This is a genomic window from candidate division KSB1 bacterium, assembly GCA_034506335.1.
Lineage (GTDB): Bacteria > Zhuqueibacterota > Zhuqueibacteria > JANLFK01 > Oleimicrobiaceae > Oleimicrobium.
In genome coordinates this window covers 1-57,671 of sequence record JAPDPR010000015.1, presented here as the reverse complement: position 1 = coordinate 57,671, position 57,671 = coordinate 1, and the positions used below count along the sequence as shown (strand labels likewise).

Genomic DNA, 57,671 nt, shown 5'->3' with positions numbered 1-57,671 from the left:
AATCTCCCGCGGATAGTTACCCCAGGCGTTGCCTATCCACAGCCCCCGCAAGAGGGTCACGACATGGGTGAGGGGCAAAAACTCCGCAAGCTGCCGCACCCTCCCGCAAAGGATACACCATCGACGGCCACCGTGGCACCGTACGCCTTTCGGAGCTGCCGCACCTCTACTGCACAACCAGACCTCATAGGTGCTCCCGAAAGGACGACCTTTCACTGTCCTCAACTACACCGGCAAGGAACATGGCCCACCGCCGTCCAGGCACAAACCACATGCGGCCAAATGCCACAGTCTCGCCCTCACATGCCCACGATACGTACTTCACTGCCGTGCACCTCCCCTTTGCCACACCGCCAAGCGCCCCCTGGTTCCTCAGCTGAAATGTCTATGGCACAGTCAGACGGGTGACAAGGGTACACGCTACCTCGGCGCAGCCTGCTACGACCAGCGCCTTAGCCCTCCTGCTCGCCGTGGCGTGGCGCGTCCCACTCGTTTGGCAGAACACCCGGAGTCGACTTTTTTTTGGATTTTACGGATATTTGGCCAATTTGTCAAGAAGAATCTCAGCGGGGTGTGCGCAGAGGGATCGCTTCCCAGAGAACGCCCACCAAGGGAGGCTGAAAGTGGAATCACGCTCTAGGCGGGCACGGCAGACATCAACGCGACCCCCAAGCGTTAACAAAACCCTCACAATGACCTCAAGCCCGGCTCTGTCCACTACGAGCCAGGCACTGCAACCAGACTGACCCACTCTTCGATCTGCAGTCGTTTGACTGTGCGCAAGCTCTCGTCGGCCAGTGCACGGGCAAATACCTCCTCCTCCTGCGCAAGGATGCCGGAAAGGAGGAGCACGCCCTGGCGACAAAGGAGTCGCCGGAGATCAGCTATAAGGGGCAATAGCGCTTGCGCAGTGATATTGGCAGTGATGAGGTCATAGCTCCTGCCCCTGCAGGCATCGACGCTGCCCACCCACAGGTGTATCTGACCTTCCACCTGGTTGCGCCTGGCATTGTCTCTGGCAATCGGAACCGCCCCGAGGTCCGTATCGCAGGCAAACACCTCGCCTGCACCCAGCTTGCACGCTGCGATTGCCAGGATCCCGCTCCCTGTGCCCACATCGAGGGCGATCTGCCCTGGCGCGACGTACTCTTCCAAGAGCAGCAGCATCCCCCGGGTGGTGGCATGGTGACCGCTCCCGAAGGCCATGCCAGGGTCGAGCCAGATGAGCACGCCCCCTTCAGGCCGTGGTGCAGGGGCCCAGGTTGGACAAATGACAATGCGCGGCGAAACCTGCACCGGCCCCACGAACGACTTCCATGTCTCCGCCCAGTTCTGGTTCACGACTCTGTGTATGCGGAGTTCTTGCGGGGCAAGCGTGCATCCCAAACCCCGCATCAGCTGCCACAGGGATCTAGCTATTCGGCGCGGTGCCTTTCCTTCGAAATAAGCGACAATAGTGTCGTCCAGCTCCTGGCAGCCAGTGGTGCCCGCCTCCGCCAGAAAGGCAACGATGATGTCGCGCACCGCAGGAGGTGCCGGCACGTGCAGTTCATACCAGGCCGGCTCTGGCACTCTACGGTCCATGGGCTCAACGATAGAGCACGTCCACCACTACCCGGCCCACCTTGCCCAGGCTTTCGGCGCTGCACTTGTCTGGAGTATCCTGGAGGGTGTGCCAATAGGGGTAGTCGTAGTCAATGATGTCGATGCAGCGAATGCCCACGTCGAGGAGGGGCAGGTGGTCATCCACCAGGCGATACTTGGGACGACGGATGAATTCGGTCACGCCCAATTGTTGAGCGCGGGTCCATACGAGCTCAACGACCTCTCGGGCGTTGTCATAGGAGGTTTGTTCGATGTAAATCTCCAGGTCACGGTCCCCCACCATGTCCAGGAGAATGCCAAAGACCGGACGGTATCCCGGAGCGATGGTGCGCGAGAAGTACCTGGCGCCCACCGCCCAGCTTTGCTCGTCGCCCTCCTGGCCGCAGTCTTCGGCGTCGAAAAGCACGATGTCCACACCGTAGCGAGGTTCGTGCTCCTTGAGCAGCCGTGCAATTTCCAGGAGCACCGCCACACCCGAGGCTCCGTCATTCGCTCCCAACACAGGCGTGCGACGGTTGCGCGGATCTGGGTCATAGTCCGCCCATGGCCGCGTGTCCCAATGGGCGCACAGTAGGACGCGTTTTGTCTTTTGGCTCCAAAAGTTGGCGATCAGGTTGGTCATGAGGGCAGCCCGACGCTCAGCGCCGAACGTGTGCTGAAACTGCTGCTCGATAACCCTGTCCGCGTACTTGCTTAGCTCCTGTTTGAGGAAGGCCAAGCAGGCGCGGTGGCCCTCGGAACCAGGGACACGAGGCCCAAATTCGCACTGGCGAAGGAGGTACTGGTATGCGTTCTTCTCGTCAAATCGCGGCGGACCCGCACTGCAGCTCACGGAGAACAGAATCGCCACCCAAGCGAGCACCAATCCACCAATACAAGCCCACACTCGCCTTGCGCTGTCCACAGGCCTCCCTCAGAGATTGCGCCTCAATTGCCGCGGATGGAGATATTTACGTCCAGTGCCAGCTCCTGGATGGAACTGTCGCCGATGAGCTTGTTCTTTGTCTTGCCCACCTCGAACGACACGCCGCCGCGCACGCGATTGCTAAACGCATAAGTCATCTTTGGCATCAGGCTCCACTTCTCGGTACGGCCGGTCTCCTCGAAGATTCCCGCCCCCTTGCTCTTCTCAGTGACGTTCCGGTTCATGCTGAAGGTGAGTGAAAGGTCCACGTTGTTCTTCAGCACCGCATTCTTGAATGGCCACACCGGAATGGGGATGCGGAAGTTGCCGCGCTTGGAGTAGTTGGTGGTAAAGCTGATGTCCATGGTCTGCGTGCGCGTCTGCCCTCTGCTCACACCCATGCTCTCGCTCAACGTTTCGCCCTTGTTGAAGCGTAGCGTGCTGGTCATCCCATTCTTCCAGGTGATGTTCATGCCCACGAGGGGGCGAAAGTTGGTGTCATAGTCCTTGCGCGTCTCCTCCCTGATGCCCCGTTCAAGGTTCCACGTGCTCCGCTTCTGCCCGCTAAAGCCGTGATCAACGCTCACTGTTTGCGCCAGCTTCTTGAAGAACAGATAACGCTCGAACCCACTCCAGCGTACCGTCCACTCGGGGAGGGCCATGTCCGCATTACCAAGGCGGAACCAGTTCTGTGACTCGTTGCCGGTGACGGTGGTGGTGCGGTTGACGCTTGAGGACTCGCTGTACTTGAGCGTGATCACCAGCCGTTGGCTCAATTTCACTCCGCTGCCAAAATTCAGGCTCTCTGTCTCGGAACGGGAACCGCGGTTGGAACCGACATTTTGTGCAGCAACAGGGAGTCCGCTGCTATCAGAGAATCCGAACTGGAACTGCCAGCGCGGGGTGCCAGGGGCCAGGCCGTAGAGATTGACTCCGGTCCGCTTGCTATAGGAGACGCTTATTGGGTCAATCATGCCGAACACTCTGTGCATGGTGTCGAAAAGGCTGAAGCTACCACCGCCTTTTTTCTGCGGCTCAGGAGGCTGCTGTTGCTGGCCCGGGGGCCTCCGCACCGGGGGCGTACGTCCAGGCACCGCACGGCCCGCAGGAGTGGACGGCCTCCTGATGGAAGACAGCAGCTGGCCTAGATTGATGGAGCCGGATGCGGTCAGCGAAGCATTGGTGGAAGCGCTCCTCCCCAGGTCCTTCTGCTGCTGATTGTAGTTGTAGCGATAGTCCGAATTGTAGTTCAAGCTATTGCTCAACCAACTGAAGATCTTGGGGTTGTACTGTGCCTTGAAATTCTGATTCACCGCCGTGAGCACCCCCAACTTGCCATGCGTCAACTCCTCGCGCGGCACGTTGCGCAGGTCACTGGTATGCGACCGCCCGTAATCCAAGCTAAAACTGTCGAAAATGCGCATGGTGGCGCTCACGTCCCGGGTGATGTTGAACACGTTGTTGTACGACTCGATGCCACTGCGGGTGCGTGAATACATGAAAGAACGGGTGCCGTTCACCTTCAAGCCGATCGTGCTGGGCGTGTAGTACATCTTGGTCACGCTCAGCTTCTTCAACACCGGCACCCCGGCAAGCCAGGAGAAGGGTTGGAAGAAGTTGTTCCGGCCGAAGACCAAGTTGTAGGACGCCCCCCCAGTTTGGTTGCGATTTCGCGAAATGGCCGTCTGCGAGTTGCTCCCCTCATCGGAACTCTCGCTGTAGTTCGCGGTGATGTTGTCGATGGTGTTCTTGATGAAAAAGTTCCTCGACTTTTCAACCCGCCGGAAAGACACACCGAAGCCCCTGCGCATCGAGACGGTCTTGATGGCGGAGAGAGTCGAGTCGGGAGTATCGGCCGTGACTTCAATATCAGTGCCCGGGACGTACTTGGGCACGGCTTGCGTCTCACCGTAGTTTATGTTCACCGGCATGCTTATGCCGAGCCACTGCGGCAAGAATTTCTCCAGGGCAATGCTGCTGGTGAGGTTAAGACCTGTGCGATTGTCTCCGGAACCAAACCGCGTATTTACATTGTGAAAGTCCGCGTCCTGCCTATTCACCTGGCCAGTGACACGCACCAGATCAGCAAGAGCAAAGTCGACGCTGGCCCGATAGGCCATGCCGCGGTCCTTTTTTACATTGGAGAGGCGCAGCTCGTTAATCCAGATCTCCCCGGTGAATGGTGTCACATTGGGCACCTTGGTGCCGCCCTGTTCCGCGTAGGCAAGGTTCTCCACGCCCGCCACGAGGATGCGCACATTGGTCAGCGAAGGACGTCCCACAATTCGCAGGCGCTTCCCGCCAGGCAAATACTTCTCAAATACGGGTGAGGACTGTGTGCTCAGAGAATCGACCCGCAAGGAGGGATCCAGCTTGATGGCACTGAGCTCAAGCAGATCCACTTCGATCTCGTTCCTCCGGTCCCACCCCGGATAGACCGGCTCGCGGATTTCGTAGTAGTTCTTGGCGTCCGAACCAAAACGCAGGAAAAAGTGAATGAGGCTCTGGTCTGACCGAATATGAATCCCGTACGGGTCCTTGCCAAAGACGAACATCTTCATCGTCTTGTAGTGGATATAGTCTTCCGGCTGATAGAGGCTTTTCTGAATGATGCCGTTGTAGCCGGGTTGCAGTTCGGTCACCTTGAGCACCAGAGACTGTTCACGGGCGATGACCTGGGTGATCCTATCGCGTACGCCCTCCACGCCAGGCGGGAGGTTTTCCTTGTACTCCGGGTTGTCATGCGTATTGACGACGGTGACCACCACCGTGCTGTCGTTTCGCGCGTCGTACTGGTCAGGGGCCGATGGCCCGGCCACACCCTGCTCTTTCCAGTCGCTCCCCACCAGCTTCAGCTCGGCAATGCTGATGTAGACCGGCTGATGGCCCTCCACGCCGTCCACCCAGACGCGCATGTACTCGACCAACGAGATGTCGGGATTGCCCACTACCCGACTCGGTTGGTCCAAGGGAATGCGATACTGGCGCCAGCCGTGGTCGTCCTCCGGCGGAAGCCCTTTGCCGCCCACCATGTACACGGTGTCGGGGCTGGACTTGTCCAAGGAGAACGTGTACTCGAAGTAGTCGTTTCTCAGGTCGACGTCCCCGTTGCGGTTGATGTCCTCCGTGTCTGGGTAGCGCCCTCCGGTGTCGTTCTCGTTGCCCTCGTAACCGTTTATCTGGTCATAGTCAGGGATGCCGGGCTGGTAATGAAAGTCGTCGAAGCTCCACGGCTCCCCATAGTCGCGCACGCCGTTGCCGTTGATGTCCCAGAAATCCCCGCCTGCAGCCCGGGCGCGCGAATCGTTGTTTGCCATGCCGTCCAGGCCCACATCCTCCCCTGCGTCCAGCACGCCGTTGCGGATGCCCCCCACGGCGCGGTCCTCCGTATCCAGCCTGCCGTTGGGAATGACGTCCTCGGAGATCTGCCCTAGATCGATGTGCAATACCCCCACGTCGCCCTGGACCCAGATTTCCAAGAACTTGCTCTCGGTCTGGTCGGCGTAGCCAGAGGACAACGCGCGTTGAATGCCGGCCCACGACTCGGCGCTGGGCACGCTGTCTGCGGGGGTAAAGCGCATGGTGAGCACATTGACCCGCTGCGGCACATTGGGGTTGACGTCCTTCGTGGGCCAAATGTACTTGATTGGCACTTGATTGTAAGGATTGTACCAAATGAGGCGCCCCATTTTCGCCAGGCTCAGTTCGCCGTGCGGAGCATATTCCTTCTTTTGCACCGGCACCGATGCAGGCGTCCAGCCGCGACGATCGATGCCGATAATCGTCTCTCGCTTGGAGCCCTCAAAGTCATCGATGTAGGCAACGCCGTCATTGTCACCGGTCTTTTCGTTGTTGACCGTGTTCGGGTTGGGGAACACCTGGGCAATCTCTCCTTCAAAGTTCAACGTGGAAGGCGCCTGGGTGTTCACAAAAGGAAGTGCATTGGCGAATGTGGTAAGGAAGTTCGGCTTGAAACGCAGCTGCGTATTCAGGTCCCAGACAAAGTTCTGCATCGGCCCGCGGCCCACACGGATCTTTTGCTCCAACGTTCGCTCGCCGAGGTAAAGCGCCGTGCCGCCGATGAAGCTGTCCTGCCACAAGTCGTACTGGGCGCGGGCGCCCAAAATGGTCTTCCGCTCGATCTGGAACATCTGGTTGCTCTCATAGGTGATCTCCACGTCGGCGGAAGGCTGTGTGGCCGCTTCGTTGAGGATCACCAGCTTGCCAGACCAGTAGTCGATGGTGTAGTCGCGGTCCTTGACAAGCTTGACCCCGTTCAGCCGCACCTCCTCAGAACCCTCGATGACATTCATCCCCAAGTCATAATCCGGACGGCGGATCTTGGAGGTGACCTCGATGTAGAACTTGCTCTCCTGCGCGATGTACGACTGCACCGTGGTGTCGTAGATGGCGCGCGTGCGCTTGTCGTCTGGCAACTCGGTGGGGCCAATGGGATCAAAGGGGCGCAGGTCAGGAAAGATGAGCTCGCCCCTGGCCAAGTTGATGATATTAGCGTTCATGTCGATCCGGTTGTCCGGATTGGGCGAACCCGTCTGGTCAACCTTGTCTAAGCCAAAGATCTGCAGGTAGGATTTGACTGGACCGCTCTTGGTGGGGCCGGCCTCCTGCGGATCACCGGAGGGCGGCTTGTAGAAAATCTTCAGCTCAAACCCGTCTTCCGGAATATTACGCGAGCCAAGATAGTAGACGTTCTTCCACTCCAACTTCCAGGTGGGGTGCGCAGGACGGGACACACGCGGTTTGAGCAAGCGGAGAATAATGGGCTTCCCTGCTTCCGGATTGTAGTCAATGTCCCCAACAATGCGTCCCGAAGAATCCTCATAGGCCACCGCCAGCACTTCGCCTTGGCCCAAGGGGACCATCATCTGTACATACCCGAGGTCGCGCTCCAAGAAGTAGTCTGTGTTCTTCTCCAGGCGGCGGAAGTAACCCGTCTCGATCAGCTGGGTGTTGGTGGTGTCGATCTCAAAGGTAAAGTTGGTGGTGTCGATGTCCATGCCGGCAAAGCCGCGGATTGAGTCAGAATAGCGGGTCTCATACCCCGGCTCCGATTTGTAGAGCTCCAGGCGCTTGATGGAGCGCGGCGGATAGAAACGATGGCGGCCCTGGTCGTCCACATCCGGGAACTGCCGGTAGTAGTACTCGTCCAAGAAGAAGTACGTGCCGCGGCGATAGTTATAGTCTTCGATGCGCTGCTTTTCGCCTTTGGCGCCACCGCTTAGGGAGATCTTGTTCCCCTGCCCTTTCTCCTGGCTGGCAATGGTGGTAAGCTTCAGCCTGCCAATCTCCATATCCGCCCGCACGCCGAACAGGCCGGAGTTCTTCGCGCTGAAGGTCACAAACTGCGTGGCCGGCAGGGAGAGCGAAATGTTCCCGGCATCGATGCTCTTGACAATCTCGTCCTCAAACCCCTGGTAGCGGAGCGAGATGGCATTGTCAAAGTCAAAGGCCCGTTCGCTGTCCTGGTCGACGAGCACCTTCACCTTCTCGCCGATGTGCCCGCTGACGTTGAAGCGCTGCGTCTGCTCCATCTTGAAGTTATAGTCGGAGCCGCGGTTGAGCGCGGTCTTGACCTCGCTGCGTTTCTCATGGCGAAAGCCGCCCTTGATGGAGATGTCGCCGGTCACGTCCAGGCCCACCCTGCCGCCGCCGAAGATGCGCTGGAACGCCTGACTCTTGATCTCCACCGGGATGTCGATGACAATCGCCCCTGCGCCGGTACGGCCGGTAGGCCCCTGCACGGCGGGGCCCTGCACGACCCGCTCTCGCCATAGTGCGTCACGTTCGTTGCGCGCCCGCACGCGCACGTATTCGCCCAGGGTCAAGTAGGCAGGGATGGTGAACGGATAGCCGAACAGCTCCTCAGCAATGGTGACGTTGGTGCCTGTGGAGTCGATGCTGAGCTCGCGCTTGAGGGAAGGGAGGTTTACCGCAAGCAGACCAGAGGGCACACCTTCCAGCCAGAGCCCTACCGGGCGGTTGCTGGCCTTGAGCACCGCGGCACGCGGGTCTATGGCGGAATAGTAGTGGACCCGAATGGGAGAGGGGTCATTCCCTGCGGAGGCGGCTGGCACGAACCAGATGAGGCCGGCCCAGGCCGCAACGAGAATGCACCATGCTCGCCACGATGGGCATTGATGTCGTCGGCAACCCATCACGTGCAACGAACCAAGAAGGTGAAACCTCGCAAGCCACTCGCGGCAGCGGTTCAGAGAAGCCTGCACGCCTGCGTTTTAGAACCACGTAACAAATGGCTCGGCGACGCCTCCTCCACCTTGGTTCCTTGCTGAGCATGGCGCTCTAATGCTATTCGACACGTAAAGTTAACGAAAAATCGGGAAAAAATCAAGGGGAAAGTGGGGTGTCCGTCCGCCTCAGACGGCCGGCACTGAGTCCGCACTTTCCATGAGACGGAAGCTCCTTAAAGCCCCCCACAACCCATGCGCCCTCTGCACCCCCAATCGGACCTCTTGGCACGAGATCGTTCTTCTATTTGCGCCCAGAAGCGGTCCAACATTCGCGTAGCCGTGTAATCAGCTTCCCCACTAGCGCCTTGCCCTTCTCCAGGTCAACCACACCCGTGGCGCCGGCCAGCAGGCCGTCGTGCACAAACAGGATCGTCCACCGATCGTCGCCGGTGCACACCACCGGCACATCGCCTATGGCATCGACGAGCACCTTTTGACGCTGGGACCGTGCAAACTCCACGAACCGGTCCAGGGACTGCTTGCCGGAATCGCCCGCCACCACAAAAAGCTGGCACCCGGTGGGGCCGTGTCGGTAGTCCACGCGGTAGGCATCGTGCAGGTACTTCTGGCCCAAGAAGTGGTGCGGAAGGTAGCGCTCGCTGTGGGGCACGCGCTCCGCCTCAGGAAAACAGGCGAATAACCGAGGCTGAGCGTACTCTCCGGCGATGCGGCTGGCGACCAGTCGGCCCGCGCTCATCAGGACCTGCGGCACGTCCGTCTCCACGTCGAATGAAATCAGCTTCACGTAGTAGGGCCCCTTCCAGAATTTGAGCGTATTGTCGCTCAGGCACCCCTGCACGCCAATCGCCACGATGCTATCCTCAGGCGAGCGCTCTGCGGCATAGATGCCGAACCCGCCGAGTGGCGTGGCCATGCGGTAGATTTCGACGGTCATCGAGCGGGCACTGTCGGCGGTCATGTACTCGGCGGCCACCACTGCCTGGAAGCCGTACTCCAAATACAGGTCCGCCGCGCCGTCGATGTACTCCCACAAGTTCTCAGGCCCAAAGAATTGAAGGGGCTCCAGGCGTTTCCACCCGGACATCTCCTCGTCTCCTGGCAGCAACGCCACCAGCGCACGGGACTGGTCGACCTCTTGGGCTCCACATGGTCCCTGCCCGGCCAGGGAAAACACTAACCCAAGACTCAATGCAGCAAGGACAGCACGACTGTACATGAGACGCCCTCACTTCCTAAGCCAGCTGCAACTCCTCCCGCGACCACGCCAGCATCGTCTCCACTCGTCTGCCCACCGGAATGCCATGGGGACACCTGGCCACGCACTTTTCGCATTCCTCGCAGACGGCCGGCCCACCCAGCTCTGCCCACTCCGCCAACGCCTGGTGCGCCTGCAAGAAGTTGCCATACCCAAAGGCGTACATGTAGGCGCGCATGGCCGCAGGGACCTCGGCGTGCTGCGGGCACGAGGCCACACAGCTCCGACACCCCTGGCAGAAGTAGGGGGCCTGGTGGGCCGACGAGAGCTGCAGGTCGCGTTCCTCCTCTTCGCTCAGCTTCAGGTTCGCCATCAGCCCCCAGTCCAGCGCTAACTGCTCAAAGGTCGTGACGCCAGGAATGGTGGTGCAGACGTTCTGGTCGTTCAACACCCACTTGAGCGCTGCGGCATGGTTAATGGCCTGCCGCTGGTTCAAGCGGGCCCCGGCTTGGGTCTTCATGGCGATGACACCCACACCCTTCTGTGCCGCGTACTTGATCGCCTCGCGCACCTGCTCGCGATGTCCCTGCATAAAGTTGTACGCCGTCAGCACCACGTCCCACACACCTGTGTCCACAGCCGCGCGGATCACCTCCGGCTCGTTAGAGTGGGTGGAAACGCCCACAAAACGCGCCACCCCCTTCTTTTTCGCCTCCTGGTAGATTTTCAGCAGCGGCTCGTAGGTGACCATTCCCGCCGTTTGGCAGCTGTGCAGATAGAGGATATCCACATAGTCCGTCTGCAGCCGCTTCAGGCTGATGCTCAGCATCCGGTCAAAGTTCTCCTGCGTCGCCCCCGGAGCGGGCCCGCGGTCGGCGCTCAGAAAGTTTCCCTCGCGGTCTCGGGCAAACCAGAGCTTGGTGCCTATCACTACTCGCTCGCGGCACTTACGTTCGGCGACAATTGTGCCGATCACCTCCTCGCTCTTTCCTCCCATGTAGCCGTTGGCAGTGTCCAGGTGCCTGATGCCAAGGTCCAGTGCCTTGCGCAGCAGGTCGGGGCTGTCCGAATTCATCACCCCAAAGCTCACGATGGGCAAGCGCAGACCAGTCTTGCCGAGTGCACGGTAGATGACTGTTGGCGGGGCCTCCTGCGGCGGTACAAGCCTCCTGAGCAACGGCCATCCCGCACCCAGTGTCAACCCGCCCAACGCTATATTCCCCATAAACTCCCGCCTGGTCAGTTTCTTGCTCATGCTTGGCTCCTTTTGCCCATGTTCACCTGGTTGTCAAAACCCACCTTGCAGACCGACGAAAAACGTGCGCATGGGCATCAGGTTGCTCTCCATGGGCGCATAGTTGTATTGGAGCAGATTGTTGATGCCCGCGCGCACAGTGAGGTGGCCCAATTCCAGTCCGCAGCGGAGGTCGACAAACTTCATCGGCACCCGTTGGTTGATAGGGTAGATCTTGACCTTGTCGATCTTGCTTGCGTAGCGGTAGTCGATTTCACCCTGGAGCCGACCTACGCGTATGTCCGCTTTGACCGTGCCGATCACCTTGGGCCGATAAGTGAGCGGCTCATTCCACTTCACATCGCGCGGGTCCATGGCGGTAACGCTGAGGTGGAGGCCCGGGGTCCAGCGTCTCCCCAATACATCCAAAGGGATACTCATGTTGCTCGTGGCTTCCACCCCGCAGACCCGAGCGCGCGTCACATTGCGGAACTGGATCTGGCCGCGAATCAGATCCAGGTGCGCCTCGATCATGTCCCAATACTCGTTGTCAAAGAAGGAGACATCCACGTTCCAGTCCCGCGTCAAGTAGTGGCGCAACCCCACGTCGTAAGCCCACGAATGTTCGGCGCGGATGCCGGGATTGGCCTTGATCTTAAAGTTCATCACCGTCAGTTCCAGGTAGCGCTCGACGATGGTTGCCGCCCGGAAGCCGCTGCCAACAGAGGCGCGCACGCTAGTTGTGGCCCACGGCTGCCAGTTCACTCCCAGGCGCGGGCTGAACAGGTCCTCTTTGATGCCGCCGATGATCTGATAGCGGTCGTAGCGCACCCCAGCCGTCAGGCGTAGGTTCTCCCGCAGGCGCCACTCATCCTGCAGGTAGGGCCCGACAAAAAAACCTCTGTGGCTGCCAAAGTATTTGGTGCTGCCGGCGTCGTGCTGGTACTGGAGGCCGGCGGTGATCGTGTGCTGGCTGTGGGGGAGCCAGTCTGTCTGCACCTCAAACCCTTGGCCCCAGGCGGGGTTGAAATTGGCCTCGGGGCCGAATTGGTTACCCATGAGTGTGCGCACCAGAGAGCCGCGCACGTTCAGAGCCAACCGCGCTGAAATGGGCAGAACCACCTTGGCATAACAGGCGAGCTGATTGGTCGCTGCCCTGTTGCCCAGGTTCGCCTCATCTACCTCATAAGGGTCGTTTTGCCCCTTCCATTGCACAAAGAAACCCCGCTTGATGTAGCTGTAGGCCGCATAAAGGGTCAGACGTGCGCTGTTCGGCAACCGGTAGTCGGCGCGACCGGTGAGATTGTACTTTTGGAAATCGCCCAGTTGGGTATAGCCGGTGGACGTAAAGCGCCCTGCTGAGAGCCGTAGCCCCAAGGGCCCAAAGCTTCGGCTGTAGCTGAGGTCCTCGCGGGTGTAGTGGAGCCGGTCAGGGTCGGTCCAGCGCCATTCGTCGTAGTAGGGCCGGTCGTACTTTCCTGCGGTCCAGGAAAAGAGCAACTGTCCTTCGGGCGAGGGCGTCTTGGTGATCACATTGACCACTCCACCCAGAGCTGAGGCGCCCCAGAGCGTGGAGCCGGCGCCCTTCAGCACCTCGATCTGCTCTATGTCCAGCGGTGGGAGCATGTCCCAGTTGAATTGGCCTGTGTCGCTTGCGTAAACCGGCACGCCATCCAGCAGCAGGAGCACCTTGTTCCCTGCGCCGAAGGTGTAGCCGGTGGAGCCGCGGATATTGATCTGCTCGCCGATAAAGTTCACCCCTGGAGCGGTCTCCAAGGCGTCGATGAGGTTGGTGGCGGCGCGCTGTTGGATGTCCCTGGCACTCACCACCGAGATGGACACCGGCGCCTGATCAAGCCGCTGCTGCGCCTTGCCGGCCACCACCACGATGGGGTCAAATTCGATGGGAGCGGGCTGCAAAGCGAAGGCAAGGCGGACCTCCTGTCCTTCCGCGATGCTCACCCCGTCGATGGTCACCGCGCGATAGCCGATCATGGAGGCGCGCACGCTATACCTTCCGGGCGGCAGGTTGGCGATGACGAAGGCCCCGTCGCGGTCGGCGCTGGCCCCGCGGGTGGTGCCGAGAATCTGCACATTCGCTCCAGGCAAAGGCTTGCCTGTCTGCCCGTCAATGACTGTGCCCGAGACCTTCCCCCCACTGGCGTGCGTCGCGGCCACCGCGCAGAGCACAATCCCAAAAACCCGTAGCCAGGTGCCGAACCTGCCCATGTCCTCCTCTTGCCAAGCCTATGGCTTGGCCTTTGCCCAGTCCACGTAAATATCCACCCCCCTCTTGGTTTCGCCGGCCTTGAGGCTCATCGTGCCCGGCTGTCCAGGGGCAGAAGGATCCTCATACACCCCCAGCTCACGATAGTCGGTCAAGCTGGCCCTCTCAGGCAACCAGAATACGGCCACGTACTCCACCGTCCCGTGCCGCACCGGTAGCACAAAGTGGTACGCCTTCCTCTGCGGGTCGTACTTTTCGGACTCTGGCCCTACCGAAAAGTCGATGGACTTGAGCATGGTCAGAAACTCCACACTCGCCTGGGGTTTGCGCACGTAGGCGGCCACCGCGGTGGCCAGCGTATTGGCCGGAAATGGCCCGTTGAAGTAGATGGTCCCTTCAATGCTGGCGTCCCGGTCCACCCGACTCCAGTTGGCGCGCAAATCGATCTCAAAGACCGGCTGCTCTTTGGTAATGTCAAACCCCAGCGGCAGAAGATTGTTGCTGGCGTCCAAAGGGAGGGCTAAGACGTCCGCCAGGTTGGACTTTGTCTCGGTGTTATACCACCACAAGCTGATGGCCTCATAGTGGCCATAGGGGAGGGCCATTTCCGTGATCACCGTGTCGCGCACGGCGTCCCATTTGAAAGGGAGGCTGTTCGGGCTATGGTAAAGCTCGTTGATGGCACGGGGTGGGAATTTGGGGGCCACGACCAAGTATATGCCTTGGGTGTTCTTTGGTGGGGGCCCCCCATAGAACAGCACGCGCGCCCGCACCATGCCCGGAAGCGGTGCAACGCCGTGGTCCACCTCGCAGGAGAGCGCGGCAAGCAGGGCCACCCCACCGAAGGCTACAACCACCCCTCGAGTTGCTGCGCCAAAGTTCATGTCCACGTCCGCCTGCAGTTCATCGGACGATCAACACCTTGCGGCTGCTTGCCAGCCGCTCGGTGCGCAACCAACAGGTATACACGCCAGGAGGAACCCGGTTCCCGTATGCGTCCAGTCCGTCCCACCACGCCTGGTGCATGCCAGGGGGCAAGTCGCCTGCGGCGACAGTGCGTACTGTGCGGCCACGCACGTCCACTACGGTCAGCGTGACAGGACCTTGTCGGTCAAGCGCAAAGCGCAGCATCACCCCCTCTGCCCCCGGGTTGGGAAACACCGGCAGCAGTTGGAACCGGGCTGGCATGCCCTCCTGCTCCCAAGCCACGTCGCTGGGATACGACATTGCTCGCGCCGAGACATGCACCGGGTGCTCGATGATGAAAGCTAACTTCTCAGCTTCGCTGCGTGGCAGGTTCGCAGGCAAGAAGTAAGCGACAAACCCCAGCTCCAAGTCCACGCTGTCCTGGCCACTGCCACGGAATACGATCCCGTAATCACCGTAGGAGACGCCATCGCCGGTATCGCCACCTGAGGTACCGTCAGCTACACCCCCCTGCTGGCTGTCGTGGTAGTAGAGTGCAATGCTCTGCCAGGTGGTGTCGCGGAAGGTGCCGTGGGTGAACATGCTCCCTTGCGGCCCTGTGACAAGCCCCCATTCGCGAATGGGCAAGCGAATCGCCGAGTTGACCGCGTCCGGCTGGCCGTCGATGAGCACGCCATCATTGAACCGGTTGTAGAAGCGCATGCCCGCGGCATTGCTGTTGAAATCCCACGACTGGCGGAGGAGCTCCAGCTCGATGTAGATGTCGTCCTCCGTGTGAAAGACCTCTTTCAGCTTTTCCGTGTCCAGGTTGACGCCACCCACAAGGCGTGCCGAATAGGGGTAAAAGTATCCTTTTACATAAAACGCGGCCTCGTCAAGCCTTATGAGTCCGAACTTGACCACCTGCCGCACCGTGCGCACCAATCGCACCACGGGGCGCGCCGTGTAGCCGAAGTAGTGCCTGCCAACCTCATGCGGCTGGTAGAGGTGGAGGTTGTCGCGTTCATTGGCCGCAGGCGCGCCGCCCATTCCGATGGTAATTTGCCAGCTCCCCGCATAGTCAAGGTAGCCAACGAAACGGATCTTCTGCGTGTCGAAAAAGTCCACCCCAGTGCCGTATGGCGGCTTGATGGCCACATCCTCCACCACGCCACTGTTGGGATTGAGGCGCAGCCGGTACATGAAGGTCTCCACCTGCTGCAGGGCTGGGTCGAAGGCAAAGCCGTACGGGCTGGGCACCTCCGCCTGCAGCGTCGACGACTGGTACAGGTAGGCGTAGGCACGCCAAGAGGGATCGTTTGGGTCCGCAACGGCGATCTCAAATCGGCGGTGCCTGCGCGCGTCGGGGTCGTCCAGCCAGACGTCGTCAGGAGCGCGATCGCCCATGTCCCCTACCAAGAAGACCAGCTCGTCGTCGGAATCAAAGGCGGGATTGGCATCGGCGGCGATGACGTTGGCGCTGCCCACATGGACGTAAAAGTCGCGGCGGGCTGCCTCCACCCCGGGCTTACACGGATCCCAGGTGTTGTAGACTTCGTCGATCTGAAATGGCATGAGTCGCCACGTACCTGTCCAGGCGTCGTAAGCGTAGAGATAGACCTGGTCCAGGGGCAGGTCCTCCCAGATCGGCATCTCACGTTGCTTGATCACCACCGGTTCGTAGTACCGCTCTTGGTACAGCTGCTGCGCCAGGAGCTGAGTCGCCAGCAGCAACACCACGACCAAGATGGCCCATTCTGTGCGCCTGCTCATTGCCACCTCTCCTTTGGCCCCAAGTCCCCGCGTAGACGCCCACCCCAGCCATTAGCGCACCAGGAGCACCTTCCGGCTGGCCACGCCCGCCTGAGAACGCAGGACCGCCACGTACACGCCAGAAGGAAGCTCCGCGCCGTGCTCATTCCGCCCGTCCCAGACTACTTCCTGCACCCCTGGGGACCCACCGCGGAGGTCGAATCGGCGCACCAGGCGGCCACCACTATCGAGAATGCGAAGCTCTGCCCCCACCCCCACAGGAAGTTCCACCCGTAGCACAGTCTGCGGGTTGAACGGGTTCGGGAAGTTTTGATGCAGCGCCAGTTCACCCGGAGCTCCTCCGGGCCTGCCCACGCCTACGGCAGAGGTGTAAGTTTGCGCCGCCACATTCACCACAATACCAGCCGCGGTCCACTGTCGCAAGGCCTCCCCCACGCTCGGCTGCTGGTTGCCAGGCAAGAAATACCCCGTCAGCTCAAAGCTCAGAGCCACGCCGAAGCTATCGCCGGTGAACATGTACCCGAAATCGCCGTATGAGACGCCATCCCCTGTATCGCCTCCCCAAAGGAACTGATGCGTCCCATCCGCGGAGCCGCCTGTGGCGTTGTCCCAGTAGTAGAGCTGCTGCTGTGAGCCCAGGCGCGGCACCCTGGTAAGGGTGACGATCGTGCCCTGCTCGCCAGTGACCATCGCCCAGTCCAACCCGGGTGTCTGCAGCGTGGTGACTGGGCTGTCGGGCACGCCATCGACAAGAAGGCCGTCGCTGTTGTAAGCATTGTAGAACCGCATCCCCTGCGCCTGTGGCGTAAGGTCAAGCGACTGCCGCACCAGGTCGAGCCAGATTTCCGTATCCGCCGGCATGCTGGTGCTGTCGATGGCGCCACCAAAGCTGACGCTGTAGGGGTAAAAGTAGGTGGTGAGCGGAAACCCCACCGGAAGCGGCATCACGCCCATGATCCAAAGCTGCACCCACTCCCGGACTACCACGCGCACCTCTCCGCCTATGACCTTGGTGGAATCTGGGACGCGGCGGAAAAAGTCCCGCTCGTTGCCCGGCGGATTCCCCCTCTTGCCGAGGTAGAACTTGAGCGCCTGGTGACGGAACAGCCCCACCATGCGCAGCTTTTGCGTGTCCACCAGGTGCACGCCTGTGCCGCCACCTTCCGGCTTGATGCGCGCATCGCCGATAAGTCCGGATGGAGCAAACCCCACTGCATAGGCATTTGTCTCCACCCAGTTGGAGTCGGGAGATTTCCAGTTCACCGAGAGCCCGTACGAAAAAGACGGCTGAGACGCGAGGCTGGAACTGACGTAGAGGTAGGCCCAGGCCTTTTGCGTGGGATCAAGGCCGTCTCGCACCTCAATCTCGATGCGCGGGTGGCCTCGCGACGCCACGTCATCCACCCAGGCTTCGGGCGGGGCTTGGTCGCCCATATCGCGGGCCATGAAGACCAGCTGGTCAAATCCGTCGAACACCCGGTTATGGGGAAAGGAAAAATAGTCTGCTGAGTCCTTTTCGTCGATCTGAAAGGGAATTCTCTCCCATACACCGCCTTCGGGGCTGGACCGGTAGGCAAAAACGTGAATATGCTCCACCGGCGTCGCATGGAGCTCCGGGAAGGCTCCCGCATCAAGGACTACTGGCTGCCATGGGCGCTCGAGCGTCTTTGCGCCTTGGGCGAAAGCGCCGAGGCCAAAGCAGCCCACTACAGCAGCCAGGCACGTACCACACAGCTTTGCGGTATGCATCTTAGCCCTCCTCAGATTTGGCCTCCGCAGGGCCTCGCCACTGCGAGTGCCTTCTCCTACCGCCCTTCCTACACGAACTCTTCCCTCCGCAACCCCATTTCCCACCGAACCCGCGCCGTCAATTCGCGCGTCCCCAGTGCGGGCCACACTCGAATGACTTCAAGGGGTTAAGCCTTATGTGGCAACTCTCCCACCGCGAGACGGCAGCCAGGCACGTCGGCGTCCTGCCAAGATAAACCCTCTTCGCCCTTTCAGCTGTACGCCCCCTCCTGCCCGGACGCGACGCGAACCACTACTTAATGAGCCGCAGGTTCAGCGGGTAGCGGAACCGTTGACCTTCGTTGGCGCGAATGGCCGCTATGATGATCTCCACCAGCCAGAATATTCCGAGCGCAATGAGGATGGGGATGCCGATGAGCACCAAGCTCAGGAGCCCTGCCGCCAGGACGTAGATGGTCATGCTGATCTCGAAATTGAGCGACTCCTTGCCCTGGTCATCTACCAGCGGCAGTTCCTCCTTCTTCACCAGCCAGATGACCAAGGGGGCAATAATGTGGCCGAACGGAAACACAAAACCGGCCAGGGCACCGATATGGCAGAACAGCGCCCACGTCTTTTCGTCCTTGCTTCCAGTCTGCCCGCTCATAGGGACCTCCGTCTTCAGGTTCGCTGCCACATCCAAGATAACAGAAAGGGGCCACGCAATGTGTGCGTCTCGTCACGAATTGGTAACTCGGTCCGCGGTCCGCTTAGTGGACGGTACGCAGCTCGTAGCGGGTCGTGCCCAGCCCAATCGCCTCGGCATGGGCGAGCTGCACGCTTCCATCCACCCTGGGGTAGGCCATCTGGTGCAGAGGCTTACCAACCCTTTGCAGGATGAGGTCCAGGGCGGCCTTGTCCACCGCCACCGGGTCCCGACTGGCCAGGACACCAATGTCCTCGAACAGCGGCGACTGCGCTATGGCCAGGCAGTCACAGTCCTTGGTCACCGATACGATGAAGTTGAAACACAGGACTTTTTCGCGTCGTTGGATGACTGCCCCCAGGGCATGTTCGGCAATCTTGCGCTGTAAATCATCGTTGGCCACTTTCCAATCATAGCGGATGGCATCAAAGCGGCAGGTGGTGAGGCACTCGCCGCAGCCGATGCACCCCTCAGTGACGATAAATGCCACGCCGTCGCGCATCTCGATGGTCTGCTCTGGGCACCAGCGGACGCACTCCTCGCAGCCTGTACATACGTCAGGCTTGACCTGGGGTTTCATGGCCGAGTGCTGGCGCAATTTGCCCCGTCTGCTGGCTAATCCCATGCCCAAGTTCTTGATCGTCGCCCCGAGGCCCGCAGCCACATGCCCCGTCACATGGCTCACCACGACCAGCGCGTTGGCGCGCATGGCCTCGCGTGCCAGCGAGACTTCAGAGAAGAGCTTGCCGGGGATGGGCACGGTGATTTCGCTATCGCCCAACAGGCCATCGGCCATGACTATCGGCGCTCCGGTGGCCTCTAAGGTGAAGCCGTGGGCGTGGGCCAGCTCCAGATGCGTGATCCCGTTGCTTCGAGGACTTCGGTAAAGCACACAAGTGTCGGTGAGAAACGGGCGTCCCCCACACTCCTTGACAAACGAGACGATGGGGCGCACCATCGAGGGGGGCAGGTGGGTGCCATTTCCTTCCTCACCAAAATGCAGCTTCACCGCCACATAGTCTTTCGGCGTCACCACCTGGCGCATACCAGCCTCTTGGCAAAGGCGACGGATGAGGCCATCTGCAACCGCTGGCGACTCCTCCCTGCGGAACGGGACAAAGTAGACGGGGCTGGGGGTAGGTCGATCTGTCATGTGCCCGGCGTAAGTTGTTCGTCCGCTTGGCATCTGGACTGAAAAGGCCGGAGCGAGAGGCGCTCACGGCCTTTGCAATTGGTGGAGACGGTGGGAATCGAACCCACGTCCGAAAGCCCGGTCTTGGAGACCTCTCCATGCGCAGCCTGTTGCTTGTTCTCGCCTGCCGCAGGCACAACAGGCAAAGCCCCGGACAGGCCAGCTCAGTGAAGGTTCGCTGCAGACGCCTGAGCATCGTCTGCGGCTAGCACGCTGTCAGCGACGCCCCATCACGGGCCCAGTGTGCCAAACCCGCACGGGACGTGGCTGCACTAATTAGGCAGCCAGAGCATACGCATTGTCTGCGTTTACATTTGGTTTCCAGTGGATTTACGAGGTACTGGAACCTCGGCATGCAGTCTCCAACCCCGCGACTCCCGTCGAAACCATGTCGTCCCCGGATCTAGCTCGCAGAGGAAAGGAACGATCGCGCCGGTTTTCCTTGGCTGCCGTTCAAATATACAACCGTGGGGGCAAAGAAGCAAGGTGTTTTTCATGTGTGGGAAAGGAGCCAGCAGGGGGGGTGTCGAGCCCTCTCACTCGACACTCCTTTTCCGCAGAGGGACCTGCGCCTCAAAAAACAGAAGGCCCCGCTCCTGTCCCCGAGCCCTCACCCTAGGCTCGAGCACAAAAGCGGGGCAAAAAAGGAGCCCCCGAGGGCACTATTTCACCACCAGCACCTTGGCACTCGGCGCCACGGCCCCACAGAGCATGCGCACAAGATACACCCCAGAGCTCAGGCCATGACCATCCAATCGGGCCTGGTACTCACCCGCCCCAGGGTGACCCTCGGCAGGCTGCGCAACCTCCCGCCCCGCAAGGTCGTACAGGGCCACCTTGACAGCCCCCTCCTCTGGCACCACGTAGCGGACCGTCGCCAGAGGATTGCAAGGATTGGGGTAGACGCAGAGCGCGGCTAGTGGATCGCGCGCCGCCTCCGACAGTGCCCCAGAGTCCACTGCTCTCTTCCCCAATTCACCCACAATCCGAGCCTCCTCAGAATAGTCCGACTCCGGCCACCTGCTGGTATAATCGGTGGCACAGTAGAGATACTCAACTCCCTGAGCACGGTTGATGACCACCTCCTCGTCGGTCCACTCCCTCCCACTGAGGCCGGAGGCCACACGCCTCCACCCCTGCGAGGGGCGTCTGCGGTAGACGTTGTACCAGTAAGCGACACCGTTCGGTTCCGGCTGTTCCCACTCAAAGCGAGGGTTTTCCCCGTCACGTCCGGCATTGGTGCAGCGAAAGTTCCGCGGCGGCGTAGGCTCTAGGTCATCAGGGCCGTCGTAGAGGTCGAGGCTGGAAGCGTCAAAGATGTCCTGGCCAGCATCGTATGTCACCACCGCATCTCCGGAAACCACCTTGTGCGTGCCATAACATTCTATCTCGAACGATCCCATGCGGCCCACCACGGCTACTTCATAGACTCCACGGCCCAGACACACCTGCCCATCGGGCGATTCCGTGCTCCACCCCTGGTCGTTCCTGAGCCACGTCCCGTCTGGATCCAGCTCCACCTCCATGTCCGAGGGCCGCGTGAAAGTGGGGTCGGCGGTAAGGAAACCACTCCGGTCCCAGACCGCTGACCCCTCTTGGGGCCTCGTCCTGAATGTGAGGGATTCACCCCCTGTCCCGTTCATCACGTGCAAAATGACTTCCTGGAGGTGCAGGCAAGCCCCCTGTCCGTGCGCAGCGCCCGCGGCCAGAGTAAACCAAATCACCCCTGCCATGATTGCCTTGCCTCTCATGCGCTCTCCCTCCTTCAAACCGTCAATACGCGCAGCCTACTCAATGGCATATAGCAGGCTGGGTTCACCGTACGTTCCGAGGTACAGCACCCCATCCGACCCAATAGCAGGTGCAGCGATCCGGGTGAAAGATCCCTCCAATGGGATCCTCCACATGAGTTTACCATCGGCACTCAGGGCAATCACTTCCTCTGTGAAGACGTAGAAGACACCTTCGCTGTCACAGATCGGGCCTGCATATCCGCCGGGCGGGGCCAGGGGGAACTCCCACACGACGTTACCGCCACAGTCCTGGCATACCAGCCCCCTGTAGGCCTCGAACAGCACTCGCCCACTCTTATCAATGGTGGGTTCGTTCAGCCCTGCTGCAAGAGAGCTGTAAAATGAGCTCCTCTTCCCATCTGGGCCGATGCAGTAGAAACCAGACGAGTCCCCCGGAGCGTCTGTTCCGACGTATACTTTCCCGTCATAACTCACTAAGGGGGCGATGAACGAGTGGCCCCCGGGGAGTGGGTGGTGCCAGCGGATGCTTCCGCCGGCCGCCAAGGCACACAACCCCCCAACATCTCCGCCTGGCGGCTCCCTCCTTGTCAGCACATACAAGAATGCTCCATCTGGCGAGATCGTCGCGCCGGTCCAATGAAAACCACCGGCGATCTCACTGCACCACTGCAGAATCCCCCCCTGCGTCGCGGCATACAGGCGCGCATCGGTGCCCACAAAATAGAGGGAGCCGTCCAGACCAATATTAATCATGGACCGAAACGCCAGGTGCAAGATCCGCTCGATACCCCCACGCTCAGAGATCACGTAAAGCTCCTGGCGCTGGTAGGATTGCACAAGGATTTTCCCGTCGGCCGTAACGAAAGGGGGTCCCGGCTCGTACCCGATCTCGCCCCCCAACCTGCACTTCCATCGTAACGTCCCGTCCGGGTTCAAGGCGTACAAGAACGTTCCCTCGCCCGCGGGCAGAAGCTCTCTGTACCCGAAATATAGCGTCGAGTCGCGACCTACCACAACAGCCGGATACAGCTCCCCCCTCTCTCCAGGCCTGAACCTCCACCTGATGCGCCCTCGGCGCGGGCCGACGTACGGACTGCGGCCGCTGAACTGGGGATCATGGCGAAACATGGGCCACGGGCTATTGGCCAGGCTGGCCCAGGGGACTTCGTGCTGCGGACAGACGGCCGGGCCCTCACCCGGCCCCAACGGACTCTTGTCCCGCGCACACCAGACCAGCGCGCCACACAAGAGCGCAAACGGCAGGAACACACCCTTTCGCATAGAGCCTCCCCTCGGAAACACTCGCGCCGAATGACGGCCAGACACCAGAAGAATGTAAAAAAAAATCAACCCCTGTCAACCTTTTTGTTGCCTGCCTACCAGAAATTGCCGCGGCATGGGCTCCTGTCCTGCCCACAGAGCTGGTCCCACTCCAAAACGCAACGCCCCGCTCCTGTCGCCCAGCCCTCTCTGCAGGCTCGAGCACAAAAGCGGGGCACGCGCGCGAACCAAGAGGCTCCACTTCACCCGATGGGCGCGCGGATGACGGTCTCAACCTCTGCATCGGCGATGCGCACCTTGCCCTTTTCCAGCAGGGCAAGCCGTTCCCTGGCGATCTTGTGGCGCAGTTCTGCCTCATCGTATTGGCGTTGCAACCGCTCATAGTCCTGCTGTCGCCGCAGCTCCTGCGCACCGTTGGCGAACTCGATGGCCGCCAGCTCCTCGTTGCGCTTGGCCTCCGCAAGCTCGAGTGGTGTCGGATCCGGGCGTATCTCCATCAGAGGCTGCTCTTCGCGCACAGAGTCGCCCACTGCTACAAACAGGGCACCCACGACGCCAGAACTCTTCGACTTGACCGCCACCTCCCGCCGGGGCTCTATGGCGCCCAGGGCCAAAGCCTTCTGCACAATACCGGCGCGCGTCACCTTCACGCTTTTCTGCGGGGGGACATTGTGGCGGTCTCTTGTCAACGCCGCGGTGCCTATAGTTGGGGCGCAAATGGCCACGGCCACGATTATCCAGACCTCTCCCTTCCGCTTTGAGGACATCGGTGGCCTCCTCGTTCTTCGCCGAAGGTGCGAGGCGTCATGCTTTGCACGCAGCGCCGTACTTTGGGCCACCCGGCTGCGACAACTTACACGGCACCAAGACGCAGGCATAGGGCGGAAAGTTTCGCGGGAGGACGGCGAGGGGGAGCTTACCCCTGAACGTGAACGTCCAGCGGGGCTGTGGTGCACTGTGGCGAGGAAAGTCTCGGTCTACCCTCCTCACTTTGGAGATGGAAGGAAATCTCCGCTGCAGATGTCCGGCTGCACCTAACTCAGGGCCGAGGCGGTGTCAGCTCTGCCCCGGGACGGCAAGAACGGGGAGGCTTTCGTTCCCGTCGCGGTCTACCGCTGCCACGGCGAAAAGGTAATCGTCAATACACAGGCCTGTGATGGTTGCCTCTGTGGCCTCGCGAACGAACACCTGTTTCTGCCAGGTAGGAGCAGTCGTCTCGCGGAGGTAGACCTTGTAGCCGGCCAGGTCGTCCATCGGGGCAGGGTCCCGCCAGATGAGGTGGGCGTCGTAGCCATGACCGCGGTCCACGGTCACCTCTTGCACCGCGCGCGGTGCCAGGGCCAGTCCCGCCACGGCTGCGCCCACAGCCTTGGTAGCGCGCGTCAAGTAGGAGGAGGAAACGAACTCCGGCAGGTCGCCATACTGCACCCCTTGCTCGATGCGCACCACCTGGTGTTGCCGGCCAAAGTGTTCATTGGCTTCCGTGAAGCGCACCGCAGCAAGGCCGGCGCGATTGAAAGAGAGGTGGTCGCCGCCGCGCCCGAGGCGATCCGGGCGAAAGACCAGACGGACGCGCAGGTCGTCCAGATAAGTCTCCGCCTGAGCCTTAGCATAACGGGCCAGCTGCCGGGAAGGGGAATCGTTTTCACTGCCCAGGCGCCACCTCAGGCCTCGATCCGCAACAGTCTCGACCTGAGGCACCCCTTCGGAAAAGCACCGGATGCTCGTGCTGTCCACAACACCATTGCCGCCAACCACGTTGCCGATCATGTCCAGGGAAAGCACGCCGAGGAGCTCCCACCCGTGGTCTTTGACCATCTGGGCCAGGCGGGCGCTTCCCAGGAGACCTTGCTCTTCGCCTGCCACGGCGGCAAAGACCAGGTTTGCTTCGAAGCGGTAGCGGCCCAGCACGCGCACTAGTTCCAATAAGGCCGCCACGCCGCTTCCGTCATCGTTTGCGCCTGGGGCGGCAGTAATGGCGTCGCGAGCCTCTGCCGAGCGCGAGTCATAGTGAGCGCACACCAGCACTACGCGCGATTGCAGTGCAGGATCGGCAGCGGGCAGGGTGGCCAGCACGTTCACCAGGGTGGCCCTGCCAAAACCAGGCACCTCCTCTGTCCATCGGTCCTCTTCCACGCGCAAGCGTCCGCCGCAGGCGGCCCGGTAGGCGAGCAATCTCCGCCCCAACCATCGCCGCGCCGCACCGATGCCGCGCCGCTCCGAGGTCGTATCGGAAAAGGTGTGCCGAGTTTCGAAACCGGCGAGAGTTTCCACAAGCGCTCGCAGGCTATCGGCGGAAACCTGCGCCAGCATCTTGGCGATCACTGGATTGCGCTGCGGCGCCGCATCTGCGAGCTCGGCGAAGGGCTGTGGTGTCGCAGACGGTGTGCGCCGTTGGCGCTTGCCCTCCCCGCACGCCAGGAAGACCGTAAGGACCAGCAGAACGAGAGTGAGCCTTCTCATGGTCTCTGCCTCACTGTGCGCCCAGACCGGATCTTTGCCCCTTGTACTTCCGCCCACGCCGCCTGTAACGAGCCTAAAATAGGGAAAAGGCGCAAAACATGCAAGCAAAAAATGGTCAAGGTAGTACAACCAGCATGGCGCCCGTACGCGCGCATATCAAAGTTGACAATTGACAAGAAATTTCGTATCTTGCTCCCGCCATCTGAGGTTTTCACGGAGGAGAAGATGAAAAGGCATGCGCTTACTGCTTTCGCCTGTCTGGTCGTCGCGGTCGCTTCTGCCCAAGCCGGACAGCGGGGATTCTTGCTCATCGTGGGGGGTGGCGCGAAGCCCACACCCGCAGTGGAGGAGTTTGTGCGCCTGTGCGGGGGTGGACCCATCCTTGTCATTACCAGCGCCAGCGCCTCCCCTGAGGAGGCCGGGCCCTCTGCGGCACGCCTGTTCGCTGAGGCAGGGGCGCACCAGGTAAGTTGGTTGCATATTGCCGGGCCTGACACAGCGAACGCGGACACCACTGTGGAGCGCATCCGGCAAGCACGGGGAGTGTTCTTCACCGGCGGCGTGCAGACCCGCCTCATGGAGCGCCTCGCGGGCACACGCGCGGAGGAGGCGCTTCGCTCGCTGTACTTCGAACGCGGAGGTTGCATCGGGGGCACAAGCGCCGGCGCCGCAGTCCTCAGCGAGGTCATGATCACCGGCGACGGCGACCTCGGGAAGCTGGAGCGCGGTAACATCGTCACTGCGCGGGGCCTCGGCTTCCTGACCACCTGCATCGTGGACCAGCACTTTGTGGCCCGGCAGCGCAACAACCGCTTGCTCAGTCTGGTGATGGAGAAACACCTGATCGGCCTGGGCATCGACGAGTCCACGGCCATCGTCTACTACCCTAACGACACGTTTCGCGTCTATGGTGAGGGCTCGGTGCTGGTCTATGACCCGCGCCGTGCCTCGGTGCCGCCAGCGCCAGAGTCCAAGCGCTTGACCATGGAGGGCATCCGCCTTACTGTGCTCAAGGCCGGCCAGACCTTTGACCTGCGCCGCGGGCGGACGAGGTGAGCGCCATGAACCTGACCCGGTTGCAGCTTCCGCACACCCTTGTGCTCATCGGTACCATCATCCTAGTGGTGGCCGCCCTCACGTGGGTCATTCCCGGCGGCCGTTACCACCGCCGCATCGACGAAAACGGCCGCGAAGTGGTGGATGGAGGGACATTCGCCTTTGTCGAGCGAAAGCCCCAAGGCCTTTTTGCCGTGCTCAAAGCGCCCCTGCTGGGCATCAGGCAGACCGCAGACATCATCGGCTTCATCCTCATCATCGGCGGGGTCTTTGCGATTATCCAACAGACCAAAGTGGTGGACGCGGCCATCGCCCGCGTGGCACACCGCCTGCGCCACCGCGGCATGCTGGTCATCCCCGCAGGCATGCTGCTCTTTTCCCTGTTTGGCGCCGTGTTTGGCATGAGTGAAGAGGTCATCCCCTTCGTGCCCATCTTCATCCCCCTCGCGCTGGCCCTCGGTTACGACAGCATAGTCGGCGTCTGCATCCCCTTTTTGGGCGCGGGCCTGGGTTTCGCAGGCGCCATGCTCAACCCCTTCACCATCGGCATTGCGCAGGGGATTTCCGGCCTGCCGCTCTTTTCCGGCATGGGCTATCGCATTGTCGTCTGGCTGCTGTCCACGGCGCTCGGCATAGCGCTGGTGATGCTCCACGCGGCCAGGGTGAGGAAGAAACCCGAAAGCAGCCCTGTGTACCTCCTGGACCAGACGCGCGAGAAGATTGTGGCATCCGACGATCCGGCCGCGGCGCAACTCACCAGGCGCCACAAGGCTATCGTCGTGCTCTTTGTGCTGGCGTTGGTAGTGATGATCGTCGGCGTCATGAGGTTCCGCTGGTTCATCCCCGAGATCGCGGCTGTGTTCTTGGGCCTGGGCATTGCCACCGGCATCGCAGCACGCCTGCCGCTGAACAGCATAGCCGACAGTTTTGTCGCCGGGGCCCGAGACTTGGTGGGGGCGGCGCTGGTGGTAGGGTTTGCACGCGCCATCCTGGTGGTTGCTACCGACGGGCAGATCGTGGACACACTCATGTACGCTCTCTCCAACGCGATCGCCAGGTTGCACCCGGTGTTCGCCGCGCAACTGATGTACGTGGCACAGACAGTGCTCAATTTCTTCGTCCCCTCAGGCAGCGGCAAAGCGGCCCTCACCATGCCCATCATGGCGCCGCTGGCCGACCTCATCGGCATCACCCGCCAGACCGCGGTGCTGGCCTATCAACTCGGCGACGGCTACACCAACATGATCATCCCCACCTCAGGGGTGACCATGGCCGTGTTGGGCATGGCCAGAATCCCGTGGGAGCAGTGGGCGCGCTGGCTTTTGCCCATAGAGATCGCCCTGTTTGTCCTCGGTCTTCTCCTGGTCATCCCCCCGGTGCTGCTGCACTGGGGGCCGTTCTGAGGGGTGGAGAAAAGAAGAAGGAACGAGAGAGTCCAGCCGGCAAGTGTAGTATTTGAGTGACCGATGAGTGCGGGACTCTAAGGGAAAGGCCTTGTGGGCGGTGCCTTCGCCCATACTTGCGTATGAGAGGAACTTGTGTGTTGCCCCAGGCAGCTGCTTTCCACTGGCGGCTTTTCGCCTGCCACTCCCCGCCAGGTTGCCATCCGCCCCATGAGGCGCAAATGGGCCAGTTGCTCGTCGCGCGGCCGGCTTACCTTCGATACGGAGCTTCTCCGCCAGCCAGCCGGGTTCCGCCGCGAGGTGATTGTGCATGAGCTGCTCCATCTCAAGGTCCCGAACCATGGTCGGCTGTTCAGAAGTCTGCTGCGCGCGCATCTTGACGGGGCGGCCTGACACAATCACCTGCTTTGGGGCTGCGTAGTAACCGGCCAGGCTGTGCCTCATCTCGGGCAAGCATCAGCGCGTGGCACCCCGAACTATTTGGTTGATTTTTTCTTTTCGGTTGTCTATATTTGCCGCCGAGTTTTGCGAAAAGGAACCAACGAGGCCTGAGTTATGTCGGCACATGCGACGTCGAACAGATTCTTTAGCAGCGCAGTGAGCTACGCACGCGTGGAGGACAGCTGAGCAGATGAAGAGACAGAGGGCATGCGTCTTCCCTGGGGCGCGCACCCACCGGCGTTCCCGCTTTCGTCCCACCCAACGCCTGTGCGGCTTTGTTGCCCCACCTCCCATGGAGAGACAGCTCACCTGCTCACTCCTGGCACATTTTGCCACTGGCTTGAGTACAAGTCCTTTGTTCTTAGGTTTTCTGCGAGTAGTGTGCGTTCGCACACAGGGGGCATCTCTGTGGCCTGTGCAGCCTGGAAAAATCTGAAGAGCATTGTCTACCAATGGGAGAGAACACAAAGATGTTTGTGCCAACAAGGATGTTTTTGACCAAGGGGGTTGGCGTGCACCGCGAGCAGCTCCAGTCGTTTGAGCTGGCGCTGCGTCACGCGGGCATCCAGTTTCTCAACATCGTGTCGGTGAGCAGCATCCTGCCCCCGGGGTGCAAGATTATTTCCCGCGAACGCGGCCTCAAGCTTCTGAAGCCGGGGCAGATCGCCTTTTGCGTCATCGCGCGGGCGAGCAGCAACGAACCACGGCGGCAGATCGCTGCTTCCATCGGTGTGGCCATCCCCGCGGACAAGACCATGTACGGCTACTTGAGCGAGCATCACGCGTTCGGCCAGACGGAAAAAAAGGCCGGGGACTATGCCGAGGACCTGGCCGCCTCCATGCTCGCCTCCACCCTGGGTGTGGAGTTCGATGAGGACGAGAGCTGGGACAACAAGCGTCAGATCTGGAAAATCAGCGGCAAGATCGTGCACAGCCGCAACATCACGCAGTCGGCCAACGTGGACAAAGAAGGAAAGTGGACCACGGTGGTGGCCGCGGCCGTGCTCCTGCCGTGAGAGGAGACCCAGATGCCGAAAAGGAAATCGCCCTATCTGCGCGGGCCGCGTATCAAGCCCGCGCCCGTTTCCGGCCATACTTCGGTGACCGAGCTCATTGACGGGGCCTTTCTCGCCTACAACGCCGCTCGGTTGCGCGAAGCGGCGCAGCTCCTTGTGCGCAAGGTGTTGCGCGACGAGGTGACCGTAGGCTTGAGCCTGTCCGGAGCGCTCACCCCTGCCGGCCTCGGCTTGTCGTGCATCGTGCCGCTCATCGAGCACGGCTTCGTGGACTGGATCACCTCTACCGGCGCCAATCTCTATCACGACGCGCACTTTGCCCTTGACCTTGCTCTTCATGCCGGCTCCCCCTTTGTGCCCGACCCGGAGCTGCGCAAACAGGGCGTTATTCGCATCTACGATGTGCTCTTTGACTACGACGTACTGCTCACTACCGACCGCTACCTGCGCGAGGTGACATCGGCCCCCGAGTTCGACATGCCCATGACCACGGCGCAGCTGCACTACCTTCTGGGGAAATATCTCGCCAAACGCAACGAGGCGCTCGGCGTGGAGACCCAATCGATTCTGGTGGCGGCCTACAGGCACGGGGTGCCGATCTACGCCCCTTCGCCTGGCGACTCCTCGATCGGCATGAACCTGGCCGAGCTGTCTCTGAAGGGCAGGCCGCGCCTGTTGGACGTGATGGGCGATGTCAACGAGACAGCGGCCATCGTCTATGACGCCAAGCGCAAAGGGGGCAAGAGCGCGGTGCTCATTTTGGGCGGCGGCGCACCGAAGAACTTCCTCCTCCAGACCGAGCCGCAAATTCAGGAAGTGCTGGGCATTCCGGAAAAGGGACACGACTATTTCATTCAGATCACTGATGCGCGTCCCGACACCGGTGGCCTGTCCGGAGCTACACCCAGCGAGGCGGTCAGTTGGGGCAAGGTGAACCCGGCCCAATTGCCGGACACGGTGGTCTGCTACGTGGACACCACGGTGGCGCTCCCGCTTCTGACTGCCTATGTGTTGGCCAACGTCGCGCCTCGGCCGCACAAGCGCCTCTATGATCGGCGCGAGCAGTTGGTGCAGAACCTGCGGCAGGCGTACCACAGGCACCAACGGCGGAAGCACTGAGGATCGGAGGCACCATGAGGCAAGGGGTGGTGCTCAACTTTGGGGGAATTGAGGAGCCCGGGAGCTACGCGGAGGCGCGCTGCGTGGTGCTGCCCGTGCCGTACGATGGGACCACCACTTACCAGCCTGGTACGCGCCGTGGCCCGCTGGCCATCCTGGAGGCCTCCGGGCACATGGAACTATACGACCACGAACTTGGCAACAGCCCAATCGAGCACGGCATCTGGACCCTCCCGCCGCTGGTTAGCGAGGCCTCGGGACCGGAGCAGATGGTGGCGTCGGTGCGGCAGGCTGCACGCCCGCTTTTCCGCGACGGCAAGTTCGTCCTCACCTTGGGGGGAGAGCATTCGATAACGCTGGGTGCCATCCAGGCGTGCAAGGAACTGCATCCTGAGCTGCGGGTGCTGCAACTGGACGCCCATGCGGACATGCGCGACTCGTACGAGGGTTCTCCGTTTAGCCATGCGTGCGTCATGCGCCGCGTGGTGGACTTGGGAGTGCCAGTGGTGCAAGTGGGGATCCGAAGCTTGTCCGAGGAGGAGGTGGAGCCGATCAGGCAAAGCCGCGTGACCACGCTCTTTGCCGAGCAGCACCCCACCAGTGAACAGGTCGTGACAGCGCTGCAGCAATGGGGTTCCGGGCCGGTCTATGTGACCTTTGATCTCGACGCGCTCGATCCCTCGATCATGCCTGCCACCGGCACACCGGAGCCCGGCGGCCTCTTGTGGGAGCAGGCGCTGGATATCCTGCGCGCGGTAACCCGCACCTGCTCGGTGGTAGCAACGGATTTGGTGGAATTGGCCCCCATTCCCGGCATGGTGGCGCCAGACTTTTTGGCCGCAAAACTCGCTTACAAGATCATCGGTTACGCCTTAGGGGCTGCGCGCAGAGCATCTTGAGGCTCCTTACGTCCCACCTTGCACGGTCGCCGGCCTGTGGCGGAAGCTGGCTTTGGGACGAACGCTCAGCATCCCTGGGCCGAGACGGCCCTTATAGCCTGTTCCAGAATATCCAACCCCTGATCAAGCTCCCTGTCGCTAATCACCAGGGGCATCAATGTGCGGATGCAGTTGTTGTAGGTGCCAGCCTTGAGCACGATGAGCCCGTGTTCGTAGCAGGAGCGGAGAATCTTGGTCACCGCCTGCGAGGCGGGTTTCTTGGTCGTACGATCTTCGACCAGTTCCAGGGCATTCATCGCGCCAAGGCCGCGCACGTCCCCAATCAGCGGGTAGTGTTCTTGCAGCGTGCGGAACCGGGCGCGCACTCTCTGCCCGATGGCTTCTGCGCGCGCCACAAGTCCCTCTTCTTCGATGACGTCCAGTACTGCCAGGGCGGCGGCGCAGCTCACCGGATTGCCGCTGAACGTACCTCCGAGGCCCGCCTGGTGAATGCCGTCCACCACCTCGGCGCGGGCCACCACTGCGGCCAAGGGCAGCCCACCGGCCAATGACTTGGCGGTCACCAAGATGTCCGGCTCCAGCTCATAGTGTTCGCAGGCAAAGAGCTTTCCTGTCCTTCCCCAGCCGGTCTGGATCTCATCGGCGATAACCAGGATGCCGTGTGCTCGGCAAAAGTCCACCAGGGCGCTGAGATACGGCTTTGGCAACGGCACAAATCCGCCCTCGCCGAGTACAGGCTCGAAAATGACTGCAGCCACAGTCGTGGGGTCCACATTGGCAGCAAAGAACTGCTCCAGTCGCGTGGCGCAGAAGTTGGCGCAGGAGTCGGGATCCTTGTCGTAGGGGCAGCGATAGCAGTATGGCGCCGGCAGGTGGTAGACCTCGGCGGCGCCCGGGCCAAACCCCTTGCGATATGGTGCGACCTTCCCGTTCAACGACATGGTGAGAAAGGTTCGGCCGTGGTAGCCGTGCTCAAAGCTGACCAGGGCGAAACGCCCGGTGGCATACTTGGCAATCTTGACGGCATTTTCCACGGCCTCGGCCCCAGAGTTTACCAAAATCGTCTTCTTCTTAGAGCTCCCTGGGGCAAGGCGGTTCAGTCGGGCGGCGAGTTCTACGTAGGACTCGTACGGCAGCACATGGAAGCAGGTGTGGGTGAATCGGCGCACCTGGTCGATGATCGCCTCCACCACCTTGGGGTGCGTATGCCCCACGTTGAGCACGCCGATGCCCCCGGCAAAGTCGATGTACCGGTTGCCGTCCACGTCCACCACCTGCGCGCCGTGGGCTTGGGCCACGAAGATTGGCGTCAGATTGTAGGCGGCCGGCGGCAACTCTTCCCCTTTGCGTTGCATGAGCCGCGCACTCTCGGGGCCGGGGATGTTATGCTGCATCGCTCCTTCCCTGGGTAAGTCATTGACGAAACGTGCACGCGCCGCACAAAAAAAACCATTATCGTCGAGACGATAATGGCAAGGCTATGATTACGAGGAGCCGGAAATCAGCGTTCTTCCTCGATGCGGGCGGCTTTGCCCTTGCGGCCGCGCAGATAGAAGAGCTTGGCCCGCCTGACCCGTCCGCGCCTGACCAGCTCGATCTTCGCGATGCGCGGCGAGTGCAGCGGGAAGATGCGCTCGACGCCGACGCCGTCAGAAACCTTGCGCACAGTAAAGGTCTCGTTGACCCCTGCGCCGCGACGCTGCAGCACCACTCCCTTGAAAATCTGGATGCGCTCCTTGTCCCCCTCAATCACCTTCACGTGCACGGCAACTGTATCCCCGGCCTTAAAGTCCGGGATATCCTCTTTAAGCTGCCCGGCCGTCATAATGTCCGCTTTGTTCATTGCCAAACCTCCCAAAAATGTGGCTCACGGCCACTATTCGTTCTGCATATCCTGAAGTAAGTCTTTGCGTCGGCGCCTGGTGAGCTCCAGAGCCTGTTCCCGCCGCCACCGTTCGATAGCGGCGTGGTTTCCCGAGAGCAGCACCTCCGGCACGCGCATGCCCCGAAACTCTTCCGGTCGCGTGTAGTGCGGGTGGTCGAGAATGCCCCTGTGGAACGAATCGCCTTCGGCCGACTGCGGATCGCTGATTGCCCCCGGTAGCAGCCTGACCACCGAATCGATGACCACCGCAGCCGGCAGCTCGCCGCCGCTGAGCACATAGTCGCCGATGGAGATCTCGTCGGTGACCAGCGCCATGCGGACGCGCTCGTCCACCCCTTTGTAGTGCCCGCAGATGATGATCAGCGCCTCTTCGCGGGCCAGTTCGATGGCCATTTTCTGCGTGTAACGCTCACCCTGCGGCGTCATCAGAATAATACGTGGCTGCTGCAGGCCGTAGGTAGCCACGATGTGTTCAACGCAGAGAAAGATGGGCTCGGGCTTCAGCACCATGCCCGGCCCGCCGCCGTAAGGGTAATCGTCGACGCTGCGATGCTTGTCGGTAGCGAAGGCACGCAGGTCGTGCACGTGGATTTGCACGATGTTGCGCTCACGTGCGCGCTTGATAATGCTCTCATCGAGCGGCCCTTGCAGCAGGTTGGGAAAAGCCGTGACGACGTGAATCTGCATCTTACGGCTCCTCATCCACCAGCCCGGGGATGGGCTCGATGATGATCACGCGCTCCTCCCGGTCCACCATCTTGATGACCTCCTTGACCGCGGGGAGGAGGTATTCGTGCTCTTGGTCGCGCACTACCCAGACATCGTTGGCAGGAAAGTCCACCACCTCGTGCAGCGTGCCCAGCACCCTACCGGCGGTGGTTCTCACCTCCATGCCCCAGAGTTCGAACTCGTAGTAGCTGTCAGGAGGAAGCGGCAGGCACTGCTCGCGTGGGATGAGGAGCTCCGCACCCACCAGCGCCTCGGCTGTATCCCGATCCGTCACCTCACTCAGGCGCAGGAGGACCCCTTTATTGCTCACGCGTGCCCCCACCACGCCCACCCGCCTGTGCCCTTCATCGGCCACCGCCACGTAGAGTTCGCGCAGCAGACCGAAGCGGGCAGGATCGTCCGTATGCGGCGTGACCAGCAGCTCACCCCGCACTCCATGCGCGCGTCTGACGGTACCGATGAGGACCAGATCCCTGGTGCTGCCCGACTGTTTCTTTACCCCCTCATCCCTTTCGCTGGGCATTGCCCTCCTCCCCGGCCGTGCCTGAGGCCCTATTACCGGCTACTGGTTGGCGTTTTCGGCCTCGGGCTCGCCCTGTGCTTCTGGTTCCTGGGGAGTCTCCGCCTCGGCTGGGGCTTCAGGCTGAGGTGCCGGCTCAGTTGCCTGGCGCTTCTGCGCCTCCTTGGCCTCCATGCGCCGGCGTCGCTCGATCTGCAGCACCTCCCACTTCTTGAACTCCTCCTCGATGCGCGCTGGGTCGAAGCCCTTCTTCTTCAGGTCCCGGCGCAAGAGGATGCCCTTGCGGCTCAGCAGACTGCGCACGGTCTCGGAAGGTTGCGCCCCGCAGTCCAACCAGTAATTGACTCGTTCCTCGTCCACCTCCAGTTGCGGAGGCGAAGTGCGTGGGTTGTAGTAACCGACGCGCTCCAAACACATTCCGTCCCGAGAACGGCGCGAGTCAACGGCTACGATGCGATAGAACGGTTGTTTCTTCTTTCCGGCCCGCGCTAAGCGTAATCGTACTGCCAAATCGTTCCTCCTTACTATGACGGCAGGGGGCGTGCCTCAGGGGAGCCCCAGAGGTCTGCCCATGCTCCTGCCCGGTTTGCTCATCTGTTTCACCATGCGCTGCACCATTTGGAACTGGTGTAGCAGACGGTTCACGTCTTGGACGGTGGTCCCGCTGCCCCGCGCGATGCGCCGTCTGCGGCTGCCGTTGATGATGTGCGGCCGGCGGCGCTCCTCAGGCGTCATCGAATTGATGATTGCCTCGGTCTTGACCATGGCGCGCTCGTCCAAGGTCAGATTGCGCAAGGGGGAGCGCCCGACACCGGGCAGCATGCGCAAGAGCTCCTCCAGGGGGCCCATCTTCTTGAGCTGCTGGAGTTGCTCATAAAAGTCCTCCAACGTGAACTCTTGGCGTCGCAGGCGCTTTTCTACGCGCTCTGCTTGTTCGCGGTCCATCGCCTCCTGGGCGCGCTCCACCAGGGTGACAATGTCGCCCATGCCCAGGATGCGCGAGGCCATGCGCTCGGGGTGGAACTTTTCCAGGGCGTCGAGCTTCTCGCCCACGCTCAGGAACTTGATGGGCTTGCCGGTGACGGCGCGTACCGACATCGCCGCGCCGCCGCGGGCGTCGCCGTCCATCTTGGTCAGCACCACCCCGGTGATGTCCAGGCGCTCATTGAACACCGTGGCGGCGTTGACGGCGTCCTGGCCGGTCATGCCGTCCGCCACAAAGAGCACCTCATCAGGCGCCGTGGCCTGCTTGATGGCCACCACCTCCTCCATGAGCTCTTCATCCACATGCAGCCGGCCGCCCGTGTCGATGATGACCACGTCAAAGCCGTTCTGCCGGGCAGACTGGACCGCTTGGGTGCAGATGGTGACGGCATCGCCTTGCGCGGTGAACACCCTGCAGTCGACTGCCTTGCCCACCACTTCCAGCTGCGTGATGGCGGCGGGGCGACGTACATCGGCGGCAACCAGGAGAGGGTTGCGCCCCCGCTGACGAAGGTGGCGCGCCAGTTTGCCGGCGAACGTCGTCTTGCCCGAACCCTGTAACCCCACCAGCATCACCACGCTGGGCCAACGGCTGAGGCGCAACGGCTCCTCCGTGCTGCCCATCAGCCTGGTCAGCTCGTCGTGGATGATCTTGACCACCAGCTGCCCGGGAGTCACGCTGCGCATGACCTCCGTGCCCAAGGCCTTCTGCTGCACCTGGTCAATAAACTCCTTGACCACCCGGTAGTTGACGTCGGCCTCGAGCAGCACGCGCCGCACCTCGCGCATGGTCTCGGCAATGTTCTTCTCGGTCAGCTTGCCGTGACCGCGCAGCTTGCGGATGACCGCGTCGAATTTGCTGGCGATGTCCTGGAACATGGTTGAGCCCACGAAGGCCGCTAAATTTACTAAAATCCCGGCCCGCAAACAAGGTGTTTTTGTCGGAAGTGAGTGCGCGCCTCAGTCCCCGCTACGTGCGGGTGGATTCAACCTGGGGAGAACACAACACACAACCCACACACGCCGCGCCTTCAAGGGCGGGAGGCACTCGAAGGCTGGCTCTCCTCTTGGGGCGAAGGGCGCCCGGTGGCTGCGATGATCTTTTCGACTATTGCGGCGAACTCCTGGGCCACCGCTGTTTCCGCCAGATAGGCGGCAAACGGTTTCCCTTCATCACCTGATTGCACCACCTTCGGGTCCAAGGGGATGCGACCAAGGAACGGCACCCCAAGCTCGTTGGCCAGCCTCTCGCCGCCGCCCGCAGAGAAGACGTCCACGCGGTTGCCGCAGTGTGGGCAGACAAATCCGCTCATGTTCTCGACGAGGCCGAGCACCGGCAGTCCGACCCGCTCGCAGAACCGTATCGAGCGCCGCACATCGGCAGTGGAGAGTTGCTGCGGCTGGGTGACTACCAATGCTCCGGCCGGCGGCGTGAGAAGCTGAGCCACCGACAGCGGCTCATCCCCTGTGCCTGGAGGGCTGTCCACGATGAGGTAGTCCAGTTTGCCCCATTCCACGTCTTTGAGCAGTTGTCTGATCACCCCCATTTTGAGCGGGCCGCGCCAAATGACCGCGTCGTCTTCGCTGTGCAGCAGCAAGCCCAGGGACATGACTTTCACGCCGGCGCCCCCGTCCACGGGCAAAAGCAGACCTTCGTGCACCGCCACCGCGCGCCCTTGGATACCCATCAACTTTGGAATGCTCGGCCCGTGAAAGTCCACATCAAGCAGTCCCACCTTCCATCCCTCGGCTGCCAGGGCAACGGCCAAGTTCGCAGCTACTGTACTCTTGCCCACCCCTCCTTTGCCTGACAAGACGAGAATCTTGTAGCCGACCTGCGCCATTCGCTTGGCCAGCTCTAAACCTTCGGCCGCCTCCTGGGCCGCACAATCGGGCGTGTGGGTTTCCATGTCAGTCATTCTCTGTTCCCTACTCCGTTCATCAACTGTATGCCTTTTGCGCAGCCATGGATCACACGTCTACCCCGAGCAGCATCCGGGCCACGGATGCTAAACCAAAACTTGCCGCGGCTACCCCTAGGCTGATGGCCGCCATCTCCATGAACTGCCTGCCGAAAGGTCTGTCCATGGCCACGGCGGTGTAAAAGTTGAAGCTGGCGATGATAAGGATCGAGGCCAAGAGCGCGCACCCCAGCGCTACGAATGGCTGTGCGATGGCAAGAAATGGCGCCACCAGTAGCACCACCGTCTGGAGATAGGCGGCGCCGGTGTAGGCCGCCGAGCGCAAAGGAGCCTTATCACTTTTCTCTGCTTTTGTGGAAAGATAGGTTGAGGCAGCCATCGACATTGCTGCCGCCAATCCCACCACGATCGCTGAAAGGGCGATGAGGCGCGTGCGTTGCAGGGCCAGTGTCAGCCCGGCCAGTCCGCCGGTCAACTCCACCAAGGCATCGTTGAGCCCTAACACGATGGCCCCCACGTACCGGAGATGCTCTTCCTGCAGCAGGCCCAGCAACGCCGCCTCATGTTCCCTCTCCTCCTCAGCCAGCTCGCGCGCCGGACGGAGCATTGAACTCAATTGGCCGTACTCGCGTTGGGCAACCCCCTCAGCCCGCTCCATGAGCTTCAACGCGAAGCTCAGCCCTAGCGCTCTGCTGAGGAGCACGAAGAGCCATACCTGCAGGGTGCGCGGCCTCGCAGAGCGACCTGTCAGGTCTTGCCACTGCCGCGCGTGGCGAAGCTCATCGGCGGCAATGGCCTCCAGCACCGTCCGGTTGGGGCCCGAAGTGCGCCGCGCCAGTCGCCGATAGATGGCGTGTTCTGTGACTTCGCTGCGCTGATATGAGAGCACCTTGCGAAGGTGCCGGGCATCGAGTCCTGCCAAGTCCGAGCACTCACCTCCTGTCTCTGACCTGTGTGGCCACGCAATCCGCCACGGTGGCATGCGGAACCTTCTTCGGCCCCCGTGTTCATGCTCCGAGGCTCGCTGGTTTGCTTGCGTTTCTGGGCCGCTTCTGGCGTTGCCCTGGAGGAAGGCCGTTGTTCAAGGGTTGCCTTCGGCGTGACGGCCGTGGTGGCATGGCTACCCTTCTACCTCCAGCGCTCCGCCGCCGGCAAAGAATGCCATCGCGCTCTTCCAAGCGTCTGCCTCCCGCTTGGCCACGCTTTCAGAGCTGCCGTTGCGCGCGTGCTGCACAAACGCATCCATGTCATCCTCCAGCGCGCGCAGTCTATCCTGGGCCCAACAGCGCAGGTGCTCCCGCCTGGACCCCTTGGGCACGATCGCCAGCAGTCGCTCAAGGTGGTGCCTGCACAACAAGTCGGCATGCTCCAGTCGCTCCTGCAAAATGGCGTCATCCCAGTGGGCACTGCACACCTCCAACGCAATGCGCTCGGTCACTTTGCACGCTTCACACACCAAGCAAGGCGCCACGGAGTCGGGGCCTTCAGCCACCCTGTACCAGGCTATCAGATCCCGGTAGATGATGCTGAGCCCCAAAGGGTCGCCGAGTGCTGCCGCCAGCCGGGCGTGCTCCTTGCAGAAGCCACCGCTGCGGCGCAGGCGCTCCCTCGTCCTGGTATCGTTCACCGACTCGTAGAAAAGCGCTTCCAGTGCCTTGCGGGCACCCTCCGCCTGCCGTCGACAGATTGCGCACCCGGGTTTGGTCAAAGCCTCGAGCAATGCAAAGTAGCCTATGTGTCGCTCCGGCCGGTGGGGCCTGCGAAGAAGCCGGGACACGGGGAATCGCAAGCAATCTCCTTTTTCATGATGACCGCCTAACCAACTTTTCGCTTCTGCATGCACTCAGCGTGCGATGCAGCCCACAGGAAAGACGTTACCTTACGGCCAGGCGCCGGGACCACCGCTGGCCAACACGCTTGCTACCCCGGCAGATGCCAGCTCCTCGGCGATATAGGTCCGTAGGTCGGCGGTGGTCAACACGCCCTGCTCAGTGGCAACCCCGGTGAATAGGTCATGGGGCACTGCTTCAAATTGGAAGTTGCGCACGTCCACTGTGCGCGGGGCACGGGCCCAAACCTCATCGGGCTGCCGCTCGGTGGGAAAGCCACGGGTAAGAGTGCGCGGCAAGCACTTGGACAACTCGCTCACGGCATACACCGGAATCTGCTCATGCCGTGCCGCCAAGGCAAGGGCGTAGGTGCCCACCTTGTTCACGATAAAGTCCTCGGTCACCATCACCGCGCCGAACAGGACCAGATCTGACTCTGCCACAAGGGTGGGTGCAGCGGCGTCCACAACGAGGGTCACCGGCAAGCCCAACGAGGCCAGCTCTCGGGCCATTGTCCGTCCCTCCAAGAGAGGCCTGGACTCGGTGACAATGGTGCGAAATCGACGGTCCGCTGCCTTCGCCTGCTTGAGACCGGCAAAGACGGAGCTGCTGTAGCTGTGCGTGAACACAGTGTCGCCATCCCTGATGAGGGCACCCACCGTAGCCGCAATCTCTCGCAATGCCACTTGCGAAGCCTGCAGCCATGCGGTGATGTGGCCCCTAGCAATGCGCGCAAGCTGGTCACTCTCCTCCGCGCCCTCCATGCGCAGCAGGAGCGAATTGACCAGGTTGAAGGTGGGGCCATTGCCGGGAAGTGCCGTAACCAATGCGCACCCCAGTTCTACCAAGCCTTCCCTGATGCGCTCTGGAGGAGCCCCCTTGCGCTCCTCCAGGAACGCCAGCAAACACGAGGCCGCCTCGTTCGCGAGCACAGACGCGCCCGAGACCTGATCTCTGCGAATCTTCTCCAGCATGCGCAGCGCCTTCGCCATCGCTCGTCTCCGGACAAACGCCCTTTTCCGTTTTGTCATGAATTTATTATTCCGCCTCGGAAAAACAAGCGAATTCTTCTGTGCCCCCAGCGCGAAAGCACTGCCCCGCCTCACGTTCATCCAGGTTTCCAAGGATTGTGCGATTCAAGCAGGTCAGGGGAGTACCCCACCTTCATGGTGCGCGAGCGAATGTAGGGTTACTGGCCGTGCCTTCACCCCAGCAAGTAGGTTGGTGGTGGTACCCCCTTCTAAGAGCGCTCAGGGGTCTGTGCCTACCTCCCAGGTCACCTGCTGAACCGGCCCTCGGAGGGCCCGTCTTATCGAGTAGGCTCCTCCACGCGATAGGCTGGGCCTTGCGGCATTTCCACTTCACCTTTGACCATCATGACCGGCTGCCTCACGGAGAACGGTGTGTAGTGCCAGTACCCAGTTGTGTGCGGAGCCCAAAAAAAAGCCAGCGCCACGACAAGGCGTGACGCTGGCCAGGAGGGAACAAGGAACTGGATTGGCGCTCGGCGCTTTTCCAGTCGCTCAGGGAGACCCTGGTTCCCGGGAAGGCTTCACCACACTAAGCAGGCGTTCTACCGGAGGAGCGCCATCTTCTTTGTCTCCACGAAGGTGCCTGCTACCATGCGATAGTAGTAGACGCCCGAAGAGACCGCCTGCCCAAACTCATCCCGTCCGTCCCACTGGAGCGTGTGGTAGCCGGCATGCACCTGTTCCTCGACAAGTGTGCGCACCAGCTGGCCGTAGATGTTATAGATCTTGACGCTCACCCGCCCCGCTGTGGGCAGCTCGTAGCGGATGGTCGTCACCGGGTTGAACGGGTTCGGGTAATTCTGGGCCAGGCTGTAGTTGGCCGGCACGGGTGCTACCGCCGCAATGGGCCCGTGTTCGGTGCGTGCGCCATTCCGGTCGATGTCCACCAGCTTATAGTAGTAGGCCCCGCTCTCGGTCGCCGTCTTATCGATGAAGCTATAGGTACGGTCGGCGCGGCTTGGGATAAGCTGGTCGCTCACCACTACGTACCCACTCTGCGGGGCACAGCTTCTCATGATCTGGAAGCCCAAGTTGTTCATCTCATAGCCGGTCTTCCACTCGATGACCACCCCTTCGTACGGCACGGCGCGGGCGGCAAAGCTCTCCAGCTCCACCGCGGTAGTGGTGATGCGGACGTGCCAGGCACGTTGGATGGTGTCGTACCCGTCGCTCACCTTGACCTTCACGTCATAGTTTCCCACGGAGAACTGCGCAGACCTCAGCGTGTAGGAGTTAGTGGTGGAGGTGATAATCCCCGCCACGGTCCACTCGTACCTCAGGCTGTCGCCGTCCAGGTCGGAGGCATCGACCATGAAGGTCATCGAGTCTGGTTGCACGATGTGCACCTCATCAAACACCGGCCAATAACCCGTGATATGCGGCGGTCGGTTGAAGTTGAGAACCTCAATGCGCACCGAGTCGATGCCGATGCCGCCCTTGTTGTCCCGGACGATGAAGACCGGGTAGTAAACTCCTGCCTGCGCATAGTTAGGCGTCCAGTCGAACACTCTGGTCGCCAGCGAATCGAAGGTCGCGCCCGCTGGGAGCTTCCGCGCGTGGTAAGTGAGCGGATCGCCGTCAGCGTCCGAGGCCACCACCGTGAAGCGCACACGCTGGGTTTCCTGCACAGAAATGCTCTTCGGCAGCACCAGCTGGGGGAAGGCGTTTTCCACCGCGACGGCAGTAAACTCGATCGGCGAGCCGGCGCAGCCAGGCTTGTAGGCCAGGCACTTGTTTTCGCCCACCGTGGGGCCAAGTATCCAGCGCACCGACGCGATACCGTTCGCGTTCGTAAAGACCGGCTGCTGTTCCACGATGCTCCCGCCTCCCTGGATGACCACAAAGGTGACCGAGGCGTTGGGCACAGGATTTCCGTATTGGTCTGTGACCCTCACCTGCAGGGGGAAGACCGTTTCACGACCTACACTCCCGGTCTGGTCGTCGCCGCTGACGTAGATCAGCGCCGCTGGTGCATCAGGCACACCCACAGCAGTGAAGACGACTGGCGTCAGCCCTGCCGAGGCTGCCCGCACCAGATAGGTCCCTGCTGCGGTACCCAGCGTGAACGGGATGCTGGCTTTGCCCTCATTGTCGGTGATCCGCGTGTTGTCGATGGGCAAAGAGCCGTTGCCTTGCACCACCGTGAAGGTCACGGGCACACCCGCAACCGGGTTATTGTTCTTGTCAAGGGCCCTGGCGACAAGCGGCAGCGGTAAGGTATGACCCACCACGTATGACTGTTTGTCTCCGGAGAAGGCCTCCAGCTTAGTAGCCACGTCCGAACGAGCCTGGGCAGTAAACGTGACCGTGGTAGAGAGTCCTTGACAGGTAGCCCGCACCAGGTTGAGCCCAGCGGTGCGCGACAACGTCAGATACGTCTCTGCCAGGCCGTAGGCATCGGTGGTGTCCACCGCCGGGGTGACTATGGCGCCGTCGCCCAGAATCACCTCAAAGCGCACCGCGCGCCCGTACACCGCCACACCCAGGGCGTCGGTCACTCTTACCACCAACGGTTGCGGTAAGGTCCGGCCCGCAATGCCCGTCTGGTTGTTGCCGGAGTAGATCACCATGGCAGTGGGGGTGGGCTCCATGCCAAAGGCGGTGAATACTACCGGCGAGCCCGTCAGGCCCGAGGCCCGTGCCTCAGCGCGGTTATATCCCACCGCGCCGCCCAGAATCCACTGGGCCTTCGCCACGCCGCTGCTATCGGTGTAGACCGGTTGCGGTTCCACGATGCGCCCACCTCCAGCGGTCACCACAAACTGCACCGCGTAGCCGGCAATGCCGTTCTGGTTGGCGTCGGTCACTCGTACCTGAAGCGGGTGGGCCAGCGCCGTGCCGATGTTGCCGATCTGGCCGTTGCCACCGTACTCCACGATGTGCGCGGCCGCAAGTGGGGTGAAGCGCACCTGCACGGTGGCCAGCAGATCGACGCCGTGCGTCACCACCCGCGCACTCACCACCTTGATCTCGGCCTTCGTGGAGGCCAGGTAGCCCTGCGTCTCCCCTTTTGCGTCAGTCAAACTCATCGGCTGCGTGATGATGTTGTTGCTGCCGGTGGCGCTAATGACGACTGCCGCACCAGGCACGGGGTTGTTGTACTGGTCGCGCAGGCGAATAGTGATAGGGGACTTGGTAACCCCATCGGCAGGGATCGGCGATGTTGCGCTGAGAGTAGATGCCGACGGGTCGGGCGATCCGGCATACGCAGAGGCGGTGAAGTACAACGGCGAGCCGGTGAGCGGCATCACCCCATCGGTGGCGGTCACCTCCACGGTGTTGTTGTTTGTGCCGGCGGTCGTTCCCAGCTCCCAAGTGGCCTCGGCAATGCCATCGCTGCCGGTGTTCACCACCACCTGCGAGCCTATGCCATTCAGTCTACCGCCGCCAGCCACGACCTTGAAAGTGATCGGGTGTCCGGCCACTGGGTTTTGATTTCTGTCCCGCGCGCGTACCCGCAACGGTTGCGGAAGCACTCTCCCCACCGCTCCAGATTGCCCATCGCCGGAGACCTTCTCGATGGAAGCGGCGTTGCTGCTCCGCGCCGAGGCGGTAAAGATGGCCGGCGAGCCGTTGAGTGGATTGCCGCCATACGTGGCCGTGGCATGGACTATGTTGTTATTCTGCCCTGCAACCGGCCCGAGGATGAGGAACACGGCCGCCTTCCCCTCCACATCCGTCGGCACCACACGCACCGTGTCCGTCATCCCATCCAGTGTCCCACCACCGGCCATTACCCTAAAGGTCACTGGGTGGCCGATAATGGGGTTGTTCTGCGAGTCGGTCACCTTCACGGTCAGCATCTGCGGCAACGGATTCCCGACAATGCCTTCCTGATTATTGCCGCTGACGATGACCAGTTTGTTGGGGGCGCCCACCGTGGCCGAGGCGATGAAACGCATGCCAGAGCCAGGCAATGGCACGCTATCGGCCCCAACGCTGGTGGCCTCTACCACGTTGTTGTTCACCCCCGGTGTGCTGCCCAGGGTGAGGGTCACTTGCCCGATGCCCTGCGTGTCCGTGAACACATCCCGGCGAGTGGCACCAGCCAGATTTCCACCACCGCTGACTACCCTAAAGGTCACAATGTGGCCACTAATCGGGTTCTGGTAGTTGTCCACTACCTTGGTCTTGAACGGTTGCGGAAGTGGTGTTCCCACGGCACCGGTCTGTCCATTCCCAGAGACTTCCACCAATGCGGCCGGGGGACCAGGTAACGCCGTAGCGTAAAAGTCCACAGGCGAGCCGGATAGCCCTGGCACGCTCGCCCGCACCATGTTGTTGAGCGTCCCGGCTACCGTGCCCAGCGTGTACACCACCCGCGCGGTGCCGTCAGACAAAGTCAGCACGTTGCGCTGCGTCTGGCCGGCAAGCGTGCCGCCTCCTTCCATCACCGAGAAGGTCACGTTGTGACCAACGACGGCGTTGCCGAAGCTATCCACCACCCTCACCACGAGTGGCTGGGGCAGTGCGGTGCCCACCTCCGCTGCCTGGTTGCGGCCGCTGACGTACTGCAGGGCACTGGCAATGCCAGGCGAGGCGGTGGCGTAGAAGGTGAACGGGGAACCGTCCAAGTGGACGCCGCTCTGCTTTGCCGACGCCTCCACCACGTTATTATTCTGGCCCGGCTGCGTGCCCAGAGTCAGGAAGGCCATGGCCACACCAAAGGTGTCCGTGTAGACGTTCTGTTCCGGAATGCCGGCAAAGTTCCCGCCGCCAGCGATCACCTTGAAGGTGACCAGGTGTTGTTTGATGCCGTTGCCAAAAGCGTCGGCCACCTTGACTTTCAAAGGTTCATTCAACGTAGTCCCTACCGCGGCGCTCTGATAATTGCCGGAGACGTAGATGAGCCGCGATGGCGTACCTGGGGTGGCCGAAGCCTTGAAATACTTGGGCGATCCGCTCAAGGGGACCTGGTTGCGGTGCGAGGTAACCTCCACCACGTGCACTTCGCGTCCCGCCACCTGGCCCAACGTCAGCGTCGCCGAGGCCAAACCCTCTGCATTGGTATTGACCTCCACTGCCGACTGCCCGTCGATCGTTCCGCCACCGGCGATAACGGCAAAGCGTACCGGGTGGTTCGAGATGGGGTTGCCCAGAATATCAGTCACCCGCACCACAAAGGGAGCAGGCAAAGCCGTGCCCACCGTGCCGCTCTGCCCATCGCCCGATACCTTGGCCAGCTGATGAGCGACGCCCTCGGTACTGATGGCGGTGAACACCACCGGAGAGCCGGTGAGATGAGCACCTTGGTACTGCGCGGAGGCCTCCACGCGGTTAGTTTCGCCGACAACGCTGCCCATGACGTAGATGACCTGCGCGTAGCCGTTGGCATCGGTGACCACGTCGCGCTCGGTCATGCCATCCATGGTCCCGCTGCCCATGGTGCGCACAAAGCGCACCGGATGCCCGGAGATACCATTGCCCTTGGCGTCGGTCACGCGCACCTTGAACGGCTGCTCCAATGGCATCCCCACTGGCCCGGTCACTGTTTCCAGCGGAGAGATTTTGCTAAAGGTAGTAGGCGTCCCGGGTTGAGCAATGGCAGTGAACACCAAAGGCGAGCCACTCACTCCCGTTGCCCTGGCCTCGCAGGTATTCGTTCCAGCCTGATCACCCAAAGTCCAGGTCACTGAGGCCTGCCCGCTGGCGTCGGTGTTTGCCACTTTGGTGGTGGCAGCGCCATCCAGCTTGCCGCCACCGCCGGTGATGACAAAGGTCACCGGAAAACCTGCCACCGGATCGCCGGAGGTGACATGCGCCACCTTTACCACCAGTGGCTGCGCCAGAACGGTGCCCACCGTTCCGCTCTGTCCGTCGCCGCTGATCTTGGACATCGCCAGGTTCAGACCTGCGGCATAGGCCCGGAATACGATGGGCGAACCCTGGAGGCCTGGAGCACTGGCCTGCACGCGCTGCACATAGGAGCCAAAGCCCAGCGTCAGGTAGGTGGAGGCAAAGCCGTTATTGTCGGTCATCACCGGCTGTGTATTCGACAGCGTGCCGCCACCCTCCAGCACCGTGAAGGTCACTGCCACGTTGGGCACGCCGTTGCCAAAGGCATCGGTGACCTTCACCACGAACGGCTGGGCCAGCCGCTGTCCCGCCTGGCCAAACACGCTGTCGCCCGAGACGTAAATCAGTCTACTCGCCTCGCCCCCTACTGCCGTCTCCGTGAACGTCACCGGACTGCCGCTGAGCTGGTCGCCCCGGTAGTATGCACGCGCTTCGATGGTCACGGTCCCCACCTGCATCCCCAAGGTGCAGATTGCCGAGGCCAGACCGTCGCCATCCGTGCGTTTGTCTGCGTAAGTCGTCGCCGCGCTCCCCAGACCTGTGGGCGTATAGGTGGCCGAAGTGGTCAGAAGAATCTTGTCGAGCAGTGTGCCATCCTCGGCGTTCTTCAGGGTGAGGCTGTGCCCGCCCTTGGTGAAGCTAAACGCCGTGGCGTACTTGGACCACGCCCACGGGGCCGAAACAGTCAGATTGACCAGCGCATAGGCTCCCTTGTCCTTCTTCACGTAGAAGGAGTTGGACAAGTTGTCCGGCGCCTTGTAGCGGACCCAGAGATAGTAGGTGCCGCTTTGTGGCACGAAGAAGTGGATCTCCACCTTCCCGGTGTCGTTCGTGGTATTGACCGTGGGCACGCCGACGCACATGCCGTCGGAGGCATCCGCATCGGCTATGCGGACCATGGGGGTCTCCACCGTGCCGCTCTCTGCCTCTAACCAGATGTTGCCGTCAAACGAGGCGATATCCGTGCTGAGACCTGCGGCGCCGCTGGTTACGGCAAAGTCCACATAGACGCCGGGAACAGGCACGTTGTTGTTATCGGTGACCAGCACCTTCAACGGTTGGGGCAATGCGTCACCAATCCTGCCAGTTTGGGCGTCCCCGGACCAGTACTCCACCTTGGCCGGGTCGGTGGCGGTCAGTTCCACACCGAAGGCCTCAATGTTGTTCTTGCCGCCATAATTGGTGCCGCCCTTGAGGTACGCTCCCACGTACCAAGTGGCCGGGTTTATGAGGCGCGATGCGTCATTGAGCCGCCCGACGAAGGTACGGTTCTTGTAGACGTCAAAGTGATGGCCAGTGGCATCGGAACTGATAACCACTTTGAAGGTGTCCCCCGCCGCCGGCTGATTGGTCACATTGAGAAGAAGCTGCACCTGCACACCTGGGTTGCCCGCATTGATAGTATAAAGGAAAAGCCGAGTATCGATGTGGAAGATCATGTAGCCGTTGGCGTTGGGACTGGGCTGGTCCATGAACGCGCACACCGCACCCTGCCCGATACCTGTCGTGGTGGCCGTCTCGCTCCAGACGACCATCGCGGCACGTGGCTTGGGGAACTTCTTGAACACTGCCGCGTAACCCCATGCCGCGGTACCGCTGGTGATGTTGTTCTTTAACTCGCCGTTCTCGATGACGTAGGCGCTGTGTGCAGCCCAGTCATCTCCCAATTGCGCTCGTTCAAATGTATCCCAGTAGGTGGCGTACTGGACCGGGCTCTGCGTGGTGGCCGTGACCACATTGGAAATGGCACTCTTGTTACCAGAGTCGTCCGTAGCCTTGAGGGCAAAGTAATAGGTGGTGGCCGAGTTGAGACCAGTCACCGTAAACGTCTCGGTGCTCCCGGCGGCCTTCGGCGTGCCGAGCCCGGTGGCCTGCGTGGCCGCGTCAAAATTGGTGGCAGTAATCGGCGAAGTGGAGTACCTGAGGTCGTACGAGGCCGCAGTTCCCACCGTGCCGTCGTCACCGGGAGCCGTCCACGTCAAGGTCACGGAATTGGCCGTGGTACCCGATACTGCCAGGTTCGTGACCGCGGCCGGTGGCGTGTTATCAACGATAGTGGCCGCAACAAAGTCGTCGATATTGTTGTTCAGGCCACCCCTCAGCATGACGCCTGCATAGCCGTTGATGCTGCCCACACGCTTCAGGGGGTCCGAGACCCTTCCGTCGAACTGGTCGTTGATGTAATAGTCAAAATGGTAGCCGTTGGCGTTCTCACTGATGAGCACCTTGACCGTCTGTCCGGCCGTCGGCGGAGGTAGGGCCGCGGGAATGTTCGTAATGGGAGTCTTCGGGATGCCTGCCTCGATTGTCCACAAGTAGAGGCGCGTTGTTGCGTGCCAGACCATGTAGCCATTGGCGGTATTCACATCGTTCGCATCCAGCATTACCGCGAAGGCACCTTCATGGATGCCGGCTGCGTCTGCCGTCGCACCCCACGTGTACTGCACCATATTGGGGCCCGGATGGGCATTGAAAATGGCCAGGTCCCCCCACACGTAGTTGGTATTGGTGTTGGCAAGCTCTTGACTCACGATCTGGTATACCGGGTCTGCGGTCCAGTTGGGCCCTGGGTCCCCATCGGCGCGATTGAAATCGTCGCGCGTTTCGGCGCCGCCTCCCGTCTTGGAGACGGTGAAATCGTCCACATTGTTGTTGAGATTGCCCTTGAGTATGACCCCGGCGTAGCCGTCTAGGTTGCCGGTACGCTTGAGCGGGTCGGTCAGCGTGCCGTCCAAGACGTCGTTGATGTAGAGATCGAACCGGTACCCAGTCGCATCGGAGGTGATGACGACCTTCATAACCTGTCCGGCTACGGGAGCAGGCAAATTGGGCACCACCTCGGCCACCTTAACGCCCGGGACTCCGTTCGCTATGGTATAGAGGTAGATTCTGTTGTTAGTGCCGTGATGCCAAATCATGTAGCCATTGGCGTTGACGCTGTTGGCATCCAGCAGCACGGCGAGGGCTCCTTCCCTGATGCCATTGGCATCTGCAGCAGTACCCCACTTGAAGGAGACCGAGGTAGGGCCGGTCATGGCGTTGAACACCGCCAGGAATCCAGCCCACGTGTAATTCGTGCTGGTGTTGGCCAGCTCGTTGTTCACGATCTGGTAGGCTGCGTCGGCCGTCCAATTGGAGCCCAAGGTCGCGCGGTTGAAGTTGTCCACTATCGTCTGCGCGTGGCCCCAGGAGGCCATGAGACCCAACAAGATCCCTACCATCCCCCACCGCACCACATGTGGTTTGTGCATCATCCTTGTACCCTCCACGATTCCACAACCCTGAGCGTGGTTGTTTCAGACAAAGACACCATCTCACCACAAAGACAAGTTCTACTTGCAGAAACACCCCACACCAGCTTGTTTTTACTGCAAATTAGGTTGACCATTTGGCATAGCCGCTGGGTGGTTCGCCTCAAGTGGCGCAAAGGCTATGCCACCGGACAAAAATGTGACAGTTCCGTAACGTGGACAATTGCAGCGTACTGGGGGATTCAGTGCACGGCTACGAAGAAGAGGCCAAGCAAGTAGGCCCCACCCAGGGCCAACACCACGAGGAGGAAGCGCAACGCAGACATGAGAAGGGTGGCTGAGGCGGGCGGCAAGGCGATGGCCATCCTCCTTTGCAACCTCATGTACCAGATGATCACCAGGCCGAACAGCGCCAAGCCCGCCAGTGCGTACACGCGCAGCAGACCCACGCGGGCGGCAAGGGGCCAAATCTCATGGCGCAGGGTCACCGAACCCACCACGCCACAGACAACCCCCGCGGCAAACGCCACCGCTGCTCCAATTGTGCTTCTCATGGGCGCTCCACACTTTTGCCCATTCCGTTCTGCCCCACAGCCGACCGCTCCATCTCAGCCAGAATCCGATCCAATTCCTGGTAGCTCAACCGGCCATCGGCCAGACCGTCCATCACCTGCTCGGTTATCCGCCCCACCTCCCGGCCGTTCACCCGCCCACGCGAAACGGCGTTGGTGAACGCATCGAGCACCAACATAACGCGTTCCCTATTCTTGGTTACGTACCCGTCGGGCAAAGCGTGGAGCAACTGGGTGACAAGATGAGTAGCGTAAGGCCGGGCCAGCCCTGAGACTATACGAAACCGATACCGCCAGGCCACGCCGACCGCGCTCATTGTGAGCACCAGGCAGGCGGCAAAGCCCATGATAAAGCCCGCGAGCATGACACGCCGCCGGGCCCAGAGCATTGCTCCCCGGGTCTCAGACCGCACCGACTCTAACCTATTCAGTCCCATGTTCACCTGATTGAAGGGTCAAAAAGCCCAAGGGCCTTGCACACGAAGACAAAAAAGTCGTCTCCACCATCGATGAGGGTGCGGCGAAGGGCCAGCGGGTTCTCTGTCGGGGAGTTTGCCCCTTTCAGGGTAGTGACCGCACAGCCGATCCCCGCCTCTGCCACGACCCTCTGTACGCTCTCGTCAACTGAAGCGGCGTCGCCCAATGGGTAGGCAAACGAGGAGACCTCGCGCCGGGTCCAGCGCTGCAGGTGGGCAACTGATTCTTCCACTTCCCACCTTCTTCTGTCCGGCGGCACCTTAGTGAGCACCACGTGGTGCACTGTATGGGCGCCAAAACGGAGGAGCGGGCTCTTTGTGCCGGCTATCTCCTCTGCACTCAACATTTCCGGCCCCCAATCGCTGCGCTGGCATCCTGCGCCGAGCACTGTTCCAATATGGGACAGCACAAGTGGCCTTTCTGATTCTTCCATGGCACAAAGGTCCGCAAATAGGTGCCAGAAGGTCTGTCGACGCTGCTTCCTGCTCGCGCATGCGAAAAGGTGTTCTTCGCCATGAAGAGAGAAGCGGTACCGACCGGGAGGTGCGTTCCAGACCCAGGCGCTTAAGGCATTCCACCAAAACGGGGCTTTTTTGCCCACATGACCCGTGGTCACGAAGATGGTGGCAGGAATCCCGAACTTTTCCAGGATCGGCAGAGCTGTTTTCACGTTATCCCGATAGCCGTCGTCGAACGTCACTGCGATGGGAGGCCGCACGTACCGCCGCGGATCGCGTGCATAGTCGGCAAACTCTTCCAGGTGGACCGGTGTGAATCTTGCGCGCAGGAAGGCCATCTGCCTGGCAAATTGCTCTACTGGCACACCGAGGCTGCGTTCGATAGTCCCCGAAGGGGCAGGTTCGGCTGTGACGCTGTGATACCCCAGCACCCGAAATTGGGGTCGCCTGACCGTGACCGCATGGTACCACACGGCGGCCACCCCGGAAGCCACCAACGCCCGGCTCAACACGTGTTTCAAGGGCCTGGAAATCCAGGCATTGCCTGACTTCATGCTCTACCCATCCGCACGATGCGGGCCGCTCTCCGCGGGCAAGGCTGTGAAGATTCTTGCCCCGCTTTCCGCGCGATCCCTGCTATGGCCGCTCAACGCGCACCCCCTTCGGCGGCGCTGGCGGTGTGGTATCCGCCTTCTCAGTCCCGCGGAACACAAAACGGAAGGCGTCAGAGATCACGTAGCCATTGGCATTATTGCTGATGCGCACGTAGCTGACCGTACCTTTGGGGAAATAGAACAAGCCCAATCGGTTCCATTGGCCATAGTTGGTGGTCTGGTCGATGAGGCCGCGCCGCTTCACCTCTCCGTTGACCACCACCTCGTAGGGGACGTTGCTCGCCTCTTGGTAGCTGGCAGGTGTGTCGCCGTGCCAGCCATGCCATTCGAACACCTCATAGTAGCCGGCCACGCCTATTGTTGGCGTGTAGGTGGCAGTGGCCTCTCCCTGTCCAGGCGCAGCAACAAAATATCCGTACCCCTCTGGCGTCTGATCTGCCGGCGCCGTCCACTGGGTGTAGTACGGGTTGTTGTCCGAGAAGCTGATCCACCGAGTGTTCATCGGCACCCAGGTGCCCACGTAGCTGGCGGGGGCGCTCCCGGGGCTGGTATCGTTGTTATTGTAATTGCCCACGATGATGTCACTTATTGCCACGGTGGGTTCCTTGAAGAGCAAAATACCGTCGCCACGGTTGCGCTTGGGCTTGTCGGCCGTCCAGCCATAGAGCTGCACCGAGGCGAAAAGGTTTCCGTTGTTGAACTCCGGATCCTGTCCACCTCTGAACCGGTAATATGGCCCAGCGTACCCGGGGGCGCTCCTCAGGTCGGCATCGGTGACAGTAATGGTGGTACCTGTTGGGTTACAGATCACGGCGCCCTTGTCAAAGAACCGCACGTAAGCACCGTTTGCAAGCCGGTGGGGCATGGTCGTCGGGTGGCCTAGATCGGTGTCGAATTCGTCATACCAGTAGGAAATGTAGTAGTAGTCGCCAAAGGTGCGGCCGTAGTAGCCATCGCCCAACAGGGCTGTAGTCAGGCCGTAGCGCATGTAGGTAAAGTCATTCTTGCCCGTCTCCGCATTTGCCTCCTTGACATAGTCTTTGATGTAGTAGACCGATGGCTTAAGGCCATTGAGCAGCCACGCCTGCATGTTCGCGAAGAGGCCCCACGGTTCGCCCCAGCCCGCGGCAAAACGCATGAACCCTTCCCACACAATGCCGTTGGCAAGGCTGAACAGACCTCGCTCACCGCCACCTCCGCCGCAGTTGACCAAAATGATGGCCGGCTTGGTTGGATGCACCTCCTGGAAGCGCTGGCGCTCGTAAGCGAGAAGGTTGGTTATCCCCACTCGCCACTGGGCATTGATCCAATCGAGGCCGTGCTCCTGGAAATCATTGGCACCATTGCCATCAAAATCGACGTCATCAAAGTCTTCGGCATAGAAAAATTCGCGGAATGCATCCCAGGCGGTACCGTCAAAGTTTGTGAAATCCGCGCGGGTGAATCTCTTGTCTACGAGGTGCTGCCAGGCCGGCTTTCCCTCCACAAGGGGGCAAAAGTCGGTCAGGTTGGGCAACATGCCAAAACCCACAAAGCGCACGGGCGCGGTGACTTTAGTGCCAGCTGGGTAGCTCGTCTTGAGTTCCTCGGCAGCCACGCCGGTGAAAGCAGTGGCCGTCTTGCCGCGATAGTACACCGGGCTTTCCCCGACGAAGATGTAGAAAGGCGCGTTGGGAAAAGCGGCCGTGGATTCCACCGGTATGGAGGTAGAGCCAGGTCCCACCCCGCTGGTCGTGACAGTGGAATAGGAATGCAGGGCATGGAAGGCATAGGGGTCACTTCCCGGCCACACACCTTGCGTGCTCACCAGGCCAAGGAGCACAATGTCCGGGTTCAGTTGGCGGAGCAGCGCGGCGTACTCCGGCCCGCCCCTGCCCACATCCGCGTAGACAATAGCCAAGTCGTACTGCGCCCAGATCATCGGCTTGGCACCGATGGATGTCTCGCCGAAGGTGATCCCACCTGGGCCGCTGGCCACCACGCGCGGGTAGGGGGGGTCGTAGTTCTGTCCCATGACTGCTACGGCACAGCCAAGCGTGCCCAGCAACGCCACGAGCCAGATCAGGCAGTGGATGCTATGATTCATAACCGATCTCCGTGCATGACCAATCCGTTCGTGAAATGGGTGCCCATGCCCCGGTGCCTCTTGCCCATGAAAAAGATTGCCCGTATGGCACCCCTCAGGAACACAACTCCGAAGCACCTACCGCTCGATCATCGACAATGGCATTCCGCGCAGCATTCCTGACTTCTGCAGAGCAAGTCGGACCTGGTCCGCTTCCGGGTTGGGAGTCCTTGCATGGAACATCTGATTCCCGCTGCGCTTCGGTCCTCCTCCGTCCCGCATCCGGAGACTAATGCGGTGCCGTCACTGCTCGCGCAACGGGTACATCTCGTACAAGGACGAGTATGCGAATCGGCGGATCAGGCGCGGCTCGCTCAAGCGATCCTTTTGTATCTGCTTTTGGCGCAATACGTCGTCCAGCGACTCCCTCGGCCCGCTGGTTGCATGGTTGACTACAACCACGAGCCGTCGGGCTTTGTCAACGGGGAGGAACATCGGGCCATCATCAAAACTCATACGCGCAAAGTAGTAGCGGACCGGCATGCTCGCAGGAGGCGGCACAACAAGCTTGTCACCGGGGGATAGGTGTTGAGCCAGATACGATGCGACCTCAGGGCCGTCGTGGAAATGGGCATACTCGTTGGCGTGGTGCGTTCGTGCCCGCAGCACGGTGAAGGAGTTGACCGCGAGCAATAGCGACGCCAGCACGGCTCCTATCGCCGGGGCGTGCCGCCGGGCACTCCGCTGGAGCACGAAGTACAGGCCGCTGGCGCTGACCATCACATAGAGCGGCCACATGAACACCCAGGTCCGGGGGAAAGGAACCACGCGGTGCACAGACAACATTGGCATAAGAAAAACAGGCACGGCCAGCACAAGAAGCCTGCGCTCGTGGCCCGACTTGCGCGGGTCCATCAGGGCCACGAAAAAACCCGCCAGCAACACCACTTGCAGAACTAACGGCACGTCCCGGTGCCATAGCCCCCAGATGCCAGGCAGAGTCCGCACGAACTGCTGCGCGAAGGCTCCAAGTGGTAGACGCCTGTAGACCGGGTTGGAAGTCATTTCGCGCAGGCCGCTGACTATGAGGGCCGGGGCGTAGAGCAAGAGCGTGAATAAGGCCATGGCGCAGGTGCTCCACACAAGGCTCCTCACCGCCTGGCCGCGCGCTCCTGCAATGCGACCCGTAGCTATGCAGAGCACGAGGTAGACGCCGATTACCCCCACACCGTAGAGCATAGTCGGCACCGTATACAGGCTAAGCGCACCGACCACGGCGAAAAGCAGCCACGCTGCGCAATTGGCGCGCTCCTTCGCGTGGTAAGCCAGCCACAGCTGCCCCACAAAGAGCGCACTTCCCAGAATGTACCCGCGCCCGTGCGTGGAGTAGTAGACAAGACATCCTGAGCTGGCCGTCACAGCGGAAGCCATCGCCGCGACGCCGGCACCCTCCAGCCGTCGCACCGCCAGATAGTACACCGGAATCAGGCAGAGCCCCACCACCAGGGCTGGCAGCCGGATGGCCCAAGGGTGATTGCCGAAAACATCCAACGACAGGCGCATCAACACGGTCATGAGCTGGTGGTTCCCTGGGTCACGGTATCGGGCCAAGGCGAAGCGCAGTGGTTGGTTCAGGTGCAGCACAAAGGTACTCCCCTCGTCGTAGCTCACGGGCTCGAAAAGAAAGGACAGCCGCACGCCTGCCCCAATGATGAGCGCCGCCAGCAAAACCCAGAAGAAACGCCATTCTCCCCTGGCCTGCTGCACACCCATTCCTAGGGTCTGCGCCAGCTCCTTGCCGTCCCGTAGCAAAGCATACGCAGCAGAGGCAACTTGCCGCCTGAACACCAAACCAACTAGCCCCACGACGGCTCCCAAGAGCCGGGCGCCCCACATCAAAGAATCGTGAAGTCCATCTGTGTAAAAGTCAGCTCGCCCGTGTCCGCCCCATCGATCGACGATCGCCTTGCCTGCCTCGAAGGGAACCACCGAAATCCCGAGGAGAAGCACTCCGCTGACTATGAGCAGCCAAGGGACCACTTGCGGGGCTTTCAGGAAGTTGTCTCCCGTGCCTTCCATGCTAACCCGTGCCTCGTCGCTGCGCCGATGCCAGTGGGTTCAACAATCGTGCCAGGTTCATGCCATCTACTTGCGTATGCCAAGCCCCAACAGGACAAGAGGCCTGGTGATGCTCCACCAGTCCCGCACCGCGTGCATCTTGCTCACCGGACCGCAGTTGTCTTCTGGATAGAGGATGGTCACCGGCACTTCTTTCACCTTGTAGCCGAGGCGAAAAGCCTTGAAGTAGAGATAGGGCTCTAACTCATAGCGGTCCAGCCACGACTGGTGGAGATTGAGGCGTGGATCGCGCAGAATCCTCACCCGGAAGGCACGGAAACCACTGGAGCCATCCGTGACCCGGCGGCGTACGAAGAGGGAGAAGAGCCAGGAGTAACCGCGGGTTCCGATCCGGCGATGCACGGGAAGGTTGAGGCCCCGTCCCCCTTTGCGGTAGCGCGATCCTTGTACAAAATCGTAATTCTCATTGAGCAAGGGACGCAGCAGGAGCTCAAGCTGGGAGGCCGGGGTCTTGCCCCCGCCAGAAATGACGGCTACAATGTCAAATCCATGCTGCAGGGCATAGTCAAGCCCAGTGCGGATGGCCGCCCCTACGCCTCGATTACGCGGGTGGCTGATGACCTTGGCCCCAGCGTTCCGAGCCTCTTCTGCACTTCCGTCGGTGGAACCGTCGTCAACCACCAGAATTTCATCCGCCCATGCCCGCGGGACCTCTCGGATCGCAGGGCCAACCCGACCGGCTTCATTCCACACCGGGGCAACCACAAGCACCCTGCCTTTTCCCTTCATCGGCGGCCTCCCCGCACAGATTCCATCCACTCTTTGGTCCGGCGCAATCCCTCTTCCAGAGTGGTCTCAGGCACCCACCGCAACTCTCGCCGAATGCGCTCAATATTCACCACCCGCCGTCGGATGTTGTCGATGTCCCGCCTGTCGATGTGTTCAACCTTGAGGGGCTTACCAAACACCTCAGCAACACATCGGGCGAGGTAGTTGATGGTGATCTCCCGCCCGGTGCCCACGTTGTACACCCGGCCGTCGGCCTTTGTCGAGAGCGCCGCCAGCAGCGTAGCCTGTACAGCGTCATCCACGTACGTAAAGTCCCTGCTCTGCTCGCCGTCTCCGTGAATGCGCAAGGGGCGATCGTGCAGCGCAGCATCGAAGAATTTGGCAATCACACCGCAGTAAGGGTTGTCCGGACTTTGACCAGGACCATAAATGTTGGAATAGCGCAGGACCGTCGTGGACAGCCCGTAGGACTCGTAGAACGCCACGCAGTAGTTTTCTCCCGCAAACTTGCTCACCGCATAGGGCGAAAGAGTTGTGTAGCCGTCTTCTTCATTGATGGGCAAATAGCGTGGATTGCCATAAATGGAAGAGGTGGAGGTGTAAAGGACGCGTCGCACCCCTAGTCTTCGCGCCGCCAAGAGGATGTTGAGCGTGCCACCGATGTTGGTAGCAAAATCCTCGCGCGGGTTTTGTGTAGAGCAGATGATATTCCGGGCCGCAGCGTGGATGACGATCTCCACCCCAGCCATACACGACTCCACCGTTGCCTCGTCGGTGACGCTGCCGAGCGTGAAGGTGAGCCGTGGGTGATCGGGCAGATTCTCCCGCTTACCGGTAAAGAGGTCATCCAGCACGCGCACTTCGGCGCCGTACTCAAGCAGGCGTCGGACGATGTTGGACCCGACGAATCCCGCGCCACCGGTCACCAGCACGTGCGTGCCTTCCCATTCTCTCATCATCACTGACCTTTCTTAGTTGCCCGGGGGTGTTGGCGCCTGCGCAAAACCCTCAGCCACCGTCATCCGGGGGCCAAAAAGCACTACGCGACACTTCCCCTGCTGGAACTCTTGCAGCAACGGACGCTGGGCGCGCAGACGGTTTTCCAGGGCAGTCATCTCCTCCGAAGGCCATTTGTGGCCGAAGAGCAGCCATAGTCGCCCCGGCACCTCCTCCACGCGGCGGAACAGAGGCTCGTAGTCTTGGAGCACATTGTGCTGTTCGCCGTAAATGACGCGGACGATCCCGGCCTTTCCAGGAATCGGATACTCATGTGCATAGCCAGGGCGGTGATCGGTGAAGTAGTAGTAGAACCCGACTATGGCTGCCCAGTGCAAGAAGACGGTGTCGCCGTCCTGCGCATTCTGGGCCAAATACTGCACGGCCAAATCAATGCGCCTGCCACCTCCCAGCCGCATTTTACTTACATCGACGACATTGCGGTAAATCATGAGGCCGACCCAGACTGCAAGCACTGCCACTATCGCTAAGGCAACTAGTCTGCTGCGCTGCCGAAACCACGCCACGCCTTCCGCACATCC

At 61.2% G+C, this 57,671-nt stretch carries 41 protein-coding genes and 1 other RNA gene (1 of these 42 running past the window's edge); 6 read left to right on the top strand and 36 right to left on the bottom strand.

All coding sequences use genetic code 11. From position 1 onward, the window contains the following. The 17 genes from ONB25_06745 to ONB25_06665 form a co-directional block, all read right to left on the bottom strand. Window positions 1-99, bottom strand: partial view of a hypothetical protein gene (locus ONB25_06745; protein MDZ7392572.1) — the 5' portion only. 66 nt of this gene lie to the left of the window's left edge; only the first 99 of its 165 coding nucleotides appear in the window; its start codon is at window positions 97-99; the stop codon falls past the left edge of the window. A 618-nt stretch (window positions 100-717) separates the two neighbouring features. After that, complete coding sequence (gene prmA, locus ONB25_06740) at window positions 718-1,584, bottom strand: 50S ribosomal protein L11 methyltransferase (protein ID MDZ7392571.1); 867 nt, start codon at window positions 1,582-1,584, stop codon at window positions 718-720. A 4-nt stretch (window positions 1,585-1,588) separates the two neighbouring features. Further along, window positions 1,589-2,509, bottom strand: coding sequence for a M28 family peptidase (locus tag ONB25_06735; GenBank protein MDZ7392570.1), 921 nt, complete (start codon window positions 2,507-2,509; stop codon window positions 1,589-1,591). A gap of 23 nt (window positions 2,510-2,532) precedes the next feature. Beyond that, window positions 2,533-8,604: a cell surface protein SprA gene (gene sprA, locus ONB25_06730; protein ID MDZ7392569.1), complete on the bottom strand. Its 6,072-nt coding sequence runs from the start codon at window positions 8,602-8,604 to the stop codon at window positions 2,533-2,535. A gap of 415 nt (window positions 8,605-9,019) precedes the next feature. Then, window positions 9,020-9,955 (bottom strand): hypothetical protein, encoded by a 936-nt coding sequence (locus tag ONB25_06725; protein ID MDZ7392568.1) that lies wholly within the window; start codon window positions 9,953-9,955, stop codon window positions 9,020-9,022. 16 nt (window positions 9,956-9,971) lie between these two features. Beyond that, window positions 9,972-11,189: an aldo/keto reductase gene (locus ONB25_06720; GenBank protein MDZ7392567.1), complete on the bottom strand. Its 1,218-nt coding sequence runs from the start codon at window positions 11,187-11,189 to the stop codon at window positions 9,972-9,974. Between the two features lie 33 nt (window positions 11,190-11,222). Further along, complete coding sequence (locus tag ONB25_06715; GenBank protein MDZ7392566.1) at window positions 11,223-13,397, bottom strand: TonB-dependent receptor; 2,175 nt, start codon at window positions 13,395-13,397, stop codon at window positions 11,223-11,225. 18 nt (window positions 13,398-13,415) lie between these two features. After that, window positions 13,416-14,279, bottom strand: a complete 864-nt coding sequence (locus tag ONB25_06710; protein MDZ7392565.1) for a hypothetical protein — start codon at window positions 14,277-14,279, stop codon at window positions 13,416-13,418. Window positions 14,280-14,298: 19 nt separating this feature from the next. Beyond that, complete coding sequence (locus ONB25_06705) at window positions 14,299-16,074, bottom strand: hypothetical protein (protein ID MDZ7392564.1); 1,776 nt, start codon at window positions 16,072-16,074, stop codon at window positions 14,299-14,301. A gap of 51 nt (window positions 16,075-16,125) precedes the next feature. Then, complete coding sequence (locus tag ONB25_06700) at window positions 16,126-17,823, bottom strand: hypothetical protein (protein ID MDZ7392563.1); 1,698 nt, start codon at window positions 17,821-17,823, stop codon at window positions 16,126-16,128. A gap of 292 nt (window positions 17,824-18,115) precedes the next feature. Beyond that, on the bottom strand, window positions 18,116-18,469 hold the full coding sequence (locus ONB25_06695) for a DUF4870 domain-containing protein (protein ID MDZ7392562.1): 354 nt from the start codon (window positions 18,467-18,469) through the stop codon (window positions 18,116-18,118). 103 nt (window positions 18,470-18,572) lie between these two features. Then, the gene (locus ONB25_06690; GenBank protein MDZ7392561.1) at window positions 18,573-19,553 is read right to left on the bottom strand and encodes a DUF362 domain-containing protein; all 981 of its coding nucleotides are present in this window, start codon (window positions 19,551-19,553) and stop codon (window positions 18,573-18,575) included. Window positions 19,554-19,740: 187 nt separating this feature from the next. Next, window positions 19,741-20,099, bottom strand: a transfer-messenger RNA (tmRNA) gene (gene ssrA / locus ONB25_06685). Between the two features lie 263 nt (window positions 20,100-20,362). After that, window positions 20,363-21,451 (bottom strand): T9SS type A sorting domain-containing protein, encoded by a 1,089-nt coding sequence (locus ONB25_06680; protein ID MDZ7392560.1) that lies wholly within the window; start codon window positions 21,449-21,451, stop codon window positions 20,363-20,365. Between the two features lie 36 nt (window positions 21,452-21,487). Continuing rightward, on the bottom strand, window positions 21,488-22,735 hold the full coding sequence (locus ONB25_06675; protein MDZ7392559.1) for a hypothetical protein: 1,248 nt from the start codon (window positions 22,733-22,735) through the stop codon (window positions 21,488-21,490). Window positions 22,736-22,977: 242 nt separating this feature from the next. Continuing rightward, the gene (locus ONB25_06670) at window positions 22,978-23,502 is read right to left on the bottom strand and encodes a hypothetical protein (GenBank protein ID MDZ7392558.1); all 525 of its coding nucleotides are present in this window, start codon (window positions 23,500-23,502) and stop codon (window positions 22,978-22,980) included. Window positions 23,503-23,791: 289 nt separating this feature from the next. Next, window positions 23,792-25,198: a M28 family metallopeptidase gene (locus ONB25_06665; GenBank protein MDZ7392557.1), complete on the bottom strand. Its 1,407-nt coding sequence runs from the start codon at window positions 25,196-25,198 to the stop codon at window positions 23,792-23,794. A gap of 225 nt (window positions 25,199-25,423) precedes the next feature. Here ONB25_06665 and ONB25_06660 point away from each other — a divergent pair, with 225 nt between their 5' ends. From ONB25_06660 to speB, 6 genes are all read left to right on the top strand, one after another. Next, window positions 25,424-26,254, top strand: a complete 831-nt coding sequence (locus ONB25_06660) for a cyanophycinase (protein ID MDZ7392556.1) — start codon at window positions 25,424-25,426, stop codon at window positions 26,252-26,254. 5 nt (window positions 26,255-26,259) lie between these two features. Further along, window positions 26,260-27,657, top strand: coding sequence for a TIGR00366 family protein (locus ONB25_06655; GenBank protein MDZ7392555.1), 1,398 nt, complete (start codon window positions 26,260-26,262; stop codon window positions 27,655-27,657). 135 nt (window positions 27,658-27,792) lie between these two features. Beyond that, window positions 27,793-28,050 carry a M48 family metallopeptidase gene (locus ONB25_06650; GenBank protein ID MDZ7392554.1) on the top strand — a complete coding sequence of 86 codons (258 nt, stop codon included), beginning with the start codon at window positions 27,793-27,795 and terminating at the stop codon, window positions 28,048-28,050. Between the two features lie 518 nt (window positions 28,051-28,568). Further along, window positions 28,569-29,114, top strand: coding sequence for an arginine decarboxylase, pyruvoyl-dependent (locus ONB25_06645; GenBank protein ID MDZ7392553.1), 546 nt, complete (start codon window positions 28,569-28,571; stop codon window positions 29,112-29,114). A gap of 12 nt (window positions 29,115-29,126) precedes the next feature. Beyond that, a complete protein-coding gene (gene speY / locus ONB25_06640; GenBank protein ID MDZ7392552.1) occupies window positions 29,127-30,233 on the top strand; it encodes a deoxyhypusine synthase in 1,107 nt (368 codons plus the stop codon). 14 nt (window positions 30,234-30,247) lie between these two features. Continuing rightward, a complete protein-coding gene (gene speB, locus ONB25_06635; GenBank protein ID MDZ7392551.1) occupies window positions 30,248-31,132 on the top strand; it encodes an agmatinase in 885 nt (294 codons plus the stop codon). A 65-nt stretch (window positions 31,133-31,197) separates the two neighbouring features. Here the strand turns inward: speB and gabT are convergent, their stop codons facing one another. The 19 genes from gabT to ONB25_06540 all read right to left on the bottom strand — a co-directional run. Beyond that, window positions 31,198-32,526: a 4-aminobutyrate--2-oxoglutarate transaminase gene (gabT, locus tag ONB25_06630; protein ID MDZ7392550.1), complete on the bottom strand. Its 1,329-nt coding sequence runs from the start codon at window positions 32,524-32,526 to the stop codon at window positions 31,198-31,200. A 107-nt stretch (window positions 32,527-32,633) separates the two neighbouring features. Beyond that, window positions 32,634-32,975, bottom strand: coding sequence for a 50S ribosomal protein L19 (rplS, locus tag ONB25_06625; GenBank protein ID MDZ7392549.1), 342 nt, complete (start codon window positions 32,973-32,975; stop codon window positions 32,634-32,636). Between the two features lie 33 nt (window positions 32,976-33,008). Next, the gene (trmD, locus tag ONB25_06620; GenBank protein MDZ7392548.1) at window positions 33,009-33,704 is read right to left on the bottom strand and encodes a tRNA (guanosine(37)-N1)-methyltransferase TrmD; all 696 of its coding nucleotides are present in this window, start codon (window positions 33,702-33,704) and stop codon (window positions 33,009-33,011) included. 1 nt (window position 33,705) lies between these two features. Next, window positions 33,706-34,269 carry a ribosome maturation factor RimM gene (rimM, locus tag ONB25_06615; GenBank protein ID MDZ7392547.1) on the bottom strand — a complete coding sequence of 188 codons (564 nt, stop codon included), beginning with the start codon at window positions 34,267-34,269 and terminating at the stop codon, window positions 33,706-33,708. A gap of 39 nt (window positions 34,270-34,308) precedes the next feature. Beyond that, window positions 34,309-34,776: a 30S ribosomal protein S16 gene (gene rpsP / locus ONB25_06610; protein MDZ7392546.1), complete on the bottom strand. Its 468-nt coding sequence runs from the start codon at window positions 34,774-34,776 to the stop codon at window positions 34,309-34,311. Between the two features lie 36 nt (window positions 34,777-34,812). Then, window positions 34,813-36,129 (bottom strand): signal recognition particle protein, encoded by a 1,317-nt coding sequence (gene ffh, locus ONB25_06605; protein MDZ7392545.1) that lies wholly within the window; start codon window positions 36,127-36,129, stop codon window positions 34,813-34,815. 152 nt (window positions 36,130-36,281) lie between these two features. After that, window positions 36,282-37,169, bottom strand: a complete 888-nt coding sequence (locus ONB25_06600) for an Mrp/NBP35 family ATP-binding protein (protein ID MDZ7392544.1) — start codon at window positions 37,167-37,169, stop codon at window positions 36,282-36,284. A gap of 52 nt (window positions 37,170-37,221) precedes the next feature. Continuing rightward, window positions 37,222-38,094 (bottom strand): VIT1/CCC1 family protein, encoded by an 873-nt coding sequence (locus ONB25_06595; GenBank protein MDZ7392543.1) that lies wholly within the window; start codon window positions 38,092-38,094, stop codon window positions 37,222-37,224. Between the two features lie 198 nt (window positions 38,095-38,292). Then, a complete protein-coding gene (locus ONB25_06590; GenBank protein ID MDZ7392542.1) occupies window positions 38,293-38,961 on the bottom strand; it encodes a hypothetical protein in 669 nt (222 codons plus the stop codon). Between the two features lie 90 nt (window positions 38,962-39,051). Then, window positions 39,052-39,993 carry a translation initiation factor eIF-2B gene (locus tag ONB25_06585; protein MDZ7392541.1) on the bottom strand — a complete coding sequence of 314 codons (942 nt, stop codon included), beginning with the start codon at window positions 39,991-39,993 and terminating at the stop codon, window positions 39,052-39,054. Between the two features lie 581 nt (window positions 39,994-40,574). After that, window positions 40,575-49,082 carry an Ig-like domain-containing protein gene (locus tag ONB25_06580; protein MDZ7392540.1) on the bottom strand — a complete coding sequence of 2,836 codons (8,508 nt, stop codon included), beginning with the start codon at window positions 49,080-49,082 and terminating at the stop codon, window positions 40,575-40,577. A gap of 239 nt (window positions 49,083-49,321) precedes the next feature. Beyond that, window positions 49,322-49,633 (bottom strand): hypothetical protein, encoded by a 312-nt coding sequence (locus tag ONB25_06575; GenBank protein ID MDZ7392539.1) that lies wholly within the window; start codon window positions 49,631-49,633, stop codon window positions 49,322-49,324. Next, window positions 49,630-50,016, bottom strand: coding sequence for a hypothetical protein (locus ONB25_06570; GenBank protein ID MDZ7392538.1), 387 nt, complete (start codon window positions 50,014-50,016; stop codon window positions 49,630-49,632). Before ONB25_06570 ends, ONB25_06575 begins: the two co-directional genes overlap by 4 nt. A gap of 74 nt (window positions 50,017-50,090) precedes the next feature. Next, complete coding sequence (locus ONB25_06565) at window positions 50,091-51,140, bottom strand: polysaccharide deacetylase family protein (protein ID MDZ7392537.1); 1,050 nt, start codon at window positions 51,138-51,140, stop codon at window positions 50,091-50,093. Between the two features lie 82 nt (window positions 51,141-51,222). Then, the gene (locus ONB25_06560) at window positions 51,223-53,286 is read right to left on the bottom strand and encodes a putative glycoside hydrolase (protein MDZ7392536.1); all 2,064 of its coding nucleotides are present in this window, start codon (window positions 53,284-53,286) and stop codon (window positions 51,223-51,225) included. Between the two features lie 282 nt (window positions 53,287-53,568). Continuing rightward, on the bottom strand, window positions 53,569-55,344 hold the full coding sequence (locus tag ONB25_06555; protein MDZ7392535.1) for a glycosyltransferase family 39 protein: 1,776 nt from the start codon (window positions 55,342-55,344) through the stop codon (window positions 53,569-53,571). A gap of 66 nt (window positions 55,345-55,410) precedes the next feature. Then, window positions 55,411-56,133, bottom strand: coding sequence for a glycosyltransferase family 2 protein (locus tag ONB25_06550; protein ID MDZ7392534.1), 723 nt, complete (start codon window positions 56,131-56,133; stop codon window positions 55,411-55,413). Continuing rightward, window positions 56,130-57,092, bottom strand: coding sequence for an NAD-dependent epimerase/dehydratase family protein (locus tag ONB25_06545; GenBank protein MDZ7392533.1), 963 nt, complete (start codon window positions 57,090-57,092; stop codon window positions 56,130-56,132). Before ONB25_06545 ends, ONB25_06550 begins: the two co-directional genes overlap by 4 nt. 12 nt (window positions 57,093-57,104) lie before the next feature. Beyond that, window positions 57,105-57,671, bottom strand: a 567-nt coding sequence (locus tag ONB25_06540) for a hypothetical protein (protein ID MDZ7392532.1), incomplete at its 5' end; no start/stop codon positions are given.

Excerpts from the sequence above, each read along its gene's own strand:
- prmA (MDZ7392571.1), bottom strand. The coding sequence starts at position 1,584 with ATGGACCGTAGAGTGCCAGAGCCGGCCTGGTATGAACTGCACGTGCCG.
- ONB25_06645 (MDZ7392553.1), top strand. The coding sequence starts at position 28,569 with ATGTTTGTGCCAACAAGGATGTTTTTGACCAAGGGGGTTGGCGTGCAC.
- gabT (MDZ7392550.1), bottom strand. The coding sequence starts at position 32,526 with ATGCAGCATAACATCCCCGGCCCCGAGAGTGCGCGGCTCATGCAACGC.
- ONB25_06665 (MDZ7392557.1), bottom strand. The coding sequence starts at position 25,198 with ATGAGAAGGCTCACTCTCGTTCTGCTGGTCCTTACGGTCTTCCTGGCG.
- ONB25_06655 (MDZ7392555.1), top strand. The coding sequence starts at position 26,260 with ATGAACCTGACCCGGTTGCAGCTTCCGCACACCCTTGTGCTCATCGGT.
- ONB25_06705 (MDZ7392564.1), bottom strand. The coding sequence starts at position 16,074 with ATGAGCAGGCGCACAGAATGGGCCATCTTGGTCGTGGTGTTGCTGCTG.
- rimM (MDZ7392547.1), bottom strand. The coding sequence starts at position 34,269 with ATGCCCAGCGAAAGGGATGAGGGGGTAAAGAAACAGTCGGGCAGCACC.
- ONB25_06565 (MDZ7392537.1), bottom strand. The coding sequence starts at position 51,140 with ATGAAGTCAGGCAATGCCTGGATTTCCAGGCCCTTGAAACACGTGTTG.
- ffh (MDZ7392545.1), bottom strand. The coding sequence starts at position 36,129 with ATGTTCCAGGACATCGCCAGCAAATTCGACGCGGTCATCCGCAAGCTG.
- ONB25_06660 (MDZ7392556.1), top strand. The coding sequence starts at position 25,424 with ATGAAAAGGCATGCGCTTACTGCTTTCGCCTGTCTGGTCGTCGCGGTC.
- ONB25_06725 (MDZ7392568.1), bottom strand. The coding sequence starts at position 9,955 with ATGTACAGTCGTGCTGTCCTTGCTGCATTGAGTCTTGGGTTAGTGTTT.
- ONB25_06715 (MDZ7392566.1), bottom strand. The coding sequence starts at position 13,397 with ATGGGCAGGTTCGGCACCTGGCTACGGGTTTTTGGGATTGTGCTCTGC.
- ONB25_06695 (MDZ7392562.1), bottom strand. The coding sequence starts at position 18,469 with ATGAGCGGGCAGACTGGAAGCAAGGACGAAAAGACGTGGGCGCTGTTC.
- ONB25_06670 (MDZ7392558.1), bottom strand. The coding sequence starts at position 23,502 with ATGTCCTCAAAGCGGAAGGGAGAGGTCTGGATAATCGTGGCCGTGGCC.
- trmD (MDZ7392548.1), bottom strand. The coding sequence starts at position 33,704 with ATGCAGATTCACGTCGTCACGGCTTTTCCCAACCTGCTGCAAGGGCCG.
- ONB25_06545 (MDZ7392533.1), bottom strand. The coding sequence starts at position 57,092 with ATGATGAGAGAATGGGAAGGCACGCACGTGCTGGTGACCGGTGGCGCG.
- ONB25_06555 (MDZ7392535.1), bottom strand. The coding sequence starts at position 55,344 with ATGGAAGGCACGGGAGACAACTTCCTGAAAGCCCCGCAAGTGGTCCCT.
- ONB25_06690 (MDZ7392561.1), bottom strand. The coding sequence starts at position 19,553 with ATGCGCCAGGTGGTGACGCCGAAAGACTATGTGGCGGTGAAGCTGCAT.
- ONB25_06550 (MDZ7392534.1), bottom strand. The coding sequence starts at position 56,133 with ATGAAGGGAAAAGGCAGGGTGCTTGTGGTTGCCCCGGTGTGGAATGAA.
- ONB25_06560 (MDZ7392536.1), bottom strand. The coding sequence starts at position 53,286 with ATGAATCATAGCATCCACTGCCTGATCTGGCTCGTGGCGTTGCTGGGC.
- ONB25_06720 (MDZ7392567.1), bottom strand. The coding sequence starts at position 11,189 with ATGAGCAAGAAACTGACCAGGCGGGAGTTTATGGGGAATATAGCGTTG.
- ONB25_06600 (MDZ7392544.1), bottom strand. The coding sequence starts at position 37,169 with ATGACTGACATGGAAACCCACACGCCCGATTGTGCGGCCCAGGAGGCG.
- ONB25_06680 (MDZ7392560.1), bottom strand. The coding sequence starts at position 21,451 with ATGAGAGGCAAGGCAATCATGGCAGGGGTGATTTGGTTTACTCTGGCC.
- ONB25_06710 (MDZ7392565.1), bottom strand. The coding sequence starts at position 14,279 with ATGAACTTTGGCGCAGCAACTCGAGGGGTGGTTGTAGCCTTCGGTGGG.
- rplS (MDZ7392549.1), bottom strand. The coding sequence starts at position 32,975 with ATGAACAAAGCGGACATTATGACGGCCGGGCAGCTTAAAGAGGATATC.
- speB (MDZ7392551.1), top strand. The coding sequence starts at position 30,248 with ATGAGGCAAGGGGTGGTGCTCAACTTTGGGGGAATTGAGGAGCCCGGG.
- speY (MDZ7392552.1), top strand. The coding sequence starts at position 29,127 with ATGCCGAAAAGGAAATCGCCCTATCTGCGCGGGCCGCGTATCAAGCCC.
- ONB25_06570 (MDZ7392538.1), bottom strand. The coding sequence starts at position 50,016 with ATGCTCGCGGGCTTTATCATGGGCTTTGCCGCCTGCCTGGTGCTCACA.
- ONB25_06675 (MDZ7392559.1), bottom strand. The coding sequence starts at position 22,735 with ATGCGAAAGGGTGTGTTCCTGCCGTTTGCGCTCTTGTGTGGCGCGCTG.
- ONB25_06700 (MDZ7392563.1), bottom strand. The coding sequence starts at position 17,823 with ATGCATACCGCAAAGCTGTGTGGTACGTGCCTGGCTGCTGTAGTGGGC.
- ONB25_06580 (MDZ7392540.1), bottom strand. The coding sequence starts at position 49,082 with ATGATGCACAAACCACATGTGGTGCGGTGGGGGATGGTAGGGATCTTG.
- ONB25_06585 (MDZ7392541.1), bottom strand. The coding sequence starts at position 39,993 with ATGGCGAAGGCGCTGCGCATGCTGGAGAAGATTCGCAGAGATCAGGTC.
- ONB25_06575 (MDZ7392539.1), bottom strand. The coding sequence starts at position 49,633 with ATGAGAAGCACAATTGGAGCAGCGGTGGCGTTTGCCGCGGGGGTTGTC.